Consider the following 57,671-nt stretch of genomic DNA (forward strand, 5'->3'; position numbering starts at 1 on the left):
TGGATCCAATGCTTCTTGTTTAGAAAGCAAAAATCAAACTATTATTTTAATTCACACACAACTTTTGAGATTGATCCGAAAATAGCTTCCTTTGCGGATAAATAGTTTATAATGAATAAAGAGACTGATTTATTCCTGTTAAGCTTATTCCTTCCTGAAGTATTATTGACTTATTTTAATCTCGTTGAATTTGATAAAAACCCATTATAGATCTACTGTATGTTAATGGACTGACCATTTATTTAGAAATGAAAAAAGGATATTCCGTAAGCCTATAAAAATCATCAATAAAAAAATTAGTGGGTTTATGGAACCCCGGATAATTGATGATTAGCCAATCAGGAATAACCTAATAAGTCTAAGCCTTAATCGAAGACGATGGGATGTTTTGATCGATGAGAAGTGGGGTAAGGTAAAACGGAGTTAGGGTGGTTTCATTGCACAGGGTACGCCTCTTTCAAAAGAGTTCGCTGATTTTTTAAAAGAAGGCCAATTCCTAAATGTTTTTTGGAACTTGAAGAAAAACAGGAAAAAATTATTGACCACGGCGGAAATCAGAATATTTAGCATAATTTTATAAACTAAAAAAAAGCTTCATCTAAGGTAAATGCTATCTTGTTAAGCAAAACTTGAATAGTAATTAACCCTACTGGAAAAAGTGCAGATGGACAACAGCAGGAATAAAAGCGAGTTTAGAAACCTCATTGTTATTGGAGCATCAGCAGGAGGCCTGCCAGCGGTAAACCATGTGATCGCGAGACTTTCAAAAGAAATGGATATTGTTGTTGTCGTGGTAATCCATGTATCCAGGAAATCGAATAGCCAACATATTGCACATAATTTTGAGCGAAATTCTGGTTTAATTTGTGGTGTTGCAGAAGATGGAATTCCACTCCAAAAGGGTCATTTGTATGTGGCTCCTCCTGAGCACCAGTTAATGGTTAAAAACGACAGGATTATTTTAAACCAGGGGCCTCATGAAAATAAATACCGCCCTTCTATTGACGTTCTCTTCAGGTCTGCGGCTGCTAATTACGGACACAGGACAATTGGGCTGATTTTAACGGGGCTTTTTGAAGATGGCACTTCCGGTATGGATGCTATCCAACGCTGCGGGGGATTATGTATAATTCAGGATCCCAAAGAAGCGCAATTCTCAGATATGCCCCAAAGTGTTCTCAATAAAATTAAAGTTGATTACCAGGCCCGACTCGAGGATATCCCTGATATTTTTGAAAAAATATTAAACCGACCGCTTCCACCGGAAAAACCTGTACCTACAGAAATTCAGATTGAAGCACAAATAACCGAAAAAGTCATGACCGATATTAATAACATGAAGAAAATTGCTGATCGCAGTGATTTTACCTGTCCTGACTGTGGTGGTGGTTTATGGGCCATAAAAAAGGATCCTTTGAACCGCTATAGATGCCATACAGGACATGTTTTTACTGAAAAGAAGCTCAATGAGCTGCAGGACATGAATATTGAAGAATCTATTTGGGTGTCCTTGCGAATGCTCGAGGAAAAAGAAAATCTAATTTTACTGATGGCAAAACGGGAAAATTCAGAGGGAGGACAGGAACTGTCTTCATTTCATGAGGACCGGCTCGCTGATGTCAGAAAACATATTGACCGTTTAAAATCTTTTCTAACAGCACTTAGTACAGATATAAATAAGGAACCTGTTTAAGTCATTTATTTGGTACTTATCGCTCCTGTCTTGCAAGAACCGCCTCTATTTTTTCCAGCAAATCATTCATTTCAAAAGGTTTGGAAATAAAATCGTCAGCACCGGCACCTTTACAGGTCTCATCGGCATTAGAAAGGGCAGACATCATTACTATGGGCACCTGAATACCTTCATCTTTTTTTAGCATTCTACAAATATCAGTACCGTCAACACCCGATAGTCTTAGATCCAGCAATACCAGGTTTACCTGGTGCTGCTTTATCTTTTGGGCCGTTTCCAGCGGTTTATCACAAACAAAAACCTCATACCCGCTAAATTCCAATAAAGCTTTTAGCATTTCTCCAATCCCGGGATCATCGTCTACGATCATTAATTTTTTATCACGAGTTTCCATTCATTTACTTATTTTGTTCACACTGTAACGTAAAAGCGAAGGAGGAACCTTTACCTAATTCACTATCTACTGTTAGAAATCCTCCATGACGTTCTACGATCTCCTGGGCAAGAAACAAACCAATTCCCAGTCCCGCATAGGTATCTTCTTTTTTTCCTTCTACTCGGTGAAAACGCTGAAAAATTTTCTTTTGGTCACCTTTTGAAATTCCTATTCCTTTGTCGATAATTTGAACGGAAGCCTGATTTTCTTCAATTTCTGAAATTTTCACTTCAATGTCTTTATTTTTCGGAGAATATTTAATGGCATTGGTGACCAGGTTTATTATTACCTGCCCAAGGCGATCTTTATCGGCCTTCACATTGCAGTTAAACTCATGTTTTATTTTAATATGATGATCTATTTCGGTACGGTTAATATCCTGGATGGTTTCTTCAACGAGCTTATTAAGATTGAACTCTTGCTTTTTAAGGTCGAGTTTGTTTTCTTCTATCCTTGAAAGATCCAAAATTTCTGAAATAAGTCTATTGAGACGGTTTATTTGCTCATTCATTCGCACCAGGGAAGATTCTAAAGGTAATCCACCAAAATCTGTTTGCTGTCGTTTTAATAAATTAAGCAGTAGTTGCACATAACCTTTTATAGAGGTAACGGGGGTCTTCAATTCATGGCTAACAAGTTGCAGGAAGCCCTCTTTGCGCTTTTCTTCCTCTTTTAATTTTTCTATTTCTGTACTTGTACCAATCCACTTCGTAATTTCCCCGGCTTCATCCCTTATAGGAACCATACGACTTAAATGCCATTTAAAATTCCCACTCTTATTGAGTAACCGAAGTTCGGTTTCAAAATTGGTTCCCGTTTTCAAACAATTAGCCCATTTTTTTTGGACCCGCTCCATGTCTTCAGGATGTATAAATTCTGCCCAACCTCTTTTCTGAAATTCTTCAGCGCTTAAGCCCACATAGCTGAGCCAGCTTTTATTGTAATAAATGATTTTTCCGGAAGGATCTGCGTGATTGACCTTATCGGGAAGAAGTTCGCTAAGTTGTTTAAATTGTTCGGTACTTTCTATTAAAACCTTTTCAGCCTCTTTTTGTAGCTGAATATTGGTATAAGATCCAAACCACTTAATTATTTCCCCGTCTGTACTGAAAAGTGGAAGCGCCTCGGCAAGAAACCAGTTGTAGGTGCCATTTGTGCTCTTGAGGCGGTATTCCATAGAAAATTTATCTCCGGTTTTAAGAGAATGGTCCCAATGCTCCAGGACAAGAGCAACGTCATTTGGATGTACAAAGGTGAGCCATTTATTTTCAATGCTTTCTTCGGAGCTATGACCGGTGTAGTGTTTCCATTTGGAATTAAAATATTCGAATTTTCCCGCCGCATTGGTAATCCAAATAAGCTGCGGAATCGTTTCGGCAAGGATTTTAAATTTCACTTCACTCTTTTCGAGGGATTCCTCAGCCATTCTTTTGTCGGTAATATCAGTAAAAACAAGCAGAAGCAGTGGTTCCCCACCTTCTTCTCTAAAGATTTCCCGGGCATTTATAATCATAGTACGTTCCCCTATTAACGGGAAATCCTGGGTGATCTCGTAATCTGTAATTTTTGATTTATCACCAAAAATCTTTTTTAACAGCTTTTCGAGTTCCGGCAAATTCCAGTCTTGATTGCCAAGGCTTAATATGGATTTATTTTCGGTTGCCGCCTCTGAGGTGCGAAAAGATTTGTAAAATTCACGATTTGCTGATTTTATTCGCAATTTTTTATCCAGAACAATCCAAGGTTCTCTTACGGTTTCAAGAATATCTATGGCAAAATTTCTTGCCATAGTTAGATTCTTGTTCATACTCAGTAATTCCTGGTTTAAGGTAGTAAGTTCCTCGTTGGTGCTTTGCAATTCTTCCTTGCTGGTCTCCAACTCCTCGTTAAGGGTTTGTAATTCTTCGCTCCCACTCTGCAGCTCCTCATTGGCACTTTGCAGTTCTTCGTTGGTGGCCTCCTGGTCTTCGGTAATACTGCGCATATCTTCCCTTGCCTGGGCCAGTTCTTTTTCCAACTGATGGATGAGCAGGTTTTTTTCATCTTCGTCAGCTTCTTCAGAAGAGGTTCTCTTTACATGTTGTTTGTCACCGAGGTCGGCTGTTGGTGGCATGGAATCGTGAAAAAGAACGAGAAAAAAAGGTTCAGCCAATTTTTGCAGTGGAATGGCTTCGATGCTAATCATTCGCTGCCCCCCGTTTTCCTGGATAGGAATATTTTCCCGAATCACAGCACTACTATCTTTTTTCGCATAGTGAATGATACTTCGAAGCTCAAAAGCCAATCCCGGTTTCGCCATTTTCAGGAGGTTCAGGTTGGGTTTTCCGGCCTGTGGCTCAAGAAAAGTACCGGTTCGCCCCCTAAAATGAACAATTTCCATTGTATCGTCAACCACCACTCCTGCAGGGGTATACCTGTTAAGAATGATCTGATCTGCCGCTCTTTGAAAATCAGTTCGCTGGTCTTCTGGTTTTTGATTCCTGCTAAATTCCTTTAAATTTTCCTCCTGGCGCTGGGTGGCCAGGTGCATAAATTTACCCGGACGATCCCGGGGGGTGAAAATTTTATGACTTTTTTCAGAAGGCGTAAAAAGATCGGGGGCATTTCCAGTAGTTTCCGATTTACCCAACAAGAGGTACCCGTTCTTTTTAAGCGCATAATGAAAAGTGGTAAGTGCTTTTTTCTGAAGGTAAGGTTGAAGATAAATAAGTACATTTCTGCAGGCGATAAGATCCATTTTTCCGAAAGGAGGATCTTTAAGAAAATCATGTATGGAAAATACGCACATTTCACGTACTTCTTTTTTGATCTGGTATTTGTGGTCTACCTTGTTGAAAAATCTATCAATCCTTTGTGGACTCAAATTTTCCATTTCAGATTTTTTGTAAGCGCCATTCCTGGCTTTAACAATAGCTGGTTCACTGATGTCCGTTCCAAACACCTGCACCTTCACTTTTAAATTATTTTCTTCGAGAAATTCCAGTAAACAAATGGTTATACTATACACCTCCTGGCCGGTGCTGCAGCCAGCTATCCAAATCCTAAATGTAGCCTCCTGATCTTTATTTTTTAGAATCTTAGGAAAAACCTTGGTGTATAAACTTTTAAATACCTCTTTGTCCCTAAAAAATTCTGTAACAGGAATTAAAAGATCCTGTAGCAAAACATCCTGTTCTGGTTGGTTTATCCGTAAGAACTTCAGGTAGTCTGCAGGATCTTCCTTGCTGCTAAGGCTCATTCTGCGCAGTATCCTTCGGCGTATAGTACTCTCTTTATACAAGGAAAAATCTGTTCCCTTTCTGATTCTTAATAAGGCCAAAATTTGTTTGTAGGTGTCCGCCTTGTCATTCTTTAGATTCTTTTCCTTACCATCAGGCTCATATAAATTGGAAATTACTTCAATAATTCTTCCCGGAATTTCTCGGGGAGGAAGTGTGAAATCTACATTTCCTTCCATTATTGCTTGGCGGGGCATTGAGGCATATTCCGCCGTCTCTTCGTTTTGAGCAAAGGTAATACCGCCCCTGTCTTTTATAGCTTTTAAACCTGCTGTGCCATCTGATCCATTTCCTGTAAGAACAACCCCAATGGCTTTTTCCCGGTGCACTTCTGCAAGGGACTTAAAGAAAACATCTATAGGTAAATTGGGGATATGTTCTTCTTTTTGCGGCCTTTTACTTAACAGCAGCCTTCCGTCATTTGAGAGCAACATACAATTGCTGGGAATTATGTACACGTGATTTGGCTTTCACCAAAATCTTATCGGAAATTTCAATGATAGGTAAGGTGGTGCATTTTTCCAGCAATTCGGGAAGCATACTTTCCCTCTCTGGATCAAGGTGCTGCACTAGTACATAAGCAAGACCAGAATCTTTTGGAATCGCTTGAATAAATTCTTTAAATGCAGCTAAACCGCCGGCTGATGCTCCTACCCCCACAACAGGAAATTTATTGGCAGACTTTGTAAAATTTTTAGTACTTGATTCGTGGTTATTGTGCTTCATTTTATAGCTGGTTTTATTACCAGATCCATTTATAGGAAACATCTCCGGGAATTCTGTTAAATTAAAAATCACTAGATTATTGCAACCGGAAATCGCTTTTACAAAGTTATGACAGGCATGAACAATTAGTGATCAAGATAAGGTTTTCTAAAAGGATTCTCAAATCTTTTTCTAATAAATATCAGGCTTGTGAAAGGATTCAGAAGGTCATCAAGAGGTTTTATTAGATGAGCAGTTTACCAAAACCCTGTAGCTGATTTGGTGTCCTGCAGTGGAAGAATTTTATCCAGTAATCCTGATGAGATTTGAAAGAAATCACCTTCCGGCACATTCCCTCCTGGTTACGGTTAGTTTTAGGTATTCTTAAGCTCAGAGCGGGAGACAAGGAATTCGGTTTGTAGCCTTCAAAAATTACTTTGAAACTTTCTTTAAGATAGTTTCACATAAGTGATGAGTTGCCCAGATATCCTCCATGGATTCCGGGTCATAGCTTTTTTGCTCTAAAACATTTATCCAATCTTCAATCATGTCTACGAAACCGCGTTTGTATAAGGTAGATTCCCAATTATCAAATTTCAACGGATTTTCTTCTTCTTTAGTAAAATGAATTCCAGAATTTAAATTATTAATAACCCATTTATTCCCTTCTGAAAATAAATTGATTCTTTCCTCTGTTATACCACTAATTCTATTCATCCCTCCTCGGAGAAGGGTTTCTCCTTGTTGCCACTGAACTTGTATGTTTTCCAACTTTTCCTCCTTAACTCTGGAAACAACGTTTACATTCTGCACAGTCCCTTTTCCTAAAAATCGAAGGCTATCTATTACATGAATAAAATCGTCAAAAATAAAAATTCGCGGGGTGTCTGGTAAGTCAACACGATTCTTATCCCAGGATATCTGAATAGGATCCGGTACCTTGGAGATTGATTTAATTAGAGGCGCAAATCTCCTGTTGAATCCTAGATAAAGAGGTAATCTATATTTAGCGGCAAGATCAATTATCTTTTCAGATTCATCTAGAGAATAGCTCAAAGGTTTATCCACAAAAACAGGAATTTTTGCATTTAATAATTTAGAAAGAATAAGTGCATGACTATCAGTTGAGCTATGAACCATTGCTGCATCCGGTTTTGAGCGTATAAGGTCATCTATAGTAGAAGCGGTATTATTTATTCTAAATTGGTTCGAAAGGGTTTTTAGAGTAGAGGTGTTTCTTGTACAAAGTATCGGTTCTACTTTAGGATGATTAGCTAAAATTGGTAAATAAGCTTTTTGAGCAATTCTCCCTAATCCTATTAATGCAATTTTAATTTTTGGGTTTTTGAACATTTGACGAATTTTTGCCATTTTCCAGGGTTATTTATTTCGGAATTCACTTTGTTGAATGAGGGGATGGAAATATGACCATTAAGTTTCATTAAAGGTATTCAAAAATTTATTCTTTTTGCAGATCCCACGCTGCTATGATTATTGTATGAATTTCACCCTTCCTCAACATTACAAAACATAAAAAGAAATTAATTAATGTATTTTAAGATTAGACTTAAAAAGTTAAACCTATGGTCATAAAATTTATTAACAGGTAAATGGTCAATTAGGAGTAAGACTTAAGGATGTGTCCAGTAAATAAACTTTTCCTGACAAGCCAAAGTTTTTGTAACTTCTGATTAAAATTATCAGCCATGAAAAAGATGTACAAACAGGTGGAGATTGAGATTTCAATAGGTGATATAGCACAACAGAACGAGGTTGAAGTTGTGGTTAATGCTGCCAATGCGGAATTACGTTCTGGTGGTGGAGTCGCAGGTGCAATCCATAGCAAAGCAGGGCCAATGCTATACAAGGAATGTAAACATTTGGCTCCTATTTCTCCTGGTGAGGCTGTAATCACAAAAGCGTACAACCTGCCTAATAAATATGTAATCCATTGCTTGGGACCTGTTTATGGGCAGGATGAACCTGGAGAAAAACTTCTGGCCAATTGTTACCTGAATGCTCTAAAACTGGCCGAAGAATATAAAATAAGCAGTATTGCTTTTCCGGCCCTTTCCACGGGTGCCTTTGGATTTCCTTTCAAAAAGGCAACAGAAATTACTTTTAAAACAATTTTAAAGAAAGTCCCCCAGTTAAACAATCTGCAAAAACTTAAATTTGTGCTTCATAGCGAAGGTGACCTGAAAATCTATGAAGCAATTTTCAGGGAGCTTAGCAAAAAAAACTAAGCTTATTTATGATTGATTTCACCGCCACTTACACCGACCTGTACCAACTTTCCATGGCGCAGGTGTATTTTAAACAAGGTCATAAAAATGATATCGCCGTCTTTGATTATTTTTTCAGAAAAAATCCTTTTAATGGCGGTTACGCTATCTTCGCTGGATTACAGGATGTACTCAAAATAATAGATGAGCTTAGATTCTCTGAGGAAGATATTGCCTACCTAAGAAATCAGGATTTCGATGAGGAATTTCTCGTTTACCTCAAAGATTTTAAGTTTAATGGAAATATCTATTCAGTACAAGAGGGAGATGTGGTTTTCCCTACAAGGCCTGTTTTGCAGGTCGAAGCTCCCCTTGTTGAGGCTCAGCTCATAGAAACCCTCTTACTTAATTTTCTCAATTTCCAAACATTGATTGCTACTAAAGCAAACCGTATTCGTCTTGTTTCAGGAGAAAGAACACTCTTGGATTTTGGTCTTCGCCGGGCCCAGGGACCGGGTGGCTATTATGCCAGCAGAGCAGCGGTTGTTGGAGGTTTCAATGGAACAAGCAATGTGCTAGCCGGAAGGGATTTTGATATTCCGGTTTCGGGGACCATGGCACATTCTTTTATTCAAAGCTATGACAACGAACTCTCAGCATTCAGGGATTTTGCTAAAGGGAGACCGAAGAATTGTGTGTTACTTGTAGATACTTACGACACCTTGAAAAGTGGCGTGCCTAACGCGATACAGGTCGCCAGGGAAATGGAGAAAAAGGGAGAAAAGTTACTCGCCATCCGATTAGATAGTGGGGATCTTGCTTATCTTGCAAAACAGAGCAGGATGATGCTTGATGCGGCAGGTCTTGATTATGTTAAGATTGCAGCATCCAATCAACTTGATGAATTTGTAATTAAGAGTTTGCTTGAACAACAAGCTCCTATAGATATTTTTGGTGTAGGCACCAACCTAGTTATCGGAAGCCCGGATGGTGCCCTGGACGGGGTTTATAAGCTTACTTTCGCCGGAGGAAAACCTCGTATCAAAATTTCTGAGAGCATTATTAAGATCACCCTTCCCCATAAAAAACAGGTGTACAGAGTAAAGAATGAAAAAGGGGAGGCCATAGGAGCTGATATAGTCACCCTCTTTAACGAGGAAAAACCTGATCGAATGTACCATCCCTTCGAGCCATTTAAATCTATGGAATTAATTGGATTCAAACTGGAAGAGTTACTTCAACCGGTCATGCGCAACGGCGCGATAATAATGGACTTTAAAAGTCTTACAGAAATAGCTGGTTACAGTATGAAGAGACTTGAAGAACTTCCTACCGAGTACAAGCGATTTAATAATCCACATATTTATAAAGTAGGGATCAGCCAGAATCTTAAAGAGGAACGAGACCGGCTTATTTCTTCATTTAAAAAATAACTATTATGAAAACATTAGTAATTATAGATATGCAAAATGATTTTATCCCCGGTGGGGCTCTGGCCGTTCCAGGCGGAGATGAGATCGTTTCTTTAATCAATAGACTTCAGGATAATTTTGATCTTGTCATTGCAACCCAGGACTGGCACCCGAAAGCTCATGCTAGTTTTGCAAAAAGCCATCCAGGTAAGAGGGAATTTGAGAGTATAAACCTTAATGGAATAGACCAAATTCTATGGCCAGAGCATTGTGTGCAGAATTCAAAAGGGGCGAATTTTCATAGGTACCTGAAAACTGCCAAAATCGAGGCCATCTTTAGGAAAGGCACCCATCCCAATATTGACAGCTACAGTGGTTTTTATGATAATGCACATTTAAAGTCTACCGGTTTAGCAGGATACCTTCGCGAAAAAGGAGTAGAGGAGTTATACTTTTGCGGATTGGCTGCGGAATACTGTGTGTTTTTTTCTGTTAAAGATGCTTTAAAAGAAGGTTTTAAAGCTGTACTTATTGAAGATGCCACTCGGCCTCTGGATGCTAATGATTTTAAAAAAGCGAAAAAAGATATTCTCGAAAATGGCGGCAGGATTATAACTTCAGAGGAAATAATTGATTAAAAATTAATGTAATAAACATAACCAATTCCAACCCAGAACACAACATCATTAAATTTATTAGCAACCACATCATGGTTTAGACCGTCTACCCAATCATTTCCATAGTAATGCCAACGCCCTTCAAACATTAGGTCGTGGCGCCATCCCAGTCTGTATCTTGCTCCCATAACTCCTACGATAGAATAAGTTGAGCCTCGTTCCAGATTGATGCCACCGACAAATGCAGGAAAAACATTTTTAGGATTTTCCAGTGAACCTACATCGGAGTAAGCATCCGGCTTATAAGTTACTAAATGAGCCCCCATTCCAATATATGGGGAGAACCAATAACCGAAATTGGTAAAGTCCCTGATTCTCAAAGGATGATATTCTAAAAGTGTTCCTACCTCGAGGACATTGGTCTTTCCATGCATAGCACGAAGCAACTTCCCTCCAATGCTATTCTTAGAAGCAACAGGGCCATGATGTTCAAGGTTAGATCTCAGCCAGGTAAGTTCGTTGCGTAGGCGCAAATGACTTGCAAACCAGGAATCAGTCCTTTGATAATTACATTCGTTGCAATAAGCAAGATTCATAAAATGTAATAAACCCAGACCCAAACCTGCATTGGCAATATTGGCTTGCAAATTCCACCGTTCTCCGTAATCTGTTAGGAAATTTGCCGGTCCCCCAAAGACTCCTATTTCATGGGAGATGCCGAATTGGGCATTGACTCGGCCGTTTTGCAGTACCAAAAGAAAGAAAAAGACTAAGATTATCTTGATATAGTACATGCACCTCGGGATTGAAGTAATAACAAATATATAAAAACTACGTCAACAATTTTTCTTTGATATGACGAGGCTCATAATCGTTAAAGAATTATACGTTAATATTATATGAAATGGTAAAAAATACTCTTAGTTTTTTGAATAACCCATATATTTGCAAGGGGGTGACCCAATTTTATTGTAAAATCTATTAGCACCAATATAATTATGGAACAAAATGTAAAAGATTTTCTTGATAAGGTATCAAAAAGAAATCAAAACGAACCCGAATTTATGCAAGCGGTTCGCGAAGTTGCTGAAACCGTCCTTCCTTTTATAGAAAAAAATAAGAAATACCAGAATAAAATGTTACTTGAGCGGATGGTAGAACCCGAGCGTGTAATAATGTTCAGAGTACCATGGCTGGATGATAAAGGGGATATTCAGGTGAACCGTGGTTTCAGAATCCAAATGAATTCTGCTATAGGACCATATAAAGGGGGCTTGCGTTTTCATCCATCTGTAAACCTAAGTATTCTTAAATTCCTTGCTTTTGAGCAGGTATTCAAAAATAGCTTAACCACATTGCCTATGGGCGGTGGTAAAGGAGGTTCAGACTTTGATCCAAAAGGAAAATCGGATAATGAAGTAATGCGTTTTTGCCAGAGCTTCATGACGGAGTTAACCCGCCATATTGGTGCAAATACCGATGTGCCTGCGGGTGATATAGGAGTGGGAGCACGAGAGGTGGGCTTCCTCTTTGGACAATATAAAAGAATTCAAAATGAATTTACCGGGATTTTAACCGGGAAAGGTCTTTCCTACGGAGGCTCCCTCATTCGACCTGAAGCTACAGGTTACGGGAGCGTATATTTTGCCCAAAATATGCTTAAAACCAAAGGGGACAGTCTTGAAGGAAAATCAGTGGTCATTTCGGGTTCAGGGAATGTCGCTCAGTACGCTGCAGAAAAGGTACTACAGCTTGGAGGTAAGGTGCTTACTATGTCAGATTCCGGAGGTTATATTTATGAGGAAAATGGTATTACAGAGGAAAAGCTTCAATTTATTATGAACTTGAAAAATGTCAAGCGTGGTCGCATAAGCGAATATGTAGATGAGTATGCCTCAGCAAAATATTTTGAAGGGAAAACTCCTTGGGAAGTAAAATGCGATGTAGCACTTCCATGTGCTACTCAAAATGAGCTTCTTGAAGAGGATGCTAAAATACTTGTGGATAAGGGTTGCATCTGCGTTGCAGAAGGAGCAAATATGCCTTGTACACCTGAAGCTGTTGAGCATTTCCAAAATGCTAGAATTCTCTATTCTCCGGGCAAAGCCTCGAATGCCGGTGGTGTGGCCACCTCTGGCTTAGAAATGTCTCAGAACTCCATGCGCTATAACTGGACCTCTGAAGAAGTAGATACCAAGCTTCATGCTATTATGAACGAAATTCATGACCGTTGTGTTGAATTTGGTAAGCAGGAAGATGGATATATCGACTATGTGAAAGGAGCAAATGTGGCTGGATTTGTTAAGGTTGCTGATGCTATGTTAGCTCAGGGCGTGGTTTAAAATAATATAATTTTAGTAGAAAATGCTGCTCCTTTCCCGGAGCGGCATTTTTTATATCTTCGAATAAATAATATTAGATGTTGGTCACTACAAAAGCTATTGTTATAAGTGCCCTTAAATATTCAGAGGCCGATCTGATCGTAAAGGCTTATACCTTTAGCGATGGTCTTAAAACTTATATCCTCAAGGGTGTTTTAAAGTCGAGAAAAGGTAAATTTAAAGCTTCTCTTTTTCAGCCTTTAACTCAACTGGAAATAGTCGCTAAACACAGGGGAAAAGGGACCTTAGAGTATCTCACTGATGCTAGGTTGGCCTACCACTATCAAAGCCTGCACACCGATGTCGTGAAATCAGCACTGGTTATGTTTCTTGCTGAAGTCCTGCGTAATTCAATACAGGAAGAAGAAGCCAACTGTGAGCTATTTAATTTTATCGATGATAGCTTCGTCATGCTAGATCAAACAGCACAGTTTGGGAACTTTCATTTGTTATTCTTGTTAAAATTATCAGCTTATCTGGGTTTTTCTCCTGACCCCTCCCAAAAAGATCTGCCATGTTTTAATATGTTGGAAGGAAGTTTTCAGCAGTTTAAAACCAGTGAACAATGTATAGAAGGGGAAGACGTTGAGATTTTAAGAAGCTTTTTGGGCATAAATTTTGATGAATTAAGCGGAATTAAAATCAACCAATCAAGCCGAAGAAAATTCCTGAATATATTACTGTTGTATTACGAATTACATATTGATGGTTTTAAAAGGCCCAGGTCGCTTTCGGTTTTCAATGAAATATTCAGTTAAATGCGAACATCATTTGCAGGAGCGATTCTTTTATTTTTTATTTATAATTTATCTAGTGCCCAGGAGATACAGGTACTGGAACAAACTAGCAACAATCCTATTCCGGGAGTAGCAATCTTTAATCCAGACAAATCCAGATCTACGATTACCGACCTTGACGGGAAGGCTCATATTTCCAGATTTGAAGATTCTGAGAAGATTATCTTCAAGCATATGGGGCATAAAGAAGCTGTTTTTTCTAAGGCTGAAATTATTGCTAATAATAACAGGGTATACCTTGAAGGTCGCGAGAATCAGTTGGAACAAGTTGTGCTTTCTGCAGGGAGGTTTAAAATGTCTAAGGAGCAAACTACTCAAAAGATTGTGAGCTTAAACTCTGCAGATGTGCAGTTGTTTTCTCCTCAAACTTCTGCTGATCTGCTGGAGAGCAGTGGACAGGTGTTTGTTCAAAAAAGTCAATTGGGAGGTGGGAGCCCTATGATTCGGGGCTTTTCAGCTAATCGTTTGCTTATCACTGTGGATGGGGTACGGATGAATACTGCTATTTTTAGGAGTGGAAATTTACAGAACGTGATCTCGGTAGATCCGCTGGCAGTGGAAAACACAGAAGTACTTATTGGACCAGGTTCAGTGGTTTATGGTAGTGATGCAGTAGGAGGAGTGATGAATTTTTATACCCTTAAGCCAAAATTTTCGGCTGGAAAAACAGGATTCTCTGGTAATGCATATTCCCGGTATGCCTCTGCCAATAATGAAAAAACCATTCACCTGGATTTTAATATTGGTCGCGAGAACTGGGCCTTTTTAACCGGTGTGACCTATTCAGATTTTGAAGATCTGAGAATGGGGTCAAATGGTCCTAAGGATTACCTTCGGCCAGAATATGTCGTTAGACAAGATGACCAGGATCTTGTAGTGAACAATTCTAATGAAAAGCTTCAGAAATTTACTGGGTATAACCAGATAAATTTGCTTCAGAAAATAAAATATATGCCTGGCAATGACTGGGACTTTAACCTTGGTTTAATTTATTCTACAACCTCCGATTTTCCTCGATATGATCGTTTAATTCGGAAAAGAAATGGAGAATTTCGTTCGGCAGAATGGTACTACGGACCGCAAACATGGTTTATGAGTAATATAAAAATTAACAAAGAGGGGGATGGTGTTTTTTACGATAAAGCACAACTAACTGCAGCCTATCAGTTTTTTGAAGAAAGCCGACACAACCGGGATTTTAATGAAGATATTCGATTTAATTCCACTGAAAATGTGGATGCGTCTTCTTTAAACATTGATTTTGAAAAGGACTTTGAAGAAAGCCGATTATTTTACGGAACTGAATATGTTTTTAATCGGGTATCTTCAGAAGCTAGGAAGGTCAACATTAATTCTAAAAATAGCCAACCCGATGCTTCGCGTTATCCAGATGGTTCCACCTGGCAATCAATAGCTGCTTATGCCTCGTACCAATGGATAATAAATTCAGATCTAACATTCCAGTCGGGAGCCCGATATAATCATATTCTTGTGGAAGCCGAATTTGATGAGCGTTTCTTTGATTTTCCTTTTTCGGAAGCCAATATTAATACCGGAGCCTTGACCGGTAGTGCTGGCATCAATTGGAAGCAGAATCGGTTTTTTAGATGGAAGATCAATCTTTCCACAGCCTTTAGGGCACCAAATATTGATGATGTGGGCAAGATCTTCGATTCGGAACCCGGTTCAGTGGTTGTCCCCAACCCTGACCTTAAACCTGAATACGCCTATAATGCAGAGCTTGGATTAGATTGGACACCTTCAGAGAATCTGCAGTTTTCCTTTGCGACTTTTTATACCAGCCTTAAAGATGCTATGGTTAGAAGGGACTTTCAGCTTGATGGAAAAACAGAAATAGCTTACCAGGGTGAACCCAGCAAGATACAGGCTATACAAAATGCTTCTAAAGCTTATGTTTACGGTTTCGAAGCCGGCGTTGCTTATAATATTTCTGTAGCTCTCAGATTTAGCTCCCAAATCAATTTAACAAAAGGAGAAGAAGAGCAGGAAGATGGAAGTAAAGTAGCTTTACGCCACGCCGCTCCGCTTTTTGGGAATACTCATCTCACCTGGCATAAAAAACGTTTAAAATTTGACCTCTTTGCTCAGTACAATGGACAGTTGGATTATAAGGAACTGGCTCCTTCTGAGAAAGGGAAACCCTATTTATACGCTTTAGATCAAGAAGGAAATCCATATTCACCATCCTGGTACACCCTCAATATGAGTGGACAGTATAAATTCAATGACGCCTGGTTAGCAACAATTTCATTAGAAAATATTACCGATCAACGATACCGCACTTATTCGTCGGGTATTGCTGCGGCGGGGAGAAATTTAATATTGGCTGTGAAATATAATTTTTAATCCTCTTTTTCAGAGTAAAAGGTCCATGACCTGTTTTGCAATAACCACATCTTTATAGTGTTTAATTTTTCCAGAATACCTGATTCGCTAATTTCAACGGGTTTCTTTTGGGAGATTTACTTTTAGTAAAAATATAGTCTTTCTTAAAGGAAAACCTTATGAGATCATTTTGATTTTACCTTTTATTAATCCCTTTTTTTGCTAAAAATCCTTAATTTCGCGTTTCATTAGAAATTACGACAAAATGAGCAATAAGTTCCCTGAATATAAAGGACTTGACCTACCGAAAGTAGCCGAGGAAATATTGGCTTACTGGAAGGAGAACGATATATTTGAAAAGAGCGTAAGCACCCGTGAGGGGAAGGAGCCTTTTGTGTTTTTTGAAGGACCGCCTTCTGCTAATGGCCTCCCGGGGATTCATCATGTAATGGCACGGGCTATTAAGGATATTTTTTGTCGTTATAAAACCCAAAAAGGATACCAGGTAAAACGGAAAGCTGGTTGGGATACCCATGGACTGCCGGTGGAACTTGGAGTGGAGAAAGAACTCGGGATCACCAAAGAAGATATCGGAACAAAAATTTCCATAGAGAAATATAATGATGCCTGTAAAAACGCCGTTATGCGTTATACCGATGTGTGGAACAACCTTACCGAGAAAATAGGCTATTGGGTAGATATGGATAACCCATACATTACCTACAAATCAAAATATATGGAAACGGTTTGGTGGCTGCTTTCTGAAATATATAAAAAAGGTCTTATTTATAAAGGCTACACCATTCAACCCTATTCGCCAAAAGCCGGTACGGGTTTGAGTTCGCATGAGCTTAATCAGCCTGGGACTTACCAGGATGTTACCGATACCACGGTAACTGCAATGTTTAAAATCGAAGATGCTTCAAGAACATCCGTGGGGGAGGAACTGGAAGGAGCGTTTTTAATCGCCTGGACCACCACACCATGGACATTGCCTTCAAATACAGCTTTAACAGTAGGTCCGAAAATTGAATATGTTTCAGTTAAAACATACAATCAGTATACTTTCGAGCCAATTACAATTCTCGTTGCAAAAAACCTAGCCAGAAAACAATTTGATAAGAAGTTTCAGGAAGTTGAAACTGAAGAGGAATTAAAAGATTATACTAAAGATGATAAAAAGATACCATTTTTAGTCTGTGATACTTTCTTAGGTAAAGATTTGGTGGGGATTAAATATGAACAATTGTTGCCATATGCTCAACCGTTTGAGAATCCTGAGAATGCCTTTCGTGTCATCTCCGGAGATTTTGTTACTACAGAAGATGGTACAGGAATAGTCCATACCTCCCCAACTTTTGGTGCCGATGATGCGATGGTGGCTAAACAAGCCACACCTCCTGTTCCGCCACTACTGGTAAAAGATGAAAATGGGAATCTCGTTCCACTTGTAGATCTGCAGGGGAAATTTAGACCTGAAATGGGAGAGTTTGCCGGGAAATACGTGAAGAATGAATATTATGACGAAGGCCAGGCCCCGGATAAATCTGTAGATGTGGAGCTTGCCATTAAATTAAAAGAAGAAAATCGTGCTTTTAAAGTAGAAAAGTATGTGCATAGTTATCCAAATTGCTGGAGGACTGACAAACCAATATTATACTATCCATTGGATTCCTGGTTCATCAAAGTGACCGAATTTAAGGAGCGTATGTTCGAGTTGAACAAAAATATTAACTGGAAACCGAAATCTACTGGAGAAGGTCGATTTGGGAATTGGCTAGCTAACGCCAACGATTGGAACCTATCTCGTAGTCGGTATTGGGGAATTCCTTTGCCAATTTGGAGAACCGAGGAGGGAAAAGAAGAAAAATTTATTGGTTCTATTGCTGAACTAAAAGAAGAAATGGCCAGGGCTGTAAAAGCCGGGGTGATGGACCAGGATATTTTTAATGGTTTCGAACCTGGCAATATGAGTGAGGAGAACTACGAATTGGTGGATCTTCATAAGAATGTAGTGGACCAAATAACCTTGGTGTCTGAGTCCGGTAAACCTATGAAACGCGAAGCCGATCTTATAGATGTTTGGTTCGATTCGGGTTCTATGCCTTATGCACAGTGGCATTATCCTTTTGAGAATAAAGAAAAAGTTGAAGGAGGAGAAAGGAAAGCCGACTTTATCGCTGAAGGGGTAGACCAGACTCGTGGATGGTTTTATACCCTTCACGCTATTGCTACGATGATCTTTGATGATGTGGCATATAAAAATGTCGTTTCCAACGGACTTGTTTTGGATAAAAATGGACAGAAGATGTCTAAGCGTCTTGGCAATGCTGTTGACCCTTTTGAAACACTAGCTGCATTTGGGCCCGATGCTACCCGTTGGTATATGATTTCTAACGCTAACCCTTGGGATAACCTTAAATTTGACATTGAAGGAATCGCTGAGGTACGTCGCAAATTCTTTGGAACACTTTACAATACGTATTCCTTCTTTACCTTATACGCGAATATCGATAGTTTCAAGTATGAAGAGGAAGAGGTTTCTTTAGAAGAACGACCCGAGATAGATCGTTGGATCCTTTCAGAATTGCATACGCTTATCGATAAAGTTGATAAATTCTATGCGGACTATGAACCAACACGGGCAACTAGAGCAATTTCAGAATTTGTTCAGGAAAATCTCAGTAACTGGTTCGTGCGTTTAAGCCGCAGGAGATTCTGGAAAGGCGATTATGAGCAAGATAAGATCTCAGCTTACCAAACACTTTACACCTGTCTGGAAACAGTAGCAAAATTAGGAGCTCCTGTTGCACCATTCTTTATGGACAGGCTTTATAAAGATTTAAACAAGGCAACTCAAAAAGAGACTTTTGAATCGGTGCATCTTGCTGATTTTCCGATTTTTGATGATAAATTTGTTGATAAATCTTTAGAACGTAAAATGGAAAAAGCCCAGACCATCTCATCTTTGGTGCTTTCATTGCGTAAAAAAGAAATGATCAAAGTAAGGCAGCCCCTCCAAAGAGTAATGATTCCGGTACTTGACCAGCAACAGCGGGAGGAAATAAAGGCTGTTGAAGAGCTGATTAAGTCGGAGGTAAATGTAAAAGAATTAAAGCTTATTGATGATGCTTCAGGTATTCTTGTAAAACAAATTAAGCCTAATTTTAAGGTGCTTGGGCCTAAGTTCGGGAAAGATATGAAGCTGGTTGTCAGTAAAATAAATAGTCTAAATGCTACAGATATTGCCACAATTGAACGGGAGGGTAGTATCGATATTGAAGTTAATGAAAAAATGATTACTTTGGCGGCCGAAGAGGTGGAGATTACCTCCCAAGATATTGAAGGCTGGTTGGTGGCAAGCAGCGGTAATATTACAGTAGCCCTGGACGTTAGTATTTCTCCAGAGCTTAAAAAGGAAGGAGTGGCCAGGGAATTAGTAAACAGAATACAGAACCTTAGGAAGGAATCTGGTTTCGAAGTTACTGATACTATAGATGTAACCCTACAGAAAGACGGCATTGTCGAGGATGCCGTTAATGAAAATATAACTTATATTAAGAACGAAACATTAACTGCACACCTCGAAGTTGCAGCGGTGGTAGAAGAAGGTACGGAGGTAGCTTTTGATGACATTACCACTAAATTGTTTATTAAAAAACATTGAGCTTATGTCTGCAGAAGTTAAAGAACGTTACAGTGATGCCGATTTGGCAGAATTTAAGGCACTCATCTTAAAAAAGATTGAGAAAGCCCAGGAACAGTTGAAAATTTATGAAAATGCTTACAAAAATGACGGGAATAATGGAACCGACGATACTTCCCCGACTTTTAAAGCCTTTGAAGAAGGAAGTGAAACGATGAGTAAGGAGGCTAACTCACAGTTGGCCATACGTCAGGAAAAGTTCATCAGAGATCTTAAAAATGCATTATTGCGTATTGAGAATAAAACCTATGGGGTTTGTAGAGTTACTGGTAAATTGATAGCCAAGGAGCGCTTGAAATTGGTACCACATGCTACTTTGAGTATCGAAGCAAAGAATATGCAACGCTAATTTTTTATATAAAATTATGCTAAACGCTCTCTTTGAAAGTCTTCAAAGAGGGCGTTTTGTTTTTATTAATGATAAAGAGTTACCCAACACTGTTATTGCTATTGCTCTTCAACCTCTCATTAATGGGACAGAAGGAAACCTTGAAGGCTATTGATGCAATATCAGTAGAAACAATTCAGATCTATGCAGAGGAGGTTTATAGTATCGATATCGAAACTTACTCAGGATCAAAGATTATAATCTCAACTCTTTCAGAAGGGGAATATTATAATCGTATAAGACTCCAAACCGAATTGCGAAATAAAGAACTAATCCTTAGTACCCAGTATCCTCAGGCGCTTTCGGGAGGGTATGATAAATTGAGTGCCCATAAGGTCTTTTCTTTACAGATAAAATTAAAGATACCTCAAGGCCTAAGGTTGTATATTGAATCAAGCCTGGCGTCGGTGACCACGACCGGAGGCTTTGAATCTATAGAGATCAGGCTAGATCAGGGATTCTGCGAATTAAAGGATTTCAGCGGAAATGGGAATGTGCAAACGATATTGGGGGATATTTCGGTAGAAACCAGTAATACTCGGGTCGAAGCAACATCCCGCAATGGAAAGTTAAATTTACCCATAATTCCTGACGGGAATAAACTACTTATATTGACGTCGGTCTACGGCGATATTAGCCTGCGAAAAACTAAATAATAATTGTATTTTTGGTCCAATTTTAATGCAATAGCTAAACATGTCCTTAAAAAAAGCCGGAATAATTATATTAGTGATTCTGATAATCGATCAGATTTCAAAATTTTATATTAAAACAAATTTTGCTCTTGGGGATGAAATAAGAGTCTTCGAATGGTTCAGAATTTTATTTGTGGAAAATGAAGGTATGGCCTGGGGGGCGAAGATACCAGGCTCATATGGGAAACTTGCACTTACTCTTTTCAGACTAGCAGCAATTGTTGGTATAGGTTATTGGCTTTGGGATTCGGTAAGGAAAAAGGGATCGAGAATTCTTATTATATCTATCGCCCTTATTTTTGCCGGCGCAATGGGTAATATTATTGATTCTGTTTTCTACGGTATTATTTTTGACCATAGTTATGGCAATATTGCGAGTTTTTTACCTGAAGGAGGAGGTTATGGGACGCTATTCCACGGAAAAGTGGTAGATATGCTTTATTTCCCTTTATGGCAGGGTAATTTACCGGAATGGATTCCTTTTTGGGGCGGTAATTATTTCACTTTTTTTGAACCCGTTTTTAATATTGCTGATTCAGCCATAAGCGTAGGGGTGGCTCTTTTATTATTATTCAATAAAAAGGCATTCCCGCCAGAAGAAGAAACTTCGGGTAAGAATTAAGCGGCGTTATTCTTTTCAAAAATTTTTTCGAATTTTTTCAACTCAATAGGTTTGATTAAATAGTCGGTAACCATGTTGAAAGATTTTGCTCTTTCCAGATCTCTGGGGTCAATAGAAGAGCTCACCACATAAAGAGTTATTTTCTTTTCAAAATTGTTTTTGATCTTGATGAATTCACTAAGGAATTCCCAGCCATCCATCACAGGCATGTTGAGATCGAGGAAAATAATATCTGGAAGTTTATCCTCAGTCATATTACCCATAATTAATTGAAAATAGTCAAGTGCTTCTTTCCCATTTTTAAAGATCAGAAGATTCTCAGATAACTTTTTTATCTCTATAATCTTCCGTACCAGGTTAACGTATATTTTATCATCATCAATTATACACGCTAATTCTACTTTTTGCCCCATAAGAATTAGTTTAAAATTTTATCTTAAATGTGGTGCCTACATCGACAGTGCTGGTAACTGAAATTGAACCTCCTAATGTCTCCACCTGATTTTTGGTGATAAACAGGCCAATTCCTTTTGCTTCCGGGTTGCTATGAAAGGTTTTGTACATTCCAAACATCTTATCGCCGTATTGATCTAGGTCTATGCCCATGCCATTATCGCTAATTTCAAGATACTCGTTGTCATTCTCGATATAGGTCTGTATATAAATCACCGGTTTTCTGCCAGGATGTTTATACTTTATAGCATTAGTGATTAAATTTAATAAAATACTTTCAAGATATTCAGAGATATAACTGATTTCTTCAAGAGCGTTAAATTCAGCTACGATTTTTGCATTTTCCCGATTAATTAAGGAAGAAGTTGAAGCCATTACCCCACTTAAAGCATCTTCAAATTTTATTATTCTCCTGTTTTTACTCAGGAGGCTTTGCTTATTTACTATCTCATTTAATTGTGATATAGCCACATCAAGGTTATCAGCAATATCTACTACATTAGGAAGAAGTTCCAATTTGTCGGCATCGGTTTTGGCCTCTTTCAATAATTCCACAATAAGACTTAAATTGCTACTGTGGGAACGTAAATGATGAGAAACTACATGGGCAAAATTAAATAGTCGCGAATTTTGTGTTGCGATTATATCCAGGGAATTCTGAAGATTGAGTTCACTATTCTTATTCTCATCGATATCCTGATAGACTCCTCTTATTCCAACAATTTCCTGTTCTTCATTGTAAACAGGCTTCCCGGTAGCTCTTACCCAGAATTCTTTATGATGGAGGCTTAACATTTTTAGTTCGATCTTAAAAGGGATCCCATATTTTTCACATTTTTCAAATGAAGATATCACACGTTGATGGTGTTCTGGAGCATAGAATTTTAAACGCTCCTCGTAAGCAGGCTGATAATCCAAGGGGCAATTCACAATCTTTTTAGTGACGTTATCCCAATAAATATTCTTGTGAAGGGTATCAACGTACCATCCCCCTGTTGAAGTCATTTCTGCAGTTTCATGATAATAGAAATAGTTTTCTTCAATGGTGTATTGATCGCGTTTTGCCTGATGAATATTTACAAATAGAAGGACGGCGGTTTCCCGGTTGCTGTGATCTTTGTTTTTTAAATTCCGACATTCGAACCAGCGGTATTTGCCGTTGTGTAGTTTCAGTTTTAATTCAAGACTGAAAGGCTCATTCTTAGAGGTAAGCTTATCAAAATATACTCTGAAATCATAACGATAATCGGGATGAAGTATTTCTTTGAGGAAATGCTCAAAGTTGTCACTGGTATCGGGTTTACCTACTAGAGCATTAAAATGATCGGACCAGGAAAGATTGTGATTTAAAAGATTGACCTTCCAGTAGGCAATATCAAAATCTTCAAGAATACTGTTTAACTGAAGGTCGTTTAACATCTGGCCAGTTTGTTTATCTAAAAGTAATAGAATGTTCTATTACTAACAAATAAATGCCTAATTTTTAAACTGATATACATGATTGGGGGTTACACAGAAATCCAAAGCTACATCAGTAGGAAAGATCTCTTGGATTTTCTCTTCTGGTTCAAAAAAGGAAAGACCTACTTTGATAACGCTGGGTTTGCAGGAGTCAAGAAACTGGTCATAAAAACCCTTCCCATATCCAATACGATGACCGACTTTATCAAATGCCAATAGAGGGATAAAGACCAGGTCGATCTTTGCGGGAGAAATTTCAATTCCACCATCAGGTTCAGGGATATCCCAGCGATTTTTCATAATTCTGGTAGAATCGGTTAGGAGAAAGTGGTTTAAACGGTGATTTTCAATATCGGTTTTTGAAACTACAACATTTTTATCTTTTCCTTGGAGAATGTGAAGGATGTATTCGGTATTCACTTCTTTTTGCTCTGAAATACTCAGAAATAAATGATAAAACTCAAGGTCCCATATCTTTATATTTAGAAGTCTGTTGGCAATTTTGAGGCTAAGCTCTTCCACTTCTTCTTCGGTTAGTGTTAAGCGAAGATCTTTATATTTTTTTCGCAGTGCCTTTTTATTCATTTTCTTTTTGGGGTAAGGAGATATGAAAGATGGCGTCACCTTGATAAACTATGGGTGATTCGTTAACATTGAGGATGTAGCCAGTATTGGAGGCCTTTATCTTATGCCTGAATTTGCCGTATGGATCGGTTATGGTACCTATATACTCACCTTTTTCTACGTGTTTTCCGCATGGAATTTTCACATGTAGAAGACCGCTGTATTTGGCGCGCATCCAAAAACTATTTTCAATAAGTACAGTTTGAGTAATCGCATCGGGATATTCGAATTTTGGATTTAGCATTTCCAGGTGACTTAGAATTCGCATTGTGCCTTCAACACCATGTCTTGCAATTTCTTTATCGCTGGATTTTGATTTACCTCCTTCATATAATAATACTGGGATTCCGAGTTTTGAACAGGTCTCTCTGAAGGACTTGGTGATGGTTTTTGACTCCATCGTAAAAGGAGCATTAAAGATGCGACTGTATTTCACGCTTAGGTCATCTGCTTGTTTTACTCTTATTTGGGGGGCATTAAACCGGCTTGCGCCACCTGTGTGGTAATCCAGGCAAAAATTTGCGACAGGGAGAATCTTTTTGACAAATTGGTAGGCAAACCTGCTGGCTAATGAACCGTGTTTGGTACCGGGAAACATCCGATTGAGATCTCTCCCATCGGGAAATTCCCTACTAAGGTTTAGAAAACCAAAAATATTAACCACGGGAATGCATATTATAGTCCCCTTTTGAGGTTTGTTGATACCCTTGGAAATGATTTGCCTAACTACTTCTATTCCGTTTATTTCATCCCCGTGAATGCCTGCGGTAAGCAGGACTACTGGCCCGGGTTTTTTAGCACGTTCGATGATAACAGGAACATCTACCGAATTGGTAGTGTAGAGTTTTGCCATATTGAAGTTGATCGTGGCACTCTTTCCAGGCAAAACCTTTTCACCTAGAATCTCCAGAATATTATCCTCGGTTATTTTTGGCATACCCTATACATTCCTTTCAATATACCTAATTATAAATTTAGCAATATCTTTACCAGTAGCCTCTTCAATTCCTTCTAATCCTGGTGAAGAATTAACCTCGAGAATTAACGGACCACGAGAACTCTGGAGCATATCTACTCCAGCTACTCCAAGACTCATTGCCCTGGCAGCTTTAATCGCTGCATTTTCTTCCTCATCGGTCAACTGAATTACTGAGGCTGAACCACCTCGGTGAAGGTTTGATCGAAATTCTCCTTCCTTTCCCTGTCGTTTCATGGCGCCAACTACATGCCCGTCTACAACAAAAGCACGAATATCTGCACCCCCGGCTTCTTTAATGAATTCCTGAACGATTACTCTGGCTTGTAAACCGTTAAATGCTTCGATCACCGATTCTGCAGCATTTTTAGTTTCAGCTAGAACAACTCCTAAACCTTGAGTTCCCTCCAGTAACTTAATAATTAAAGGAGCTCCTCCTACATGTTCTATTACTTCATGAACGTCTTTGGAGTAGTTTGTGAAGACGGTTTTAGGAAGACCGAGCCTTGCCCGGGAAAGCACCTGTAAACTTCTTAGTTTATCCCGGCTTCTAACCAGGGCCTGAGATTCTGTTGTGGTAAAAACACCCATCATTTCAAACTGTCGAACAACGGCTGTACCGTAAAAAGTAACTGATGCTCCGATTCTTGGAATGACGGCATCGGTACCCTCAATCATCTTTCCTTTATAAAATATGGAAGGTTTCCGCTTCTCGATTACCAGATCACATTTTAGCGGATCTATAACTTCTACTTCATGATGCCTTTTTCTTGCAGCTTCAACGAGTCTCTGGGTAGAATATAAATGACTATTCCTAGATAGGATTTTTATTTTCATCTTGTTTTAAATTGTAAGAAACATCAGTGAGTTCGGTGTCTACGAGGAATTTTTTGGTTAAGAATTTACGTCCAATAAGAACCGGAAACCGCATTTCCTGTCGGGATGACAAAGAAAGTGAAATTTTGAATACTTTACTGAAAATTTTAATAGTGGACTCTACCTGATATCTTTTTTGTATTATCCCATTGCTGCTTCGTACAAAGACAATATCGTAGTCGGTAAAGGAAAATTCTTTTCCATTGTATAACGGGTGTTCCTCATCAAGAAATGTGCATAGCAGGATATCATTTTCCTCCCTTATATTCTCACAATGAATTGAAGAGGTGTAAGCTCCCGTATCTATTTTAATTGCAATATCCTTAAGGTGAAGTGCAGGAAAATCTGCTTTGTCAAATCGCCCAATTACGGTTTTCTCCATACTGCAAGATAGTAAAATGGCAAAGTTTCTTTCTTAAGGAAGTGCGAAAATCTTGAGGCTAAACCTCTTCGTAGGGAATGATTTATAAATGCTCCAGCTATTTTATAAGTTCATTCTGGATGTATGTATAGCTTTTATCAAGACTTTTAAAGGGATCCATTTCAAAATTTTCCTGTTCAATTATAAGATGCTGTAAACCTGAGGTCTGGGTGTATGCCATTATCTCCTTATAGTTTATGGATCCAGCGCCAATTTCCGTATTTAGGTTTTTATCATTCTTCATCATATCCTTAATATGCCAAAGTTTGAATCTTCCCGGGTATTTTTTAAAAAGCGTAATGGGATCAATACCTGCTCTTTTCACCCAATATATATCAAGTTCAAAATCAATATGATCTTTATCTATTTCTGTAAGAAAAATTTCCATTCCATTTTTGCCATTGAAATCCTTAAATTCAAAAGCATGATTGTGATAAGCCAAACTTAGTCCTTGCTTCTTACACATTTCTCCTATTCTTCCTAACTTATCGGCAGCTTGCTTAAAACCATCTATGGAGTTTTGAAGTGAACCGGGTATGCTTGGGATTATTACGTATTTCTGTTCCATTTCATTTGCTGCATCCAGAAAATATTGAAAATTCGAAAGATCTTTTTCTCCCGTTAAAAATTGCCCTCCTGAATAATGACCAGATGGGCTGTTTAATCCGTAATCGGATAACATATGTTTGAAATCCCGGGCTTCATAACCCCAGAAAAGGTCCTCCTTTGAATATCCATAGGTTTCAATTTTCTTGATACCTACCTGTGATACTTCCGAAAGTATATTTCTCAAATCTTTCTTTGTTAACAAATCTCTAAGGGAATAAAGTTGAAGCCCGATAGGTGAATTCTGCGCTTTTGCCCATATTAAAGATGGGCCTAAAGTGGCGGCCGCCATGGCCAATCCTGTCTGTTTAATAAAGGTTCTGCGTGGAATCATAATTTATTAATTTAAAGGGATACGAATAAAATATTTATGTAATTGAATTGAAGTTATGTAAAAAAATTAGTAATTAATAAATTTTTTTAAAAAAGTTTATATATTGAGGATTCGAATTTAACCTCAAATTAAGATATGAAAAAGGCAAAAAATCAAAATGAATCTAAGCATTTTGACGCTATTGTAATTGGAACTGGGATTACCGGTGGATGGGCGGCAAAAGAACTCTGTGAGGGAGGATTAAAAACCCTGGTGTTAGAGCGTGGGCGCATGGTGGAACATCTGAAAGATTACCCCACGATGAATGATGACCCGTGGGATTATAAGTTCAAAGGACAGGTAACCAGGGAAGAACTTAAAAGACAAGAGAAGCAGGCCAGAACCGGGTATACAATAAATGATGCCAGTAAGCATTGGTTTGTGGACGATATCAAACATCCTTATAACGAAGAAAAAAGGTTTGATTGGATTAGAGGTTACCACGTGGGTGGAAAATCCCTTATGTGGGCTCGAATGTCCTTCAGGTGGAGTGACCTGGATTTTGAAGCCAATAAAAAAGATGGGTTTGGGGTAGACTGGCCAATACGTTATAAGGATCTTGAATCCTGGTATGAGAAGGTTGAAAGATTTGTTGGGATAAGTGGGAAAGCCGAAGGGCTCCCGCAGCTCCCGGATAGTATTTTTACACCGGAAATGCCTTTGAACTGTGTAGAAGAAGAACTACGGGAAGGAGTTGATGCAAATTTTGATGACCGGAAGGTTATTAATTCTCGAGTTGCGAACCTAACCGATCCAGATGGACGGGAAGGAAGATCAAATTGTCAATACCGAAATCGTTGTATTAGAGGTTGTCCCTATGGAGCATATTTTAGCAGTAACTCCTCCACACTTCCGGCTGCAGAGCGTACTGGAAATATGACTCTTCGCCCAAATTCAGTTGTTTACGAGATTATTTATGATGAAGATCAGGGTAAAGCGGTAGGTGTGAAGGTAATCGATGCCGAAACAAAGGAAAATCTGGAGTTTTATAGCGATGTAATCTTCTGCTGTGCGGGCGCTATACCTACTACGTCCATTTTAATGCAATCCAAATCAGAGCGGTTTCCAAACGGTCTTGGAAATGATAGTGGAGAGTTGGGCCATAATCTTATGGACCACCATTTCAAAGTTGGAGCTACTGCTAAATCAGATAATCATTTAGAGGACTACTATAAGGGAAGGAAACCCGCTGGCTTTTTTGTGCCGCGTTTTCGAAATATCGACAAGAATAGTGAAATGAAAGAGTTTGTAAGGGGTTATGGAATGCAAGGTGGTGCAAGTCGATCGGATTGGACAAAAGTAATTGGAGAACTGCAGTATGGGGCAGAACTCAAAAAGGCAATTGTGGAGCCAGGAGGATGGCAAATCGGAATAAATTGTTTTGGAGAGTGTTTACCCTATCATGAGAACAAAATGGCTCTAAATTATGATAAACTGGATCAATGGGGGTTACCCACCGTTACCTTTGATTGTGAGTATAAAGAAAATGAAATGGCCATGCGCGAAGATGCAAAACAACAAGCAGTTGCCATGCTTGAGAAGGCCGGATTTAAAGATGTTAAAGGCTATGAAGAACCCTGTTTTCCCGGCAATGGGATTCATGAGATGGGTACGGCAAGAATGGGCCGGGACCCTAAAACTTCTGTTTTAAATGGGAATAATCAGATTCATGCCGTACCGAATGTATATGTGACTGATGGTTCCTGTATGGCATCTTCAGCATCACAAAATCCATCCCTGACCTATATGGCAATAACGGCCAGGGCTGCCAACCATGCAGTAGGTGAATTCCAAAAACGTAAGGTTTAAGTGAAAACTTTGCTGAAGCAATGCTACAGGGAGATTGGATAAAATAATAATGCAAATTTTTAAATAAGTATTTAAACATATTTTATTTTTTAGGAATAAATTTTTGTCATTTATGTAAAAAAGCTTTTAATTCGTTTTTATTAACGAAGAATTAAGAGTATTAATTAGCTAGCCCTTAATATTAAATTAAAATGTTAAAAGTATGAGAAACCCCCTGATTATTTTATTTGTATTTGTGTTTTTTCAAATACCCATTTTTGCCCAGGATGAAGTTACCATTGAAGGTACAGTCACCGATGCTAATAATGGAATGCCTGTACCCAGTGCTAATGTTATTGAAAAGGGAACCTCGAATGGTGTACTGACCAATTTCGATGGAGAATTTAGTATTGAAGTTCCAGTTGGAGCTACTCTGGAAATTAGTTTTTTAGGATATGCCACAACAGAAGTAGTAGTGGAAAATGATTCATATCTGGAAATTGCGATTGAACCATCGGCGGCGGATTTGGAAGAAGTTGTTGTAGTAGGTTATGGTACACAGCGAAAAGCCGATCTTACTGGAGCAGTAGCCGTTGTCGATATGGAAGCTATGGGAAGGCAACCATCTCCCCAGGTTACTGAACAGCTGCAAGGTCAGGCCTCTGGGGTAACTGTATCCAGTTCCGGTCAACCTGGTGAGGCTCCACAGGTAAGAATCCGAGGTATAAACACCTTTGGAAATTCTAATCCACTTTATATTGTAGATGGTGTTCCTACAGGAGATATAAATCACCTTAACCCTAATGATATAGAGAACATGCAGGTGCTGAAAGATGCAGGTTCTGCATCTATTTATGGGGCTCGTGCAGCCAATGGGGTAATTATAATTACTACCAGAAGTGGAAAAGGAGAACTCAGAGTAACTTATAATGGATACTATGGAACCCAAACAGTACCAAAGGGTAATGTTTATGACATAGCTACTCCACAGGAACATGCAGAGTTAAGATGGATGGCTATGGAGAATTCAAATCCCGGAGAACCAATCTCTGATCGCCAGTACGGCTCAGGAGAACAACCTCAATTGCCCTATTATATTTTGCCCGGTGGTGCTGCCGAGGGCGAGGTGGATGAATCAGCTTATTACGTTGATCCATACTATACGGAATCCGGTGCCGTTGGCGGATTTAATCAAATTATTAGAGCAAATCAGGAAGGGACAAACTGGTTTCAGGAAATATTCAACTCAGCTCCAATTATGAATCATGATTTTTCAGTGAGTCAGGGAGGAGAGAAAGGCAATTTCCTGTTTTCTTTAAGTCATTCTGATCAAGATGGTACTTTGAAGAATACTTTTCTGAAAAGATACACAGCAAGGGTGAATAGTCAATTCAACATTAGGGAGAATTTCCGTTTAGGTGAAAATATCGCCGTTTCCGTTGCCGATGGGAACAGGATTTCTGTAATTGGGGAGAACCCGATTAATCATGCCTATCGTATGCAGCCAATTATCCCGGTTTATGATATTGCGGGTAATTTTGCCGGAACTCAGGCTCCTTCCTTAGGGAATGCGCAAAACCCTGTGGGTATTCTGGAGAGAAACAGGAATAATTTATCCCGAACTAGCAGAATTTTCGGAAATATCTTTGCAGAATTAGATTTTCTGGAAAACTTTACCGCTCGTACAAGTTTTGGTGGGAATTATTTTAACACCAATGGACAGGTATTTACCTATCCAACCTATGAGAATCAGGAGAATTTAACGACAAACCAGTTAAGTGAAAATGCTTTTACCGGCTATAACTGGACCTGGTCTAATACCCTCCAGTATTCTAATAATTTTAATGATTTGCATGATGTAAGTGTCCTGGTTGGATCGGAAGCTTATTACAATCAATACGAGGAAATATATGGGGTAACCCAAGGGTTTTACTCCTTTAATCCAAATTATGTTAATTTAAGTACGGGCTCTGGTACACAAACCAACTCTGGTTTTTATACTGAAGATGCATTGTTCTCTGTATTTGGTAGATTAGATTACACCTATAATGATAAATATCTTCTAGGAGCGACCATAAGACGTGATGCTACTTCCCGCTTTACGAATCCTAGACACGGTTGGTTTCCAGCAGTCAGTGCAGGATGGCGGATTTCTGAGGAAGCCCTTATGGATGATCTTCAATGGGTGGATGATTTGAAAATACGCGGTGGATATGGTGTTATGGGTAACCAGAATAACGTAGATCCTGCCAATGCATTTACCACTTATGGAAGCAGCCGTACTTCATCCTATTATGATATTACCGGGTCAAACAGTTCTCTAGTTGAGGGCTTTCAAAGATCCCGTATAGGTAATCCTAATGCAAGTTGGGAGAAAAACGTAAATGCTAATATTGGGATTGATGCCAATTTGTTTAATAACCGACTTCAAATAACTGCAGATTACTATAGAAAAGATGTGGTGGACTTACTATATAACCCAGAGCTTTCCGCTACTGCTGGTGTTTCTACGGTACCTTATGTGAATATTGCCGAAATGAAAAACAGTGGTTTAGACCTATCTGCAACGACCTTTGCCGATTTAACTTCCGATCTGCGAATGAATGCTACTTTAACTTTCACTAGTTACGATAACGAAATAGTTAAAATTGCTGATGGAGTATCTTATTTCGATCAGGAAGGAAGACGATTTAATGGTAGTACTATCGTAAGGAATGCTGTGGGGCATTCGGTTGGCCAATTCTATGGATATCAAATCCAGGGATTCTGGAATAGCCAGGAAGAAGTCGACGCAGCCAATCAGCAGGCTCAGCAGGCTACAGGAAATCCAAATGAGGAATATCAAACAGACATTGGAGTTGGACGATTTCGCTATGTGGATACCAATGGAGATGGCTATATTAACAGTGATGATAGAACTTTCCTAGGAAATCCAAATCCGGATTTTACGGGAGGTTTGAACCTTGAATTCAATTATAAGAATTTTGATTTCAGCATGTTCCTATATGGCGTTTATGGAAACGACATTTGGAATCAGGTTAAATGGTGGCATGATTTCTATAGCTCCTTTAATGGTGCAAAGAGCACCACTGCTTTATATGATTCCTGGACACCAACAAATCAAAATGCTACTGCTCCAATTCAAGAGACAGGAGGAAGCTTTAGTACCGCCAATGTGCCCAACTCTTATTTTGTGGAGGACGGAAGCTACTTGAGAGCAAAGAATGTGCAGTTGGGATACAGTTTCTCTGAAGATTTTCTTGATCGTTTAGGTCTTGAAAGACTCAGAATCTATGTTCAGGCTGCTAATCTTTTTACTATAACTAATTATTCCGGGGTGGATCCTGAATTAACTGGAACTGCTACGGCTTTTGGTATAGATGAAGGAGCCTACCCTACACCACGCCAGTTTATAGGTGGTATTAATCTTACTTTATAATTTGAGAAATAAAAAATATTAAAAAATGAAACACAGAATTTATATATTCAAAATACTGGCATTAGGATTAATAATGCTAAGTAGCTCTTGTGCAGAAAACTTTCTCGATAAACCTGCCTATGGTGCGCTGAGTGATGAAGTACTGGCAGATGAGAAAGGAGTGAACGCCTTACTTATAGGTGCATATGCGGCCTTAGGAGGAACTACAGATTATGCAGCTCTTGGAGGAGGAAATCCCTGGGAAGCAGCACCTTCAAATTGGATTTATGGCGATATAACCGGAGGCGATGCCCATAAAGGAAGTGATGGGGGAGACCAGGCGGGGATCAATTCTATAGCGACTTATAGTGTAGATCCGAGTAACGGTTTTTTTAATACCAAATGGAAGGCCTTATATGAAGGTGTGACAAGGGCAAATGCCGTTATAAAATTATTAAATGAAATTGAAAATATTTCAGAAGCAGAACGAGCCAATATTGCTGGTCAAGCTCGATTTTTAAGAGGGCATTATTACTTTGAGCTCAAGAAAATGTTCAATATGGTGCCGTGGATAGATGAAACGACGGAAAATACCAATGTACCTAATGATGTGGATATCTGGCCAAATATTGAAGCAGACTTCGAATTTGCTTATAATAACCTGCCTGCAACACAGAATGAAGTAGGTAGAGTAAATAAATGGGCGGCCGGTGCTTACCTTGGAAAGACCTATCTATATCAGGAGAAATTCCCTGAAGCTAAAACTGTTTTCACAGAAGTGATAAACTCTGGGGTGACTTCTAACGGATTGAGTTATGGACTTGTAGATAATTATCATGCCAACTTTAATGCAGAGACCGAAAACAATAAAGAAACTGTATTTTCAATTCAGATGGTGGCAAACGATGGAACCAATACAATCGGGAATGCCAATACCGGTCTAATGTTAAATTATCCATACAACAGCCCTTTCAGATGTTGTGGTTTTTATCAACCTACCCAGGATCTTGTAAATGCTTTCCGTACCGATGAAGCTACGGGTCTTCCATATCTTGATAACTATAATAGTAATCCGGTAAAGAGTGACATGGGGATCCTTTCGGACGAACCATTTACTCCCGACACTCAATCTCTTGATCCACGTTTGGATTGGACCGTAGGTAGACGCGATGTTCCTTATCATGACTGGGGCTACCATCCTGGTTACAATTGGATTCGTGAACAATCTTCTGGTGGACCCTATGCTCCTAAAAAGCATATTTATTGGCAGTACCATGCCGATCAGTATTCCGATCAGAGCTCTTGGGCTCCCGGAAATGCCATAAATATCAATATAATTCGATTTGCGGATGTTCTACTGATGGCTGCAGAAGCTGAAGCGAAAACCGGAAACCTTGATATTGCCCTTGATTATGTTAATCAGGTAAGAGGAAGACTTGCTGATAATCCTGAGCATTGGTTAAAGGACTATATTGATCCTGAAAACCCTATGGACGGGTTCTCAAGTGATTATGCAGCCAATTATAATGTCTCGCGTTATCCTGATGGATTTTTTACCTCTCAAGAAAAGGCTATGGAAGCTATTATGTTTGAAAGAAGAGTGGAATTAGCCATGGAAGGACACAGATTTTTTGATCTGGTACGATGGGGGGTTGCCGAAGAGGTGATTAATGATTTCATTGAATATGAAAGTGAAATAACAACAGATGTTAGAGGTGGAAATTTCAGTCCTAATGAAGGCTATTTTCCAATACCCCAAAGACAAATAGATTTAAGTACTACGGCAGATGGCCCGGTTCTGCAACAAAATCCGGGATATTAAAATTTGTAGCCACTAATTGTTTTAAAGAGAGTGTTTCTTAAACACTCTCTTTGATTTTGAATTTGCCTTACTAAAACTGGGGTTTAACCTATCCAGAATGAATTAATAATGATGAAAAAACAAAGACGTTCTTTTTTAAAGAATCTTGGTCTGGCAGGAGCTACTGCGGCTATTATGCCTTCTGCATTTGCCTCTGAGACAAAATCAATAAAGTTCCTGGAAAGGAATACCAGGACTATTTTCGATTCTAAACCCCTTGGGCTTGCATTGATTGGTGCTGGAGGAATGGGGGTAGCTGACGCCAAAACAGCATTGGAACATGACAATATTAAGATGATAGCTGTTTGTGATCTTTATGACGGTAGACTTGAAGAATCCAAAACACGATGGGGTGAAGATATATTTCTCACCAAAGATTACAAAGAAATTCTGAAAAGAGAAGATATTGATGCAGTAATAATTGCCACACCAGATCATTGGCATAAACAAATAAGCATCGATGCTCTAAAATCAGGAAAACACGTCTATTGTGAGAAACCAATGGTCCATTCTGTGGGAGAAGGAAAAGACTTGATCAATGTGTGGAAAAAGTCGGGAAAAATTTTCATGGTAGGAAGCCAGGGTCTATCTTCTTTAGGGAATGAAAAGGCAAAGGAACTTCTTGCTCAAGGTGCAATAGGAGATATTAATTATGCTGAGGGTTTCTGGGCAAGGAATTCACCCTTTGGGGCCTGGCAATATCCGATTCCTCCAGATGCTTCCCCTCAAAGTGTGGACTGGCAAAAATTCATTGCTAATACCGAAAAAGGTTCCTTTGATGCAAAAAGGTTCTTTCGATGGAGGAATTACCTTGATTATGGAACCGGTATGTCTGGAGATTTATTTGTTCACCTTTTTTCCAGTCTTCATTTCATAACTGATTCGCTAGGGCCAAATAAGGTATCAGCCACAGGGGGCTTAAGGTATTGGAAAGACGGGCGTGAAGTCCCCGATGTATTATTGGGCATGTTTGATTATCCTGATTCTGAACAACATCCTGGATTCAATCTTTCTCTTCGCTGTAATTTCGTTGACGGAACTAGCGGGAGTACATATCTTAAAATTGTTGGAAGTAAAGGGTCTATGGACGTCACCTGGGATGATGTGATGCTAAAACAAAATGCCGTTGCAGCCTCAGATGATCCTTTCATGGAAGAAAAAGGTAGAGAACAAAATCAAACACGTAGTAACCGTAAAAAAATTCTTCCACCATCAGAAACTTTTTATCAGGTGGAAAAAGGCTATAAAGGTGCTCATTACGACCATTTTGCTAATTTCTTTCACGCCATAAGGACTAATGGAGAGGTAGTGGAAAATCCTGTGTTTGGATTCAGAGCGGCTGCGCCAGCTTTACTTTGTAATGAAAGTTATAGGCAGAACAAATTTATAGATTGGGATCCGGTGGAAATGAAAATGATTTAATTCCATAAATAATCTGCAGATGAAAAAAATAATCCTCGGAAGCTTTCTATTAATATTTTTAGGTGCTGCTGCTCCTTTCGATAATGAGATTTTTCGAAATTTCACTACTTCTGAGGCGGATGTAGGAATTTTTGAAAACCAGGTTGTTATTGGGGATTCCGTAAGTATTGGAGAATTAAGGTATAACCCAAAAATACAGGAATATTCGTTCTTGTTTTCTGAAGATCATCCTTCAGAGGACTTTGATCCCTATCATTATTTATATAAATCTTTGCAAGGAGACTTTATTCTCAGGGCCCATTTAAGCTATGAAGGTGATGTTTCTGGATCAAGTGCAGGATGGATTATTCGAAATAATCTGAATTCAAAGTCACCGGAAGTTATCGCTTCGCTGAATAATCACGGGGCGGCTTTCTTGGGTTCGAGTAAAAAGAAAGTTGATGTTCCTTTGGACGGCGTAAATGTTCTTCAATTAGAGAGAAAAGGAGATATTTATTACCTTTCTTCAGCAAAATTCGGAGAGCCTTTTACAACGGTAAAAATTAAGAATAACGACCTTCGAAACGAAGTCTTTGCAGGAATTTTTTTTGACCCCGGAAAGGATAAAGTCAGGGGAAAGGTTACTGTTAAGAACGTTAGGATCATAACGCCAGCAGGACGAGATTTTGAACAGTATCAGGAATACCTTGGTAGTAACCTTGAAATCCTTAATGTGGAAACCGGACATCGTAAGATTTTGTTTTCTTCCGCTCATTCCATTCAAGCTCCAAATTGGGTAAATAAAGATAAAGACCTGGTATATAATTCCAATGGTTATTTATACCGGTATGACTTGAAATCTGAAAGGGTGGAACAAATTGAAACGGGTTTTGCAATTAATAATAACAATGATCACGTTTTTTCTTTTGATGAAAGCATTTTAGGAATAAGTCACCATAATATGGAAGATGGAGGGGTTTCATCTCTTTATATTATGAACCCAGACGGTGATACGCTTCCTCAGAAAATTACAAAAGATGGTGTTGGGGCTTCTTATCTGCACGGAATTTCCCCGGATAATAAAACCCTAATTTTTACCGGAGACCGGAAGGGTAAGATGGATATTTATAGTATCGATATTGATACTAGAAAGGAAATTCAACTTACCGACACCGATTATCTGGATGATGGTTCAGAGTTTTCCCCAGATGGAGAATATATTTATTTCAATTCGAACCGGAATGGTAAAATGCATTTGTGGAGGATGAAACCTGACGGCAGTCAGCAAGAGCAATTGACCTTTGACCCAAACTATAATGATTGGTTTCCTCATATTTCCCCTGATGGGAAATGGATTGCATTTATTTCTTTCCCTCCGGAAATTGATTCAGGAGATCACCCATTTTATCAGCATTGCCTCTTGAGGCTCATGCCGGTTGGGGGAGGTAAACCTACTGTTATTGCTTATATATATGGGGGACAGGGAACTATTAATGTGCCCAGCTGGTCGAAGGATAGTAAAAAAATAGCCTTTGTTACTAATACCGCATGCAATTAGGTCTTTTTTAAACCAAATAGTTAACAATGAAAAAAATAATTTTAAGCGTTATCACGGTCACCACACTGATAGCCTGTAAAAATTCTTCTGAAAATTCAGAAAATAAATCTGAAATGAAGGCAGAAGAAAACAAGGAAGAATCAAGTCAGCAGGAAGATTGGCAATATCTCTTTAATGGAGAAAATGCCGATGGCTGGCGGGCATACAATGGAGAAGACGGTGAAGGTCTTCCGGAGGGATGGATTATAGAAGATGGCAGCTTGAAGTCTCTGGGAAAAGGAGGCGATATCGGCGGGGACATCGTGTATGAGGAACAGGAATATGGAGAATTTGAACTTTATTTCGAATGGAAAATTTCTCCGGAAGGGAATAGCGGTATTTTTTACCATGTCGTGGAAGATGAGAAATATGATGCACCATATTTTGCCGCCCCTGAATATCAGATCATAGATCAACTCGGTTTCCCCCAGGAATTGGAGCCATGGCAATCTATCGGAGGTGATTATGGAATGTATGATCCGGAATATAATAAAGACGATTTAAAAGAGATTGGGGAATGGAATTCCAGTAGAATCAGGTTTACCAATGAAAAAGTTACTTATTGGTTAAATGGGGAAAAAACCCTTGAATTTGAACCCTGGTCGGAAGATTGGAAAAAGAGGAAAAACGAAGGTAAGTGGAAGGATTTTCCGGATTACGGAAAAGCCAAGTCAGGATTAATTGGTCTGCAGGATCATGGTAGTTTCACCTGGTTTAGAAATATAAAAATTAAAAAACTTTAAAAAATGAAGAAAACAAAAATTTTATTAGTTGTATTATGTATGGCCTTATTGGGCTGTAAATCAGAGTCAAAACTCTTTAATGGGAAAAATCTCGATGGATGGCAAGTCTATGGTACTGAGAAATGGTATGTGGAAGATGGTTTACTTGTTGCCGAAAGCGGTCCGGATGCAGAATACGGTTACCTGGCTACCAATAAGGAGTATAAAGATTTTGAACTGGAGCTGGAATTCCTTCAGGAAGCTGATGGTAACAGTGGTGTCTTTTTTCGCTCCGATATTGAAGGCACCAAAATTTCAGGTTGGCAGGTTGAAGTTGCACCGCCGGATTTACATACAGGAGGAGTCTATGAATCTTACGGGAGAGGTTGGCTTATTAAACCTGAAGCCAGTAAAGAATCCGTTCTCAATTATGGAGACTGGAATAAAATGAAGATAAGAGTTGAAGGTGATCAGGTCCAAACCTGGCTTAATGGAAAGGAAATGGTAAATTTTTCCGATGAAAAAATTGGTGAGGCTACGGGGAAAATAGCCCTGCAAATCCATGATGGAGGTGGTATTAAAGTGTTTTGGCGAAATATAAAATTACGAGAATTGAAAGATTAATAAAATTAATTTAAACATTAATCGGTGATTAAGTAATCGTTAGTTGTTCAAAAGCGCCTGTTTAAGTACAGGCGTTTTTAATTTGTGCTTGTAGAGGTAAACCTTTGGATTCCTTCGGTTTAAATTTAGTTTATGAGTTTCTTCCTTTGTTTTACTGAGGTGATAGAATATTTTTCTTAGGAACCAGGTATTTGAAAAAAGCAGATGTAAAACATAAAAAATAATACCTTTGGGATAATGGAAACGCCTGCTTTAGAACTTCAACTAAAAACTTTACCTAACAGCCCTGGGGTTTATCAGTATTTCGATAAAAATGGCAGAATACTTTATGTAGGTAAAGCTAAAAATTTAAAAAAACGCGTCACATCCTATTTCACCAAGCGTCACGATAGTCATAGGATAGGGGTGATGGTAAAGAAAATTTATGAAATAAAGCATATTGTGGTCGCATCAGAGACTGATGCCCTTTTATTGGAAAATAATCTAATCAAAAAGCATCAGCCGCGCTTTAATGTGATGCTTAAAGATGATAAAACTTACCCCTGGATCTGTATTAAGAATGAACGCTTTCCACGTGTCTTTCCCACCCGCAAACTTATAAAAGACGGAAGTGAATATTATGGACCATTCACAAGTTTTAAAACAGTTAACACCCTTTTAGAGCTCATAAAGGGTCTTTATAAGTTGCGCACCTGTAATTATGATCTATCAGAGGAAAAAATTAAGGCAGGTAAGTACAAACTTTGTCTGGAATACCATTTAGGGAATTGTAAAGGACCTTGCGAGGGTCTGCAGGAAGAAGCAGAGTATAATAAAAATATTGAAGCCATTAGGCAGATCGTAAAAGGTAATTTCAAAGATTCATTGCATAAGTTCAGAGCGCAGATGAAGGACTATGCGCAACGGATGGAATTTGAAGATGCCCAGCGGATAAAAAACAAAATTGATATTTTGGAAAATTATCAGGCCAAATCTACGGTTGTCAATCCCAAGATCAGTGATGTGGATGTCTTCTCCATTGTAAGTGATGAAGGTTACGGCTATGTGAATTTTCTTCAACTTTCCCACGGTGCTATTATTAGAAGTCATACCATAGAGATGAAGAAAAAACTAGAAGAAAGTGATGCTGAGTTGCTGGAGCTGGCAATTACCGAGATAAGACAACGTTTTAATTCTAACTCTAAAGAAATTTATGTGCCTTTCAAAGTTGAAGCGGGAGAGAATGTTAAGGTTAGCGTACCAAAACTGGGTGATAAAAGGAAAATCGTGGAGCTTTCTCAGCGAAATGCAAAATACTACCGACAGGAGCGCTTCAAACAGATGAAAATCGTAGACCCAGACAGGCACGTCAATCGAGTGATGGCCCAAATGAAAGAAGACTTGCGGCTAAGTGAAGAACCCCGGCATATTGAATGTTTTGATAACTCCAATATCCAGGGAAGTAATCCCGTGGCGGCTTGTGTAGTTTTTAAAAATGGAAAACCCAGTAAAAAAGATTATCGTAAATTTAATATCAAAACGGTGGAAGGGCCCGATGATTTTGCCTCGATGGAAGAGGTCGTATACAGACGATACCGCCGTTTATTGAATGAGGGAGCTCCATTACCTCAATTAATCATAGTTGATGGGGGTAAAGGACAATTGTCTTCAGGCGTAAAAGCCCTGGATAGTCTTGGCTTGCGAGGAAAAATTGCTATTATCGGAATTGCAAAACGCCTTGAAGAGTTATTCTATCCTGGGGATTCAATTCCGCTTTATCTGGATAAAAAATCTGAAACCTTAAAGATCATTCAGCAACTACGCAATGAGGCTCACCGGTTTGGGATTACCTTTCATAGAAATAAAAGAAGTAAAGCTGCTCTAAATACGGAACTTGAAGAAATTCCAGGCATAGGTGAAAAAACCGTAGTAGAGTTACTCAAACATTTCAGATCGGTTAAAAGAATCAAGGAAGCCTCCCAAAAGGATTTGGGTGAGGTGATTGGCCAAGCAAAAGCCAAAATTATTCATCAGTATTATCATCCAACTTAACATGAGGAAAGTTCTCTTTATATGTATTTTACTTTGGTCTTTCCTGGGCTCTGCCCAAGAAGAAGACCTAAAGGTAGGTTTGGTTCTCAGTGGAGGTGGCGCCAAAGGGCTTGCTCATATTGGGGCATTAAAGGTCCTGGAAGAAGCGGGGATTCGTATAGATTATATCGGAGGAAGCAGCATGGGCGCCATAATTGGAGGACTTTATGCCTCAGGATATTCAGCGGATGAATTGGACTCTATTTTTCATGAAACGAATTTTAATATCCTTATTCAAGACGACCTTCCACGGGATGCCAAAACCTTCTATGAAAAGGAAGATTCTGAAAAATACGCATTAACCTTACCCTTCGATCGTTTCAAAATTGGCTTACCTACGGGGCTTTCTCGAGGCCAGAATATCTATAACTTAATGTCAGGCCTTACGATGCATAATGGAAATATAGACAGCTTCGATGAGTTGCCAATTCCATTCTTTTGCATTGCTGCTGATGTGGAAACCGGGGAGGAGGTTATCCTGGATGAAGGTTCGCTTGCCCAGGCGGTTTCGGCTAGTGGGGCTATTCCTTCTATTTTTAGTCCGGTTAAAATCGGGGACCGTTTGCTTACCGATGGTGGAGTAGCCAATAATTATCCGGTCGAGGAATTGCGAAGACGTGGTGCTGAATTTGTAATTGGGGTTGATGTCCAGGACAGTTTAATGGACCGCTCGGAACTCAAAGGGGTTTTTGATATTCTTACTCAGATTAGCAACTTTAGGACCATAAGCGATATGAAGGAGAAAATCCCGAAAACGGATATTTATATTAAACCTGATATCTCAAAATTTTCTGTCCTGTCTTTTGATAAAGGGAAGGAAATTATTGATACAGGGGTAGTGGCCACCAGGGAAAGATTCGATGATTTAAAGGAGGTTTCTAAAAGACAAAAGCCGAGTGATTCAGAATTTTTGATTCCTCGTATTGATACTTTACAAATTAGCACCCTCACTTTGGAAGGTAACAACAATTATCCCAGGGAATATATTATGGGTAAACTTCGACTTAATTATTTCACTAAGTTTACTTTTGAAGACCTAAATAATGGAATAAATAACCTTACAGCTACAGGAAATTTCAATCGTATAAATTATCGGTTACTTCCCAATGAGGATGATAAATTCTATACTCTTGCCATGCAAATTGAAGAGAGCCAGAATAAGACTTTTCTACGGCTTGGAGTGCATTATGATGAATTGTACCGAAGTGCAGCCTTACTTAACGTCACTCATAAAAGTTTACTTTTCACCAACGACGTCACCTCATTGGATATCATTGTCGGCGATAATTTCAGGTACAATTTGGATTATTATCTCGATAAAGGCCATTATTGGAGTATAGGAGTACACTCCAGGTATAATAAGTTCAACGAAGATATTTCTTTTGATTTTGCGCGTCAAAATGCAGGTCTGGAAGACCAATCCCTTAGTAAGCTCAATATTGATCATATCGATTTCACCAATCAGATTTATTTTGAAACTACCTTTAAACAGGTTTTTTCCTTCGGACTTGGAGCCGAACATAAATTTTTGAAAATAAAAACTGAAACGCTGGATCGTAATTCCACTCAACTTCCTGATAATATTTTTGAAAACAGTCATTTTCTGAGTGGATTCGGTAATTTAAGATATGATTCCTACGATAATAAATACTTTCCGTCAAATGGTTTTTATCTTAATAGTGATTTCCATCTTTATTTGTATTCCTCGGATTACAATGAGAATTTTTCTGAATTTTCAATTGCTAAAGGTGAAATTGGTTACGCTTTTTCCCCTATGGAAAAATTATCCCTCAGACTCGAAGGCTCGTCTGGATTGAAAATTGGTAATGACAATACCAATACCTTGGATTTCTTCCTTGGTGGTTACGGGAATAACCTAATTAATAATTTTGAGCCTTTTTTAGGGTATGATTTTATAAATATTTCAGGTGATAGTTATATCAAAGGACTTGTGGACCTGGATTACGAATTCATTAGGAGACATCATCTGGTTGGTAGTGCAAATTATGCAAACGTAGGAAACAGGCTTTATTCCACAGGGGAATGGTTTACTAGTCCCGATTTTTCCGGTTATGCCCTAGGCTATGGACTGGAATCTTTTATAGGACCGCTGGAAGTCAAATACACATGGTCCCCTGAATTACAATCCAGTACCTGGTTTTTTAGTCTGGGATTCTGGTTTTAAACGGAAAGCTTCGGCTATCAGTTCAAAAGATCTTAAACGCAATTTCTTTGAATAACTCATGGTTGAAATCATCAATTCATTCACGTCAAAATCTGAAGCAAGTTGCTCCAATTCCTTTTTTACAGATTCCTTAGTACCGGAAACAATTCGTCCAGAATTTCGCTGAAGCAATTCCTTTTCTCCTTCACTAAACTCATACCTCTCAATTGTTTTAAAGTCCGGATAATTTTGAAAGTTTCCCCGTTCAAACTGGAGGAGAATATACTCAATATATTTGCGCATATTATTAGCGATTTCTTCGGTCTCACCACACATCAGAAAAATTGACACAAAGGCCTGGGGAGAACTCAAGTTCTCTGATGGTGTAAAAAGTTTGCGGTAATCCTGAACCACTTCAGGGGAAACTAAACCATTAATGAATTTGGCTACCGAAAGACCCATTCCCATCTTCGCTGCTATTTTAGCACTTCCTCCACTTGAACTCAGGATCCACTGTTGGGGGACAGTCTTTACCTGAGGAATAGCATAGATCCTACCTTTTTCTGTACCGGCAGTATCACTGAAGAAATGCTGAAGATGTTCCAGCTGTGCTAGATAATCTTCTTCTTTAAAGGTGTTGGAGGGATTTAAAAGGTAGGCACTTACCCTATCTCCCCCAGGCGCTCTTCCCATACCCAGATCAATGCGCTTCGGATACAGGGCTTCCAGGGTCCTGAAATTTTCTGCAACTTTAAAAGCAATGTGATTGGGGAGCATAATTCCGCCAGAACCAAGTCTAATGCGATTGGTTTCTGCCCCAAGCCTGCTTAAAAGCACTTCAGGAGCCGATCCGGCTATAAATTTTGAGCTGTGATGTTCAGAGAGCCAAAAGCGATGATAACCTAATTCATCAGCAAGCTTCGCAGTTTCTATAGTTTCCTGTAATGCTTCTTCTGATGAAGCGCCATTTCTTACAATTGATTGATCGAGTATACTGAGTTTAATTTTTGTCATATATAATTAATCGAGAGAGATATGTATTCATTACATATTGCTTCAGGGTTTTAGTGATGTTTTAAGAATGTTTAGTTTAAAATTCCCGATATTTGTTTTTAAGGAAAATTAGAGCCTAAAAAATAGTAAATTCTCAATTTTCTTTATAAAATTGAGGAGCTTAAAAAAATAAAATTATGCCTTTTTATCATAAATTAGGGAAAATTCCACACAAGCGCCATACTGTATTCAAAAAACCGGATGGCAGTTTATATTATGAACAGCTTTTTGGAACTATAGGATTTGATGGTATGTCCTCTAACATCTATCACGAACATAGACCTACACAGGTAAAAGAAATCAAGGGAAGTTATAGTGTACGGCCAAAGATTGCTTCCGAAAATAATATAAAATCTTATCGTTTTAGGGGATTTCAAATTATACCGAACCCTGATTACTTGGAAAGTCGTAAAGTGGTGCTTACCAATAGCGATGTAGATATTACACTCGCTTCTCCGCAGGGTTCCACAGAAGATTATTTTTATAAAAATGCCGATTCGGATGAATTGTTATTTGTGCATAAGGGAACAGGAAAATTAAGGACCCACCTTGGAAATCTGGATTTCAAGTATGGTGATTACCTTTTAATACCGCGCGGAACTATCTATAAGATTGATTTTGACGATGAGGACAACCGCTTATTCATTGTTGAATCCAGAAGGCCAATTTACACACCAAAAAGATATAGAAATTGGTTCGGCCAACTCCTGGAGCATTCTCCTTTTTGTGAAAGGGATCTCAGACAGCCTTATGAATTAGAAACTAATGATGAAAAAGGGGATTTTCTGATCAAGGTAAAAAAACAAGGGGAAATATTTGATATGGTATATGCTACCCACCCTTTTGATGTAGTCGGCTATGATGGATACAACTATCCCTACGCTTTCAGCATTCATGATTTTGAACCTATCACAGGAAGAATCCATCAACCGCCACCTGTACATCAAACCTTTGAAACCGATGCCTTTGTGGTATGTAGTTTCTGCCCTAGAAAATACGATTACCATCCTGAAGCAATACCTGCGCCTTATTCTCATAGTAATATAGACAGTGATGAGGTCCTTTATTATGTTGACGGGGATTTTATGAGTAGAAATGATATTGAACAGGGGCATATCTCCCTCCATCCTGCGGGGATCCCACACGGGCCACATCCGGGAGCCGTTGAACGAAGTATCGGACAGGTGGAAACGGAGGAATTGGCTGTAATGGTCGATACTTTTAAACCCTTAAAACTTACTGAGGAGGCTATGAAAATTGCAGATGAAAACTACCATAAGTCCTGGGTAGAGTAAAATTAATTCAAGAACAGATAAAGATTTTTATATGACAACCGATAACACATCAATGAAACTTGAAAAGGTGATCCCTGAGGCCGAGGATTTTCTTCCGATTTTAGGTACTGATTTCGTAGAGCTTTATGTTGGCAACGCCAAGCAGGCTGCTTATTATTACCAGCACGCCTGGGGATTTGAGCCAGTAGCTTATTCAGGCTTGGAAACAGGAAGAAAAGACCAGGTTTCTTATGTTTTACAACAAGGGAAAATTAGAATTGTCCTCACCTCGCCTTTAACACCAGATGGAGACTTAAATGCACATATCAATAAACACGGGGATGGGGTGAAAATGGTAGCCCTTTGGGTAGATGATGCTAGAAAAAGCTATGAAGAAACAACCAAGAGAGGTGCAAAATCTTATGTAGAGCCTTATGTTCTGGAGGATGAAAATGGAAAAGCTATAATTTCTGGGATACACACTTACGGTGAAACCATTCACCTTTTTGTGGAACGCAAAGATTATTCGGGTCCCTTTTTACCCGGTTATAAAGCTTATGCTTCTAGAGTTAAAACGGAAAATGCCGGCCTAAAATATATTGACCATATGGTAGGTAATGTGGGTTGGAACGAAATGAACAAATGGGTGGAGTTTTATGCAAAAGTAATGGGCTTTGCTCAAATGGTGTCATTTGATGACAAAGATATTTCAACCGAATATACTGCTCTTATGAGTAAAGTGATGAGCAATGGAAATGGAAGGATAAAATTTCCAATAAACGAGCCCGCTGAAGGCAAGAAAAAATCCCAGATTGAAGAATATATAGAATTTTACAATGGTGCCGGAGTCCAACATATCGCTTTGTCGACAGATAATATCATAGAAACGGTGACGGCCCTTCGTGATCGTGGAGTGGAATTTCTCTATGTTCCGGAAACTTACTATGACACCCTTTTGGATAGAGTAGGGGAAATAGATGAGGAATTAGAGCCCTTAAAAGAACTTGGAGTCTTAGTAGATCGTGATGATGAGGGCTACTTATTACAGATTTTTACAAAACCTGTTTTGGATCGCCCTACAATGTTTTTTGAAATTATTCAGAGAAAAGGCGCTCAATCTTTCGGAAAAGGAAACTTCAAAGCTCTTTTTGAAGCCATTGAAAGGGAGCAGGATTTACGAGGAACATTAAGTTAAGAGTTAATATTTACCGACTTATATGATTTATTGAAAAAATATTGAACTAATAACATTTTTTTGGTTAAAGTTTGTCTTTGGGTTGTAAATAACTTTCTATTTGGAGACTTTTGCACTCGCATTTTTGGAGTGGTTACCAAACAGTGTGATTTATTTTTTCATAATTTAAGTTTTAGTTGGTTAATAAGACAAAAGCCCTATCATTAATTTGATGGGGTTTTTTTCATGGTGGTATTCCCTGATTAATATATTTCTTGGCGATATAGGTTCTAGCTATTGTGTTGTTCAGGGTAGTTGTCCAAACAAATAACTACCAAATTAGAGCTAAACTTTCATTGGGGGAGTTATGTAACTGAAGAAAAAATCTTATTCAGTGAACTGCTATCTTCCTATCCGATTAATTACATTTGGAATAGAAATTGTAAATATCAGGATTGTAACATGAATTTTACTTTTTATCAGGAAGACAAAGCCATGAAAAAAATATTTACGATACTCTTCGTTCTTTTTACCTCCATTTCTATACAGGCCCAGTCTCAACAAGCTTTTGAAGCCGGTGAATGGTTCCGTTTTAGGATCCATTACGGCCCATTTAACGCTAGTTATGCAACTATGGAAGTTAAAGAAACTACCCTTGGTGATAAGCCTGTTTATCATATAAAAGGTCGTGGGAAATCTACAGGTTTACTTCATCTCTTTTTTAAGGTAGATGATGATTATCAGACCTTTATCGATAGAAATGATGGAAAACCGTATAAATTTATCAGAAAAATTGATGAAGGAGGATATACCAAAGATCTTGAAATCGATTTCAATCACAATACCAATGAAGCACATGTTTTTGATAGAAAGCGTGGGGAAAATAATACGTACTCTACCCAGGAAAATGTACACGATATGTTATCAGCATTTTATTATATTCGCAACAATATTAAAAACGACGGACTTAATCCCGGAGATGAGATGAATCTCAATCTCTTTATAGATGATGAAACCATGAATTTCAAACTTAAGTTCCTGGGTCGTGAGGTGATCAGGACCAAGTTTGGGAAAGTGGCTACCCTGAAGTTCAGACCTCTGGTGATGGCAGGAAGAGTTTTTAAAGAAAAAGAAAGCCTCACATTTTGGGTTTCTGATGATGCTAATAAATTACCAGTAAAAATTGAGGCTGATCTTAAAGTCGGGTCCCTTGACGCGGATTTGGATGCTTATAAAGGACTAAAACATCCCTTCAGAATAATTGTAGATTAACATGGAAATCAAGCCTGAGATTGCCGAAAGAATAAGTAAACTCGAAGAGAAATTTAGAAATTCAGGGCAGGACCTGGGCTCATATCTTGATGGATTGTTGTATGATAAGTATCTCACTTACTGGGATTATATCAATATTGATACTCTTTTAAGTCTTCAAAAAACACTGACACATTTCCCTGACGAAAAGATATTTATCTCGTATCACCAAATTACAGAGCTTTATTTTAAGCTCATTATTCATGAGCAAAAACAAATAATTGCGGCTAAAGATGAAGAAGCGGGATTTTATATAAAAAAATTTAACCGCTTAAATCGTTATTTCCGTATTTTAACCGATTCTTTTGATGTGATGATCAAGGGAATGGATCGTGAACAATTTCTTAAATTTAGGATGGCTTTATTGCCGGCTAGCGGATTTCAATCAGCACAGTTCAGAATGATTGAGATTTACTCTACACCACTTGAAAATCTGGTTCCTTTTGAAATTAGAGAAAATTTTTCTTCTGAAAATAGTTTCGAGGAGTTACTGGAAAATATTTACTGGAAAAAAGGGGGAATAGATCTTGAAAGCGGAGAAAAAACGCTAACCCTTAAACAATTCGAAGATCGATATATCGATAGTTTCTTGAAGCTGGCGCATGAGGTAGAAGGAGTGACGCTTTACCATATTTTTCAAAATCTTCCGGAAGAGATAAAAAATAATTCGGGATTGATCACGGCAATGCGTAATTTTGACGCCTATGTTAATATTAACTGGCCATTAATGCATATTGGGGCTGCTTATCGCCATTTAAATAAAGATAATAAGACAATGAAGGCGACGGGAGGAACCAACTGGAAGGAGTTTCTACCACCCGGCTTCCAGAAGAACAGTTTTTTTCCTAATTTATGGAGTAAGGAAGAATTTGAAGAATGGGGCAGGGAATGGGTTGAAAATAAGTTAAACACAGAAAAAACAGCTTGAAAAAATTGAAAAAATTTAGTTACCTAATATTAATGATGCTGGCCTTGACTGCCTGCAATGAGGATGTGAAAGATGAGGCCATGAATAAGGAAATGGCTGAGGTCAAAACCCCACCGGTGGTGAAGGAATACGGTTTTGTACTCAATGATTTTGAAGTGGTGGTTGATACAATTTCCAGAGGAGATTTTTTTGGGAGTATTCTTGATAAGCAGGGTGTGGGCCCTGGAAAAGTACATGAGATTTCCGAGAAGGTTAAAGATACTTTTAATCCTGCCAGAATTATAGCCGGTAAAAAATACATCATTCTAAAGGATAAAGATTCTGCCCAAACCCCTAAATTTTTCATTTACGAGAACGATAAAATAAACTACACTGTAGTAGATCTTGAAAAGGTTTCGGCATATACAGCCAAACGCCCGGTTACCATAAAGAGGCGGGAAATATCCGGGGTCATTACCTCATCGCTTTCCGAAGCTATGCAGAATCAGGGTTTAAGTAATTTATTGGTTTATGAGCTTTCCAATATCTACCAATGGAGCATCGATTTCTTTAAACTACAGAAGGGAGATCAGTTCAAAATGGTTTATGAAGAAAAATATATCGATGATACCATTTTTGCCGGGATAGAAAATGTTGAAGCCGCTGTTTTTAAGCATTCAGGAAGACCTTTTTATGCCTTTAATTATGAAACGGATTCAATTACCGGTAAAGCTAATTTTTATGATGAAGAAGCCAAGGCGCTACAAAGTTTTTTTCTAAAAGCACCTTTAAATTACAGCCGGATTTCTAGCCGCTATACCAAGCGTAGATTTCACCCTGTACAAAAGCGTTGGAAAGCACATCTGGGAACTGATTATGCTGCGGCCAGGGGTACACCTATAGTAAGTACCGCCGATGGTACCGTTATCGCTTCAAGTTATACTTCGGGTAATGGGAATTATGTTAAGGTCCGTCATAACAGTAAATATACTACACAATATCTTCATATGACTAAACGTAATGTGCGTAATGGACAGCGCGTGAAGCAGGGTGATGTAATTGGTTATGTAGGCAGTACCGGTCTTGCTACCGGACCTCATGTATGTTATCGCTTTTGGGTTAATGGCAGACAGGTAGATCCCTATCGTCAGAACCTTCCAACTGCAAAGCATATCGAAGACGAGCATAAAGAAGCTTACTTCGCTGCTATCGACACCTTAAAACAAAAACTCGATAGTATTCCTTATCGTGAAATTTAATTCTTTCCCGGAAGGAATTCTTTAACAGCTGTCAATTTTAAGGCAGAATACGAGGAGGACTTCGTATTTTTCTTTTTTATTTGTAATTCATTTGAATTTTTTAATTAAAACTACCTGCTGTGAAAAATATAAATCCCACTAAAACAACTGCTTGGAAAAAGTTAACCGAACATTATAAGGATGTAAAAAACCTGGAGATGAAGGAAATGTTCCAGGAAAATCCCGATCGTGCACAGGAATTTACCGTTCAATGGGAAAATTTATATCTGGATTTCAGTAAGAACCGCATAACCTCCGAAACCAGAAAGCTACTGATGGAATTGGCCAGGGAATGTGCACTTCCGGAAGCTATTGAATCCTATTTTAACGGGGAAGCCATCAATAGAACAGAAAACCGACCGGTATTGCATACCGCCTTGAGGGCCGATAAGAACGCTGTAATTAAGGTAGATGGGGAAAATGTCATTCCTGAAGTTCAGGAAGTAAAAAGCAAAATTGAGAAATTTTCCAACTCGGTTATAGAAGGGGGTAAAAAAGGTTATACAGGTAAGGCCTTTACAGATGTTGTCAATATTGGGATAGGAGGCTCGGATCTTGGTCCTGTTATGATTACTGAAGCCTTAAAACATTATAAGAATCATCTTAACGTTCATTTTATTTCAAATGTAGATGGAGATCACGTTCATGAACTCCTTAAAGATCTTAATCCAGAAACTACACTTTTTTTGATCGTTTCCAAAACATTTACGACTCAGGAGACAAGATCTAATGCTACTACCATAAGAAACTGGTTCAGAAAATCAGCACCTCAGGAAGCGATTTCCGAACATTTTGTTGCGGTGTCTTCTAATATTGAAAAAGTTGAAGAATTTGGAATAAATAAACAAAATGTTTTCCCAATGTGGGACTGGGTCGGAGGACGTTTCTCCCTGTGGAGTGCCGTTGGCCTTTCTATTAGCCTTGCTGTAGGTTATAATAATTTTGAAGCTCTTTTAAAAGGAGCTCGGAAGATGGACCGGCATTTCAGAGAGACTGATTTTTCAGAAAATATTCCCGTGCAGCTAGCTTTGTTGAGTGTTTGGTATAATAACTTTTTTAATGCCGAAAGCGAAGCCGTAATTCCTTATACACAATACCTCCATAGATTACCAGCCTATTTGCAGCAGGCTATAATGGAAAGCAACGGAAAGAGTATTGATCGTAACGGGGAAAAGGTGGACTATCAAACCGGGACACTTATATGGGGAGAGCCAGGCACTAACTCTCAGCATGCCTTTTTCCAGTTAATTCACCAGGGAACAAAATTGATTCCTGCAGATTTTATAGGTTATAAGAAAAGTCTTTTTGGGGATACCGATCATCACCATAAACTTATGGCTAACTTCTTCGCTCAAACAGAAGCTCTGTTACAGGGAAAAACTAAGGATGAAGTTATTGAGGAGCTCAAAGAAAAAGGGATGAATGCTAAAGATCTTGAGGAATTACTTCCTTTTAAGGTTTTTGAAGGAAACAAACCCACCAATACGCTACTCTTTGATACTCTTAGTCCGGAAAGCCTCGGAAAACTGATAGCTATTTATGAACATAAGATTTTCGTTCAGGGGGTAATCTGGAATATTTTCAGTTACGATCAATGGGGAGTGGAGTTAGGAAAGCAACTGGCGACCAATATTCTTGAGGAAATCGAAAGCAAAGAGCTTAAAAATCATGATTCTTCAACTAAAAATCTAATAAAGTTCTTTTTGCAATAAAAATCGCAAAAATGTTAACATCTTCTAAATAGTTTTACCTCTTCTTGAATTAGATAGTTCAAAAAATGTTTTAGTTTTGCGGCGTGAAAGAGGCTGAAGTTAAAAACCTTAACTTTTAGGTAAACAAGGGTTTTGAGCTTTTAGTTTCTTTTGCGGCGAATAAAAAACTCAACAAACAAAAATTTATCATGAGGAAACTATTAGCTTTAGCGTTGTTCTTTACAACTGCTACCATTTTTGCTCAGGGAACCATTACCGGAACGGTGATTGATTCTGAATTGAACAGTCCACTTCCTGGTGCTACTGTTATGGAAGTAGGTACCACTAATGGGACCACTACCGATTTTGATGGAAACTTTAGTCTTGAAGTGAAATCCGCTACAGGAAGTATCAGCATTTCATTCGTTGGTTACGAGAAAATTACAAGAAGATTTAATCTAGCTCAAGGTGCTACTCAAGAACTAGGAAGAATTAACCTAAATCCTGATGCCGATGCTCTTTCAGAGGTAATCGTAGTTGGTAGAGGAGTTATTGACCTTGAAGAGGACCGTAGAACACCTATTGCCGTTTCAACTATTACAAGAGCTGAAATTCAGAAAAAGGCTGCAGGTAATGTGGAATTCCCTGAAATACTAAAAAATACTCCTTCGGTATATGTTGCAAACCAGGCAGGTGGATTTGGGGATTCACAAATGTTTCTTCGTGGATTTAGCCAAAACAATACGGCATTTCTTTTGAATGGTCAGCCTATTAACGGAATGGAAGATGGAAACATGTACTGGTCTAATTGGTCTGGTATTTCTGATATTGCCAATGCTGTTCAGGTGCAACGTGGATTGGGTTCTTCTAAACTTGCGATTTCTTCAGTAGGTGGAACAGTAAACATTGTTACAAAGGCAACCGAGAGAACGGAAGGTGGTTTTGTAAGAGGTATGGTAGGAAATGGTAGTTACCTTAAAGGTACTGTTTCTTATGATACAGGAATTAACGATAATGGATGGGGATTTTCTTTCCTATTAGATCATTGGCAAGGACATAGCAAATATGCAGATGGAACTAAAGGACAAGGACAGAATTACTTTTTCTCTGTGGGTAAGAAATTGGGTGATCACAACTTTAACTTTCTACTTACCGGCGCTCCACAATGGCACGATCAGAATTTTTCCAAGAGCATGGACCTTTACGAAGAATATGGGGTAAAATATAACAACAATTATGGTTTTCTTGATGGGGAATACCTGACAAGCCGTAGGAACTATTACCATAAACCTGTAACAAACTTAAACTGGGACTGGAATATTTCTGAAAAATCAGATCTTTCTACTGTGATTTACGCTTCTTTTGGTAGAGGTGGTGGAACTGGAACTTATGGGAACGGTCCTAATTATATAGACAATGGCATAGATTCAAAACCAAGCGGAGCTTTTACCCAGAATGGATTAATCGACTGGGATTTCATTAAAAATGATTATAATGCTTCCATTGAAGGTGGACTTAGTGAAGGCTATAATGGAACTTTACTTAGAGCTTCTGTAAACAATCACGCCTGGTACGGAGCTGTATCGAATTTTAGTCACGATACTGAAACAGGTTGGGCATTTAATGTGGGGGCAGACCTTCGTTGGTACACCGGAGATCACTTCCGTCAGCTAACTGATCTTCTAGGCCTTCAAGGAAGAATTGAGCCTATGGGTAGCCGTCCGGATGGTTACATAGTTTCTGAGACTTTTGAAGCTAACCCATGGTCTGCATTATTTGATTTTGCTGATGAAGACCAGCGAATAAATTATGACTATTCTGAAGATATTAATTATCAGGGTGGATTTGGCCAGGTAGAATATGCCAATGATATGTTCTCTGTTTTCTTCCAGGGAGCAATTTCTAATCAATCTTATCAAAGAACTGATAGAGGTAACTTTGCAACCCCTAAAACTTCAGAAAAAGTAAATAAGACAGGGTATAATCTAAAAGGTGGTGCTTCCTTCAACATCAATGAACAAAATGTTATTTTCGCAAACGTAGGCAAATATTCTCGTCAGCCATTCCTGGATAATATTTTTCCTAGTTATGCCGATAACACCCAACTTGCCGATCCTGAAGTAGAAAACGAAGAGATCTTCGGTTTTGAAGCGGGTTACAAATTTGAGACAAGTGATTTCCAGGCTAATTTAAACGGTTATTACACCAAATGGGAAAATAGATTCTTAAACGCTTCTGGTGAGTATAATCCAAGTGGAAGTGAAGTTCCGGATTACGCTGATGCTTCATTCCTATTTACCAATATCGGGCAGGTTCATCAAGGTCTTGAACTGGATGTGAAATACCGACCTATGTATGGGTGGACTCTTAGGGGTTATGCAACTGTTGGTGACTGGAAATATGATGGAACAACTCCCGTACGAGTTAGAGATAATGATACTAATTCATTTGTGGATGAACTGGAGGCTAACCTTACCGATACTAACGTAGGACAAGCTCCACAATCTTCTTTCGGACTGGGAACTGATGTGCAAATTACCGATAATTTTAGCATGGATATGGATGTTAATCACTTCGCAAACCTTTATGGCTTTGTGGATGTTGAGGATGTGGCTTTCGCAACACTTGAAGGTGAATCATATCAGTCCGAGAAACTTGATGCTTATACTCTTGTTGATTTAGGAGCATCTTACAGGTTCGATCTCGGAGCTCAAAATATTCAATTAAGAGGTAATGTTTATAACTTGTTCGACAACGAGTATATTAACCAAAGAGACCAGTACGGTTACTATTACGGTAATGGCCTAACCTGGAACTTCTCTGTGAAGTATAATTTCTAATTATACTCTTTATAATAGAATCAAGAAGCTGTCTCAGTAAATGTGGCAGCTTCTCCTTTTACTGGCTGTGAGTAATTTCTGGTCAGCAGTAACTTTAATTGAATAATTCTCATTGTTATTTTCATTAAAAATGCGAGCACTCCTTTAATCATATCACTTCTAGGCCAAAAACAAAATACCATTCTTGGCCATTCATTAAGAGAACTCAAATGGTTTTATTGAACTAAAAACTGCATTTGGGTAGCTTTTTTATAGAAAATCCTATCTTTACTAAAAATCTATATCTATGTATCCAACAGTACAATTTATTCATTCTTACTGGGCTTATCTGGTACTAATTGTCCTTCTAATTGCTTCAGTAAATGCTATTATTGGCTATTCCAGTAATAAAGAATATGGTGCTACTAATTTTAGATTGGCGCTTTTTACTCTGATTACCTCTCACATTCAGTTGTTAATTGGTCTGGTCTTATATTTTGTTGCTCCCTATTTCAAGGCTTTTTCTGAAGTTGGAATGGGAGGAGTTATGAAGGATTCTACCTTACGACTATATAATGTAGAACACCCTTTAATAATGATAATTGCGGTTGTGCTAATTACAATAGGTTACTCTAAACATAAGAAGAAACTTACCTCAAAACCAAAATTCAAGATCCTGGCTATTTTTTATACCATTGCATTAATTTTAATGCTAAGTAGGATTCCCTGGGATGCCTGGTTTTAATTTTTTTTATAAGGTATCTATTGTTTAAATTGTTAAAAATATGAATGGTAGGTACTCCATGCCCATTTTGTTGTTCAAGATACAGACCAAAGAAAAAAGAAAAGCCTAATCCTGTTTACCGGGAGAAAATAATTCAGGTTGATATTATTGATGGTGTCAAAGTTCCTGGCCCGTGACTCTTAGGGTTCTTACTGTTGACTTATTACAGCCGTATTTTCTAGTTCCGGGTGATATTTTTCTCACCTAGAGAATGTATGTTTTTTATTTAAATCAGTTAAAGCATTCCACCTTTAACTGATCCAAATAACTTTGAGTTGTAATATAGTTATGACCGAACTATAAGTGGCATTATTTTTTTGCGTAAATTGAAGAATTATTATTCAAATTCAGCTTGTGTATGAACTAACTTTACCAACCAATGAAATTTCATTTTCCCCTTTGTTTTTTATTTTTTAGCCTCGGTATTTATGCCCAACAAACACAGGATCTGGAAGGAACCTGGCGATGGACTTCTCCCAACGGGGAGGATAACTTTGAGCTTACTCTCGAATATATTGATGGGAGTAAAATCAGGGGAACACACTGTTCGATATTCCGTAATGGAGAAAAGATGGACTGTCAGGAAAAGGACAATGATTATAGTATAAGCCTAATTAAAATAGCTAAAAATATTTATGACGGCACGATCGAAAGTAGATATAGTGCTACTGCAGGAAGGATAAGAGTTCAATTTCATCCCAATGACTTAAGTTTGAGTTTTATTTTGAAGGCCTATCCCCCAGGGGAGTTTTACTTACCGGATCGAGCTCTATTATATAGATAAAAAGCCCTTACTGATATTGCTAGCTTATTGGCTTCCTTTATTTCTTTTTTGATAGGCTTCTGAATATGGAGACCAGATCTCATAAATTGGATCTCCCTTAGAGCTTGTGCCTTTATGGTGCCATATACCATTCTTAACTTTATATTCAAACTCTAGACTTGCTCCCACACGGCTATCATCTCGGGAGAAGAATTCAATATTTTCTATATATTTTCCATCCTCGGCTAAATAGGTGCCACCACCAGTACCGTAGAATTCTTTTGTTGCCGAATTAAATGCAATCCACTGGAAGCGTCCGCCGCTTAATATTTTGACCGTGCGTCGATCTCCTGGATTCATCGTGCGCATTTCATCATTTCTTTTACGACCTGTTATCACCCAGTTTCCGGTAAGGGCATCGTTTTCATCTGATAGGCGTTCCCATACTTTGGTATTTATGTCATCGGAAACTATAAATCTGTCTTCACCTTCCCAAGAAATATTAAAATCATTATTAACCCCGATCGCATCAGGATTGGCCGTGTCAAAATCTCTTTTTTCATTTAGCATTTCATCATCACCTAGGGTAAATTCCCCACCTGCCGCACTCATGAATTTGTTATCAGGAAGTGATTTCACACCATGAGCAAAGTATCCATCCTGGTAGATTCTGATTACTTCCCTGTTGGTTACATCTTCTCCGTTCATATGAACTAGTTTCCAGGATCCTTCGATGTTTTGAGCTGAAAGGAAACCAAAACAAAATAAGAGTGATAAATAAAGTAAGCGCTTCATACTGTAAATTGTTGATTTACTTCTAATTTACAATATTTAATGAAAAAAACCTCTAAAAAGAGGTTCTGGAAATTAAGAAGACTGGAAGTCTCATTCTTTCTCTTCCCCATATTTATCATACTCTGGATAAAGAAAATTATTATAAGGGAAACGGGTAATGTGGATTTGTCTCACGGCCTCGTAAACCTTTTTCCTGAATTCTTCCATGTTTTCCTTGTTAAGTGCTGAAATAAAAAGAACATTGTCTCCCATTCGATTCATCCAGGTATTCTTCCATTCCTTCAGGCTATAATGAGCCGAGGTTTTCTCGGTCATTAAATCATCTTTCTCAATCTCCTCAGCCTTATATTGATCAATCTTGTTGAAGACCATTATTGTCGGTTTGTCATTGCTTTTAATCTCACTTAAGATCTGGTTTACCGATTCAATATGGTCTTCAAAATTTGGGTGGGAAATGTCAACCACATGTAATAGCAAATCTGCTTCACGCACTTCGTCTAGTGTAGATTTGAAAGATTCTACTAACTGGGTTGGAAGTTTGCGTATAAACCCAACGGTATCGGTGAGCAGAAAAGGGAGGTTTCTGATTACTACTTTTCTTACTGTGGTATCGAGTGTGGCAAATAATTTGTTTTCAGCAAAAACCTCACTTTTGCTTATGGTATTCATTAATGTAGATTTTCCAACATTGGTGTAGCCAACAAGAGCAACTCTGACGAGCTGACCCCGATTTCCACGTTGAACTTCCATTTGTTTGTCTATGGTCTCCAGTTTTTTCTTTAGCAATGCGATTTTGTCTCTTACAATACGACGGTCTGTCTCAATTTCCGTTTCTCCTGGACCACGCATTCCAATTCCTCCTCGCTGACGCTCAAGGTGAGTCCACATTCCGGCAAGCCTTGGTAACAGATATTCATATTGTGCTAGTTCTACCTGGGTTCTGGCATAACTAGTTTGTGCACGTTGTGCAAAAATATCAAGAATAAGTGTCGTTCTATCCAGGACTTTACATTTCAGGATCTTTTCTATGTTTTTCTGTTGAGCAGGGGAGAGTTCATCATCAAAA

General features: G+C 38.5%; 44 protein-coding genes (1 of these 44 running past the window's edge). 29 read left to right on the forward strand and 15 right to left on the reverse strand.

Going from position 1 to position 57,671, the window contains the following annotated elements; genetic code table 11:
- The first annotated feature begins 664 nt into the window (after window positions 1-664).
- Window positions 665-1,693, forward strand: coding sequence for a chemotaxis protein CheB (locus tag ACW6NC_RS09465; protein ID WP_457865518.1), 1,029 nt, complete (start codon window positions 665-667; stop codon window positions 1,691-1,693).
- Window positions 1,694-1,709: 16 nt separating this feature from the next.
- Here ACW6NC_RS09465 and ACW6NC_RS09470 read toward each other — a convergent pair whose 3' ends face one another.
- From ACW6NC_RS09470 to ACW6NC_RS09485, 4 genes are all read right to left on the reverse strand, one after another.
- Entirely contained in the window at window positions 1,710-2,087 is a 378-nt protein-coding gene (locus ACW6NC_RS09470) for a response regulator transcription factor (RefSeq protein ID WP_457865520.1), read from the reverse strand.
- Between the two features lie 4 nt (window positions 2,088-2,091).
- Window positions 2,092-5,841: a CheR family methyltransferase gene (locus tag ACW6NC_RS09475; protein WP_457865521.1), complete on the reverse strand. Its 3,750-nt coding sequence runs from the start codon at window positions 5,839-5,841 to the stop codon at window positions 2,092-2,094.
- Window positions 5,825-6,133, reverse strand: coding sequence for a chemotaxis protein CheB (locus ACW6NC_RS09480; protein ID WP_457865523.1), 309 nt, complete (start codon window positions 6,131-6,133; stop codon window positions 5,825-5,827). Before ACW6NC_RS09480 ends, ACW6NC_RS09475 begins: the two co-directional genes overlap by 17 nt.
- A gap of 411 nt (window positions 6,134-6,544) precedes the next feature.
- Window positions 6,545-7,483 (reverse strand): Gfo/Idh/MocA family protein, encoded by a 939-nt coding sequence (locus ACW6NC_RS09485; RefSeq protein WP_457865524.1) that lies wholly within the window; start codon window positions 7,481-7,483, stop codon window positions 6,545-6,547.
- 335 nt (window positions 7,484-7,818) lie between these two features.
- Between ACW6NC_RS09485 and ACW6NC_RS09490 the strand changes: the two genes are divergently transcribed.
- From ACW6NC_RS09490 to pncA, 3 genes are read left to right on the forward strand one after another with little or no spacing between them, the layout of a single operon-like run.
- Window positions 7,819-8,358, forward strand: coding sequence for a macro domain-containing protein (locus tag ACW6NC_RS09490; RefSeq protein WP_457865526.1), 540 nt, complete (start codon window positions 7,819-7,821; stop codon window positions 8,356-8,358).
- 8 nt (window positions 8,359-8,366) lie between these two features.
- Window positions 8,367-9,770 (forward strand): nicotinate phosphoribosyltransferase, encoded by a 1,404-nt coding sequence (locus ACW6NC_RS09495; RefSeq protein ID WP_457865528.1) that lies wholly within the window; start codon window positions 8,367-8,369, stop codon window positions 9,768-9,770.
- A 5-nt stretch (window positions 9,771-9,775) separates the two neighbouring features.
- Window positions 9,776-10,387, forward strand: a complete 612-nt coding sequence (gene pncA / locus ACW6NC_RS09500) for a bifunctional nicotinamidase/pyrazinamidase (protein ID WP_457865530.1) — start codon at window positions 9,776-9,778, stop codon at window positions 10,385-10,387.
- On the opposite strand, the gene ACW6NC_RS09505 is transcribed toward pncA, so the two are convergent.
- Complete coding sequence (locus ACW6NC_RS09505) at window positions 10,384-11,160, reverse strand: THC0290_0291 family protein (protein WP_457865531.1); 777 nt, start codon at window positions 11,158-11,160, stop codon at window positions 10,384-10,386. The two genes, pncA and ACW6NC_RS09505, sit on opposite strands and share 4 nt — an antisense overlap.
- A gap of 204 nt (window positions 11,161-11,364) precedes the next feature.
- On the opposite strand from ACW6NC_RS09505, the gene gdhA reads away from it, so the two are divergent.
- From gdhA to ACW6NC_RS09540, 7 genes are all read left to right on the forward strand, one after another.
- The gene (gene gdhA, locus ACW6NC_RS09510; RefSeq protein ID WP_457865532.1) at window positions 11,365-12,708 is read left to right on the forward strand and encodes an NADP-specific glutamate dehydrogenase; all 1,344 of its coding nucleotides are present in this window, start codon (window positions 11,365-11,367) and stop codon (window positions 12,706-12,708) included.
- Between the two features lie 77 nt (window positions 12,709-12,785).
- Window positions 12,786-13,505: a DNA repair protein RecO gene (recO, locus tag ACW6NC_RS09515; protein ID WP_457865534.1), complete on the forward strand. Its 720-nt coding sequence runs from the start codon at window positions 12,786-12,788 to the stop codon at window positions 13,503-13,505.
- Window positions 13,506-15,911 carry a TonB-dependent receptor gene (locus ACW6NC_RS09520; RefSeq protein WP_457865535.1) on the forward strand — a complete coding sequence of 802 codons (2,406 nt, stop codon included), beginning with the start codon at window positions 13,506-13,508 and terminating at the stop codon, window positions 15,909-15,911.
- A gap of 244 nt (window positions 15,912-16,155) precedes the next feature.
- Entirely contained in the window at window positions 16,156-19,557 is a 3,402-nt protein-coding gene (gene ileS, locus ACW6NC_RS09525; protein ID WP_457865537.1) for an isoleucine--tRNA ligase, read from the forward strand.
- Between the two features lie 4 nt (window positions 19,558-19,561).
- Entirely contained in the window at window positions 19,562-19,945 is a 384-nt protein-coding gene (locus ACW6NC_RS09530; RefSeq protein WP_457865538.1) for a TraR/DksA family transcriptional regulator, read from the forward strand.
- A gap of 122 nt (window positions 19,946-20,067) precedes the next feature.
- Window positions 20,068-20,640: a hypothetical protein gene (locus ACW6NC_RS09535; protein WP_457865539.1), complete on the forward strand. Its 573-nt coding sequence runs from the start codon at window positions 20,068-20,070 to the stop codon at window positions 20,638-20,640.
- Window positions 20,641-20,680: 40 nt separating this feature from the next.
- Window positions 20,681-21,301, forward strand: coding sequence for a lipoprotein signal peptidase (locus ACW6NC_RS09540; protein WP_457865540.1), 621 nt, complete (start codon window positions 20,681-20,683; stop codon window positions 21,299-21,301).
- Here the strand turns inward: ACW6NC_RS09540 and ACW6NC_RS09545 are convergent.
- The 7 genes from ACW6NC_RS09545 to ACW6NC_RS09575 all read right to left on the reverse strand — a co-directional run bounded on the left by ACW6NC_RS09545 (window position 21,298) and on the right by ACW6NC_RS09575 (window position 27,052).
- Window positions 21,298-21,714, reverse strand: coding sequence for a response regulator (locus tag ACW6NC_RS09545; RefSeq protein WP_081210276.1), 417 nt, complete (start codon window positions 21,712-21,714; stop codon window positions 21,298-21,300). The genes ACW6NC_RS09540 and ACW6NC_RS09545 overlap by 4 nt on opposite strands.
- 10 nt (window positions 21,715-21,724) lie before the next feature.
- The gene (locus ACW6NC_RS09550) at window positions 21,725-23,173 is read right to left on the reverse strand and encodes a PAS domain-containing protein (protein ID WP_457865542.1); all 1,449 of its coding nucleotides are present in this window, start codon (window positions 23,171-23,173) and stop codon (window positions 21,725-21,727) included.
- Between the two features lie 57 nt (window positions 23,174-23,230).
- Entirely contained in the window at window positions 23,231-23,800 is a 570-nt protein-coding gene (locus ACW6NC_RS09555) for a 5-formyltetrahydrofolate cyclo-ligase (protein WP_457865544.1), read from the reverse strand.
- Entirely contained in the window at window positions 23,793-24,776 is a 984-nt protein-coding gene (locus ACW6NC_RS09560) for a succinylglutamate desuccinylase/aspartoacylase family protein (protein ID WP_457865545.1), read from the reverse strand. The genes ACW6NC_RS09555 and ACW6NC_RS09560 overlap by 8 nt, the downstream gene beginning before the upstream one ends.
- 3 nt (window positions 24,777-24,779) lie before the next feature.
- Window positions 24,780-25,652 carry a 30S ribosomal protein S6--L-glutamate ligase gene (gene rimK / locus ACW6NC_RS09565; protein ID WP_457865546.1) on the reverse strand — a complete coding sequence of 291 codons (873 nt, stop codon included), beginning with the start codon at window positions 25,650-25,652 and terminating at the stop codon, window positions 24,780-24,782.
- Window positions 25,630-26,073 (reverse strand): ATP-dependent zinc protease family protein, encoded by a 444-nt coding sequence (locus ACW6NC_RS09570; protein ID WP_457865548.1) that lies wholly within the window; start codon window positions 26,071-26,073, stop codon window positions 25,630-25,632. Before ACW6NC_RS09570 ends, rimK begins: the two co-directional genes overlap by 23 nt.
- Window positions 26,074-26,170: 97 nt before the next feature.
- On the reverse strand, window positions 26,171-27,052 hold the full coding sequence (locus ACW6NC_RS09575) for a sugar phosphate isomerase/epimerase family protein (RefSeq protein WP_457865550.1): 882 nt from the start codon (window positions 27,050-27,052) through the stop codon (window positions 26,171-26,173).
- A 135-nt stretch (window positions 27,053-27,187) separates the two neighbouring features.
- Here ACW6NC_RS09575 and ACW6NC_RS09580 point away from each other — a divergent pair, with 135 nt between their 5' ends.
- The 9 genes from ACW6NC_RS09580 (at window position 27,188) to ACW6NC_RS09620 (ending at window position 42,757) form a co-directional block, all read left to right on the forward strand.
- Window positions 27,188-28,900: a GMC oxidoreductase gene (locus ACW6NC_RS09580; protein ID WP_457865552.1), complete on the forward strand. Its 1,713-nt coding sequence runs from the start codon at window positions 27,188-27,190 to the stop codon at window positions 28,898-28,900.
- 202 nt (window positions 28,901-29,102) lie between these two features.
- Window positions 29,103-32,318: a SusC/RagA family TonB-linked outer membrane protein gene (locus ACW6NC_RS09585; RefSeq protein ID WP_457865554.1), complete on the forward strand. Its 3,216-nt coding sequence runs from the start codon at window positions 29,103-29,105 to the stop codon at window positions 32,316-32,318.
- Between the two features lie 25 nt (window positions 32,319-32,343).
- On the forward strand, window positions 32,344-34,119 hold the full coding sequence (locus ACW6NC_RS09590) for a RagB/SusD family nutrient uptake outer membrane protein (RefSeq protein WP_457865555.1): 1,776 nt from the start codon (window positions 32,344-32,346) through the stop codon (window positions 34,117-34,119).
- Window positions 34,120-34,227: 108 nt separating this feature from the next.
- Window positions 34,228-35,580 (forward strand): Gfo/Idh/MocA family protein, encoded by a 1,353-nt coding sequence (locus ACW6NC_RS09595; RefSeq protein WP_457865557.1) that lies wholly within the window; start codon window positions 34,228-34,230, stop codon window positions 35,578-35,580.
- Between the two features lie 19 nt (window positions 35,581-35,599).
- A complete protein-coding gene (locus ACW6NC_RS09600; protein ID WP_457865559.1) occupies window positions 35,600-37,117 on the forward strand; it encodes a TolB family protein in 1,518 nt (505 codons plus the stop codon).
- 26 nt (window positions 37,118-37,143) lie between these two features.
- Window positions 37,144-37,899 (forward strand): 3-keto-disaccharide hydrolase, encoded by a 756-nt coding sequence (locus tag ACW6NC_RS09605; protein ID WP_457865561.1) that lies wholly within the window; start codon window positions 37,144-37,146, stop codon window positions 37,897-37,899.
- A gap of 3 nt (window positions 37,900-37,902) precedes the next feature.
- Window positions 37,903-38,502, forward strand: coding sequence for a 3-keto-disaccharide hydrolase (locus ACW6NC_RS09610; protein ID WP_457865563.1), 600 nt, complete (start codon window positions 37,903-37,905; stop codon window positions 38,500-38,502).
- A 237-nt stretch (window positions 38,503-38,739) separates the two neighbouring features.
- Complete coding sequence (uvrC, locus tag ACW6NC_RS09615) at window positions 38,740-40,533, forward strand: excinuclease ABC subunit UvrC (RefSeq protein ID WP_457865565.1); 1,794 nt, start codon at window positions 38,740-38,742, stop codon at window positions 40,531-40,533.
- A 1-nt stretch (window position 40,534) separates the two neighbouring features.
- On the forward strand, window positions 40,535-42,757 hold the full coding sequence (locus ACW6NC_RS09620; protein WP_457865567.1) for a patatin-like phospholipase family protein: 2,223 nt from the start codon (window positions 40,535-40,537) through the stop codon (window positions 42,755-42,757).
- On the opposite strand, the gene ACW6NC_RS09625 is transcribed toward ACW6NC_RS09620, so the two are convergent.
- On the reverse strand, window positions 42,713-43,750 hold the full coding sequence (locus tag ACW6NC_RS09625) for an LLM class flavin-dependent oxidoreductase (RefSeq protein ID WP_457865569.1): 1,038 nt from the start codon (window positions 43,748-43,750) through the stop codon (window positions 42,713-42,715). The two genes, ACW6NC_RS09620 and ACW6NC_RS09625, sit on opposite strands and share 45 nt — an antisense overlap.
- Before the next feature lie 176 nt (window positions 43,751-43,926).
- Between ACW6NC_RS09625 and ACW6NC_RS09630 the strand changes: the two genes are divergently transcribed.
- From ACW6NC_RS09630 to ACW6NC_RS09670, 9 genes are all read left to right on the forward strand, one after another.
- A complete protein-coding gene (locus ACW6NC_RS09630) occupies window positions 43,927-45,084 on the forward strand; it encodes a homogentisate 1,2-dioxygenase (RefSeq protein ID WP_457865571.1) in 1,158 nt (385 codons plus the stop codon).
- Window positions 45,085-45,115: 31 nt separating this feature from the next.
- Complete coding sequence (gene hppD, locus ACW6NC_RS09635) at window positions 45,116-46,258, forward strand: 4-hydroxyphenylpyruvate dioxygenase (protein WP_457865573.1); 1,143 nt, start codon at window positions 45,116-45,118, stop codon at window positions 46,256-46,258.
- A 474-nt stretch (window positions 46,259-46,732) separates the two neighbouring features.
- Window positions 46,733-47,509 (forward strand): DUF3108 domain-containing protein, encoded by a 777-nt coding sequence (locus tag ACW6NC_RS09640; protein ID WP_457865575.1) that lies wholly within the window; start codon window positions 46,733-46,735, stop codon window positions 47,507-47,509.
- 1 nt (window position 47,510) lies between these two features.
- A complete protein-coding gene (locus ACW6NC_RS09645) occupies window positions 47,511-48,476 on the forward strand; it encodes a tryptophan 2,3-dioxygenase family protein (RefSeq protein ID WP_457865577.1) in 966 nt (321 codons plus the stop codon).
- 5 nt (window positions 48,477-48,481) lie between these two features.
- Complete coding sequence (locus tag ACW6NC_RS09650) at window positions 48,482-49,714, forward strand: peptidoglycan DD-metalloendopeptidase family protein (protein ID WP_457865579.1); 1,233 nt, start codon at window positions 48,482-48,484, stop codon at window positions 49,712-49,714.
- Window positions 49,715-49,833: 119 nt separating this feature from the next.
- On the forward strand, window positions 49,834-51,465 hold the full coding sequence (gene pgi, locus ACW6NC_RS09655; RefSeq protein ID WP_457865581.1) for a glucose-6-phosphate isomerase: 1,632 nt from the start codon (window positions 49,834-49,836) through the stop codon (window positions 51,463-51,465).
- A 188-nt stretch (window positions 51,466-51,653) separates the two neighbouring features.
- Window positions 51,654-54,284 carry a TonB-dependent receptor gene (locus ACW6NC_RS09660; protein ID WP_457865583.1) on the forward strand — a complete coding sequence of 877 codons (2,631 nt, stop codon included), beginning with the start codon at window positions 51,654-51,656 and terminating at the stop codon, window positions 54,282-54,284.
- Window positions 54,285-54,570: 286 nt separating this feature from the next.
- Window positions 54,571-55,008 (forward strand): hypothetical protein, encoded by a 438-nt coding sequence (locus ACW6NC_RS09665; protein ID WP_457865585.1) that lies wholly within the window; start codon window positions 54,571-54,573, stop codon window positions 55,006-55,008.
- A 418-nt stretch (window positions 55,009-55,426) separates the two neighbouring features.
- On the forward strand, window positions 55,427-55,831 hold the full coding sequence (locus tag ACW6NC_RS09670; protein ID WP_457865587.1) for a hypothetical protein: 405 nt from the start codon (window positions 55,427-55,429) through the stop codon (window positions 55,829-55,831).
- Window positions 55,832-55,855: 24 nt separating this feature from the next.
- On the opposite strand, the gene ACW6NC_RS09675 is transcribed toward ACW6NC_RS09670, so the two are convergent.
- Both ACW6NC_RS09675 and hflX read right to left on the reverse strand, forming a co-directional pair.
- On the reverse strand, window positions 55,856-56,605 hold the full coding sequence (locus ACW6NC_RS09675) for a hypothetical protein (protein WP_457865589.1): 750 nt from the start codon (window positions 56,603-56,605) through the stop codon (window positions 55,856-55,858).
- A 90-nt stretch (window positions 56,606-56,695) separates the two neighbouring features.
- Window positions 56,696-57,671 carry the 3' portion of a GTPase HflX gene (gene hflX / locus ACW6NC_RS09680; RefSeq protein ID WP_457865590.1) on the reverse strand. The gene runs 248 nt beyond the window's last position, so 976 of the gene's 1,224 nt are visible here — the last part of the coding sequence; its start codon lies off the right edge, out of view; it ends in the stop codon at window positions 56,696-56,698.

The sequence above is a fragment of the Salegentibacter profundi genome, from assembly GCF_054121475.1.

What these genes read in the sequence shown, in the direction of transcription:
- ACW6NC_RS09465 (WP_457865518.1), top strand. Translation starts at nt 665, where the DNA reads ATGGACAACAGCAGGAATAAAAGCGAGTTTAGAAACCTCATTGTTATT.
- ACW6NC_RS09470 (WP_457865520.1), bottom strand. Translation starts at nt 2,087, where the DNA reads ATGGAAACTCGTGATAAAAAATTAATGATCGTAGACGATGATCCCGGG.
- ACW6NC_RS09475 (WP_457865521.1), bottom strand. Translation starts at nt 5,841, where the DNA reads ATGTTGCTCTCAAATGACGGAAGGCTGCTGTTAAGTAAAAGGCCGCAA.
- ACW6NC_RS09480 (WP_457865523.1), bottom strand. Translation starts at nt 6,133, where the DNA reads ATGAAGCACAATAACCACGAATCAAGTACTAAAAATTTTACAAAGTCT.
- ACW6NC_RS09485 (WP_457865524.1), bottom strand. Translation starts at nt 7,483, where the DNA reads ATGGCAAAAATTCGTCAAATGTTCAAAAACCCAAAAATTAAAATTGCA.
- ACW6NC_RS09490 (WP_457865526.1), top strand. Translation starts at nt 7,819, where the DNA reads ATGAAAAAGATGTACAAACAGGTGGAGATTGAGATTTCAATAGGTGAT.
- ACW6NC_RS09495 (WP_457865528.1), top strand. Translation starts at nt 8,367, where the DNA reads ATGATTGATTTCACCGCCACTTACACCGACCTGTACCAACTTTCCATG.
- pncA (WP_457865530.1), top strand. Translation starts at nt 9,776, where the DNA reads ATGAAAACATTAGTAATTATAGATATGCAAAATGATTTTATCCCCGGT.
- ACW6NC_RS09505 (WP_457865531.1), bottom strand. Translation starts at nt 11,160, where the DNA reads ATGTACTATATCAAGATAATCTTAGTCTTTTTCTTTCTTTTGGTACTG.
- gdhA (WP_457865532.1), top strand. Translation starts at nt 11,365, where the DNA reads ATGGAACAAAATGTAAAAGATTTTCTTGATAAGGTATCAAAAAGAAAT.
- recO (WP_457865534.1), top strand. Translation starts at nt 12,786, where the DNA reads ATGTTGGTCACTACAAAAGCTATTGTTATAAGTGCCCTTAAATATTCA.
- ACW6NC_RS09520 (WP_457865535.1), top strand. Translation starts at nt 13,506, where the DNA reads ATGCGAACATCATTTGCAGGAGCGATTCTTTTATTTTTTATTTATAAT.
- ileS (WP_457865537.1), top strand. Translation starts at nt 16,156, where the DNA reads ATGAGCAATAAGTTCCCTGAATATAAAGGACTTGACCTACCGAAAGTA.
- ACW6NC_RS09530 (WP_457865538.1), top strand. Translation starts at nt 19,562, where the DNA reads ATGTCTGCAGAAGTTAAAGAACGTTACAGTGATGCCGATTTGGCAGAA.
- ACW6NC_RS09535 (WP_457865539.1), top strand. Translation starts at nt 20,068, where the DNA reads ATGGGACAGAAGGAAACCTTGAAGGCTATTGATGCAATATCAGTAGAA.
- ACW6NC_RS09540 (WP_457865540.1), top strand. Translation starts at nt 20,681, where the DNA reads ATGTCCTTAAAAAAAGCCGGAATAATTATATTAGTGATTCTGATAATC.
- ACW6NC_RS09545 (WP_081210276.1), bottom strand. Translation starts at nt 21,714, where the DNA reads ATGGGGCAAAAAGTAGAATTAGCGTGTATAATTGATGATGATAAAATA.
- ACW6NC_RS09550 (WP_457865542.1), bottom strand. Translation starts at nt 23,173, where the DNA reads ATGTTAAACGACCTTCAGTTAAACAGTATTCTTGAAGATTTTGATATT.
- ACW6NC_RS09555 (WP_457865544.1), bottom strand. Translation starts at nt 23,800, where the DNA reads ATGAATAAAAAGGCACTGCGAAAAAAATATAAAGATCTTCGCTTAACA.
- ACW6NC_RS09560 (WP_457865545.1), bottom strand. Translation starts at nt 24,776, where the DNA reads ATGCCAAAAATAACCGAGGATAATATTCTGGAGATTCTAGGTGAAAAG.
- rimK (WP_457865546.1), bottom strand. Translation starts at nt 25,652, where the DNA reads ATGAAAATAAAAATCCTATCTAGGAATAGTCATTTATATTCTACCCAG.
- ACW6NC_RS09570 (WP_457865548.1), bottom strand. Translation starts at nt 26,073, where the DNA reads ATGGAGAAAACCGTAATTGGGCGATTTGACAAAGCAGATTTTCCTGCA.
- ACW6NC_RS09575 (WP_457865550.1), bottom strand. Translation starts at nt 27,052, where the DNA reads ATGATTCCACGCAGAACCTTTATTAAACAGACAGGATTGGCCATGGCG.
- ACW6NC_RS09580 (WP_457865552.1), top strand. Translation starts at nt 27,188, where the DNA reads ATGAAAAAGGCAAAAAATCAAAATGAATCTAAGCATTTTGACGCTATT.
- ACW6NC_RS09585 (WP_457865554.1), top strand. Translation starts at nt 29,103, where the DNA reads ATGAGAAACCCCCTGATTATTTTATTTGTATTTGTGTTTTTTCAAATA.
- ACW6NC_RS09590 (WP_457865555.1), top strand. Translation starts at nt 32,344, where the DNA reads ATGAAACACAGAATTTATATATTCAAAATACTGGCATTAGGATTAATA.
- ACW6NC_RS09595 (WP_457865557.1), top strand. Translation starts at nt 34,228, where the DNA reads ATGATGAAAAAACAAAGACGTTCTTTTTTAAAGAATCTTGGTCTGGCA.
- ACW6NC_RS09600 (WP_457865559.1), top strand. Translation starts at nt 35,600, where the DNA reads ATGAAAAAAATAATCCTCGGAAGCTTTCTATTAATATTTTTAGGTGCT.
- ACW6NC_RS09605 (WP_457865561.1), top strand. Translation starts at nt 37,144, where the DNA reads ATGAAAAAAATAATTTTAAGCGTTATCACGGTCACCACACTGATAGCC.
- ACW6NC_RS09610 (WP_457865563.1), top strand. Translation starts at nt 37,903, where the DNA reads ATGAAGAAAACAAAAATTTTATTAGTTGTATTATGTATGGCCTTATTG.
- uvrC (WP_457865565.1), top strand. Translation starts at nt 38,740, where the DNA reads ATGGAAACGCCTGCTTTAGAACTTCAACTAAAAACTTTACCTAACAGC.
- ACW6NC_RS09620 (WP_457865567.1), top strand. Translation starts at nt 40,535, where the DNA reads ATGAGGAAAGTTCTCTTTATATGTATTTTACTTTGGTCTTTCCTGGGC.
- ACW6NC_RS09625 (WP_457865569.1), bottom strand. Translation starts at nt 43,750, where the DNA reads ATGACAAAAATTAAACTCAGTATACTCGATCAATCAATTGTAAGAAAT.
- ACW6NC_RS09630 (WP_457865571.1), top strand. Translation starts at nt 43,927, where the DNA reads ATGCCTTTTTATCATAAATTAGGGAAAATTCCACACAAGCGCCATACT.
- hppD (WP_457865573.1), top strand. Translation starts at nt 45,116, where the DNA reads ATGACAACCGATAACACATCAATGAAACTTGAAAAGGTGATCCCTGAG.
- ACW6NC_RS09640 (WP_457865575.1), top strand. Translation starts at nt 46,733, where the DNA reads ATGAAAAAAATATTTACGATACTCTTCGTTCTTTTTACCTCCATTTCT.
- ACW6NC_RS09645 (WP_457865577.1), top strand. Translation starts at nt 47,511, where the DNA reads ATGGAAATCAAGCCTGAGATTGCCGAAAGAATAAGTAAACTCGAAGAG.
- ACW6NC_RS09660 (WP_457865583.1), top strand. Translation starts at nt 51,654, where the DNA reads ATGAGGAAACTATTAGCTTTAGCGTTGTTCTTTACAACTGCTACCATT.
- ACW6NC_RS09665 (WP_457865585.1), top strand. Translation starts at nt 54,571, where the DNA reads ATGTATCCAACAGTACAATTTATTCATTCTTACTGGGCTTATCTGGTA.
- ACW6NC_RS09670 (WP_457865587.1), top strand. Translation starts at nt 55,427, where the DNA reads ATGAAATTTCATTTTCCCCTTTGTTTTTTATTTTTTAGCCTCGGTATT.
- ACW6NC_RS09675 (WP_457865589.1), bottom strand. Translation starts at nt 56,605, where the DNA reads ATGAAGCGCTTACTTTATTTATCACTCTTATTTTGTTTTGGTTTCCTT.